Here is a 57,671-nt window from a genome sequence, read left to right as displayed (position 1 = left end):
AGGGAAATATGAAAAGAGCCTACTATTTCAGCAAAGAGGAATTAGATGATGCCGACGAAATTACGGTAAAACTGGCAGAGGAAGTTTCCTTTTTAAATAAAGCCGCCATTAAAAAAACACTCAAAAACATCAAAGCAAATTCTAAGGTGATCATCGATGCGAAGGGCACTTCCTATATCGCGATGGATGTTTTAGAAATGATTCAGGATTTTGCCAACATCAGAGCTGCCGAAGAAGAAATCGAAGTTCAGCTTGTTGGTTTTAGAACTTCCTACAGAGATTATGAAAGCAATCAAAATTCCCACATAAGCATTGATCACCGAAGATCCATGTAATTTTACCTATTTCGATTTAACAATAAATATATTATGAAAGCACATACCTTAGATACACAATCTACTGTTTCACCCCAAAAAGCTCTTGATTTTTTAAAAGAAGGCAACCAAAGATTTGTCAATAATCTGAAGATGAACAGAAATCTGCTGGAGCAGGTAAATGATACACGAGCAGGACAGTTTCCTTTTGCTGTAATTTTAAGCTGCATTGACAGCAGAACCTCTTCAGAACTAATTTTTGATCAGGGATTAGGTGATATTTTCAGCGTGAGAGTTGCAGGAAATTTCACCAACGAAGATATTCTGGGCTCTATGGAATATGCCTGTAAAATTGCAGGTTCCAAACTGGTTTTAGTTCTCGGACATTCTAAATGTGGCGCACTGAAAGGTGCGTTGGATTCCGAGAAAGTAATTACTTTAGGTTTAGATAACCTCTCGAAACTAGTTAATAATTTTGATTCCTGCATTCAGGAGATCATCAAAAAAGGAGAAAAGAAATGTTCAACAAATGATGATCTTTTAAACCGATTAACCTATAAAAACATAGAAAACACGATCCGCAACATCCGAACAAACAGCCCAACACTCAAAAACATGGAAGATGATGCTGAAATCATTATTGCCGGAGCCCATTATGATGTAGAAACTGGCGAAGTTAATTTCATTTAAAATAAAAATATTAAAAAATGTCGGATCCAGATGTAGTAAAGAAAAAAGAAGGCACTTTTATTACAGGAATTCCAGATTTTTCATCTGATCCCGTAACATGATTTGGCTTCGATGCAAGAACAAATATTTATTGGAACGGAACGGGTGAAAATTCTTTTTTCGCTTACACGCTTTATTTAATGAAGCTAAAAGCTAATGCCGCTTATTACACCATTATCTCAATTAGAATATGGAATCTCCAAAGAAGATCAGTTTCTTTATATAGGAATTGGGCAGGATTTTTAGTAATGTGAACGATCTACTTCCCGTTAAAACTGGTCATCGCGTTTTGAATACCGGCAAAGACAAATGAAAGACAGGCTTTAGAAAACTTCTCGATTCTTTCGGAGAGTTTTTCTTTTTCTTCGCCTTCCCATTTTCCCAACACATAATCGACTTGCCGCCCTTCTGAAAATTCTGCAGAGATCCCAAATCTTAAGCGCGGATAATTCTGGGTTTGCAGTAGTTCCTGAATACTTTTTAATCCATTATGTCCGGCATCAGAACCTTTCATTTTCATTCTTAAAGTTCCGAAAGGCAGAGACAGATCATCGGTGACGATCATTAAATTTTCGACGGGGATATTTTCTTTCTGCAGCCAAAATTTCACGGCGTTACCGGAAAGATTCATATACGTATCGGGTTTCAAAATAAAAACCTTCCTACCCTTGTATTTACCTTCTGCGAGCAAACCAAAATTTGATGATTTAAAAGGAGCTTCAATCGTTTCTGCGATCTTTTCTGCAACTTTAAACCCGACGTTATGCCGGGTTTCAGTATATTCTTCGCCTTTATTTCCGAGACCTACGATCAGGTATTTCATTATAAATTTTTATTGATAAACGAATGTTAACGTTCCTAAATTATTTGAAGCCACTCCAACTGTTGGGTAACCATCTTTATCATAAGTATAAGTATAAACAGCAGATTGAGTATCAGCATCTGTCGATACCGTTATTTTTTTGTAATTATTTGTAGAAAACCCTATCACTGCAGTGCTGTCTGATCCGTAAAGTGAACTGATGATATTAAAGGCTTCAGGCAAATTATTAAAGGGATTATGGTATGAATCATAATCGCTAAAAGTAGCATTTATTACAATGGGTGGAATTGAAATCGGTGGTGTTGCAGGAAAAGTAGTCGAAAATTTCCAGGTGTTGATATTATTACCGGTGTAAGTGATGTCGCTTTGAAAAGTAAATAAATCGTAAGTCGTATTTGGATCACTAATATCATTTCCGACCAATTTTGAAAGAATTTTTGTTATTTTATTATTCGTGTAAGTCGATTCTAAAGTATTCGTAAATGTTGTTCCCGAATCTTCACTACCAAGTCCTACCGCTTTAAGAAATTTACCGTTATTGTAGGTGATCGTAAAATTGGTTTTAGTGATTATTCCATCATCCTGAATAACGTTGATCTTATTCAAAATATCATTGTCATAGAAAAGATCATAAGAGACAGAATTATCACTTGCTTTTACTCCAATTAATTTTCCAGATGCGTAGGTGTAATTATAGATAAGAGTTTCTCCACTGCCATCTATTGAGGTAACCGATTTTAAATTCTTTACAACTCCCGTTGTACCACCGCCGTTTCCGCCACCGCCAGTATTTGGATTAACGCCAATAAGAAAATCCCCGTTCAAATCCCGACTGGGCTCGCAGGAAAATAAAAGAAATGCGGAGAAAATAACCGCGAAAATATTTAAAACATTTTTCATCTTAAAAATTAATTTCAGCAAAAGTAGTCTTTTTTTAGAAAATTGATCATCTGGTTTTATGATCCCAGAATCCGCTCCAAAACAGAATTCACTTCATCTACATTCTGCACATTTTCTTTCCGCATCATGAGTTGATTTCCTTCTTTGGTGCTTTTTTCTTTTAAAGTGGCTTCTTTCGGATTCTTATTTAAATAGGCTATAATATTCCTGAACTTATCGCTGTGATAAAATTTGTCTTGAGGATTTGGCGGAAAATAGCCTAAGAAAACGCCGTTCTTCACCACGATCTTATCGAAACCAATTTCTGCTGCGATCCATTTTAACTCAACCGATTTAATCAAATTTTTTGCTTCCGAAGGTAATTCCCCGAAACGGTCTACCAGCTCGCTTTCTAATTTCCGCAAGTCTTCTTTACTTTGAATGTCTGCCAATTTCTGATAAAGAGAAAGCCGCTCTTCAATACTCTGAACGTAGAAATCGGGCAACATTAATTCCAGATCCGTATCAATATTGACTTCTTTTGTTGATTTAAAGAGTTTCTTGCGGTCTTCTTCATTTTCAAAAAGATCTTCAAATTCTTCATCATTCTGCAATTCTTCTAAAGCTTCCTGCATGATTTTTTGATACGTATCGAAACCCATTTCGTTAATGAAACCGCTTTGCTCACCACCTAAAAGATCACCGGCGCCCCGAATTTCTAAATCTTTCATCGCGATCTGAAAACCACTTCCAAGATCAGAAAACTGTTCAATGGCTTCCAGTCGTTTTCTCGCATCCGCAGTCATCATATCAAAAGGTGGCGTAATTAAAAAACAGAAAGCTTTCCGGTTGCTTCTACCAACTCGTCCCCTCATTTGGTGCAGATCGGCCATTCCAAATCTTTGGGCATCGTTAATAAAGATGGTATTCGCGTTTGGAACATCAACACCACTTTCAATGATCGTGGTAGAAACCAAAACGTCGTATTTCCCCTCCATAAAATCCAGGACATTTTTCTCCAGTTGCTTTCCTTCCATTTGTCCGTGACCCGTAATTATTTTTGCATCCGGAACCAAACGCTGAATTAATCCCGCAATATCTTTTAGGTTTTCAATTCTGTTATTGATAAAATAAACCTGTCCATCCCGTTGAATTTCATAAGAAATCGCATCCCGAATAATTTCCTCACTAAAACCCACAATATTGGTTTCTACAGGTTGCCGGTTTGGTGGTGGTGTTTTAATAACCGATAAATCCCGCGCTGCCATTAAAGAAAACTGCAGCGTTCGTGGAATCGGAGTCGCCGTTAAAGTCAGAGTGTCAATATTATTTTTTAAAGTTTTCAGTTTGTCTTTTACCGAAACGCCAAATTTGTGTTCCTCATCGATAATTAAAAGTCCCAGATCTTTAAATTTCACCGAACTTCCCACCAGTTGATGCGTTCCAATAACGATATCGATTTTTCCATTTTGCAATCCTTCCAGCGTTTCTGCCTTTTGTTTCGCAGTCCGGAACCGGTTCATATAAGAAATAGTTACGGGAAAATCTTTGAGTCGTTCGGTAAAACTTCGGTAATGTTGAAAGGCCAAAATAGTCGTCGGTACCAAAATCGCAACTTGTTTTCCATCAGTCGCAGCTTTAAATGCAGCTCTGATTGCGATCTCCGTTTTACCGAAACCTACGTCGCCACAGATCAAACGATCCATTACGTTATCGTTTTCCATATCTGTTTTCACATCTACCGTTGCTTTTTCCTGATCCGGCGTATCTTCGTAAATAAAGCTGGCTTCCAGTTCGTTCTGCAAATAAGTATCGGGTGTAAAGGCAAAACCTTTCGCAGTTTTTCGCTCAGCATAAAGTCGAATAAGATCAAAGGCGATCTGTTTAACTTTCGCCTTTGTTTTTTGTTTCAAAGATTTCCAGGCGGGAGAACCGAGTTTCGACAAAACGATCTCTTTCCCATCCGGACCATTGAATTTGGAAATTTTATGTAATGAATGAATACTCACATACAACAGGTCCCCATTTTTATAGGTCAGCTTAAAACATTCCTGAATTTTACCATTATTATTCACTTTTACCAATCCCATGAATTTTCCGATTCCATGATCGATGTGCGTGATATAATCGCCCACTTTCATCTGCATGAGATCTTTTAACGTGATCTGTTCGGATTTTGCAAAGGCATTTTTGGCTTTAAATCTTTGATAACGGTCGAAGATCTGATGATCCGTATAAACCGAAATTTTATGCTTAAAATCTACAAAACCTTCGTGAAGTTCTGATTTAAAAGATTTAAAATTGATTTTCGAGAGGTCTAAAGTTTCTTGTGCGGAAGGATCATCGCTTCGGTTTGAAGACAGATCTTCAAAAATACTTTCGAGTCTTTCTTTCTGTTTTTCTGTGGAAAAAGAGATCCAGATATCGAAATCAGCTTCCTGTTTCTCCTTTAAATCCTCGACCAGCAGTTCGAAATTCTTATGAAAAGTAGGCTGCTGGGTTTGAGAAAGTTCTAAATCTCCGCAAGAGATCCCATTAAGTTTAAGTTTCTCCAGCGTAAAATCGACACTTCTAAATTTTTGATAATTATTAATTAAATCATCATGAGAAAGGAATAATTCTGCGGGACTTTGATGGCGAATGTCTTTATTTAAAGTTTCAAACTTAACCTCTGCTTTCTCGTAAAAATCTGTAATTTTTTTAAAGCCTAAAAACGCATGTTTAGAAACGACAAAACTTTCTTTCGGCATCAATTCAAAAAGAGAGATCTTGGTTCCGGAAACCGCAAAATTCATATTCGACACCAATTGAAAACGGTCTACTTTCCCGTCTGTTAACTGCGTTTCTATATTAAAAGTTTTAATGCTTTCAATTTCATTTCCGAAAAAAGTGATCCGGTAAGGCTGTTCGTTGGAGAATGAAAAAACATCAACAATTCCACCACGCACAGAAAATTCTCCGGGTTCAGAAACAAAATCCGTTAAATTGAAATTGAACTGGTGCAAAAGTTCTTCGGTGAAATTAAAATCTAAACTTTCGCCCGCTTTGATCTGATGAGAGATCGCTTTGAAATCTTCTTTCTTCAAAACTTTTTCCGAGAGTGCTGAAAATCCGGCAACGATCACTTTTGGCTTCGTGCTCGAATTTAATTTGTTCAAAACTTCGGTTCGTAAGACCAGATTTGCATTCTGAGTTTTCTCGATCTGATAAGGCTCCACATGAGTGGTGGGAAAATATAACACATTTTCTTTTCCCAGCAGATCTTCCATTTCTGCAGTTACATAAAGCGCTTCTTCCCGATCTTCAATCAGAAAAAGAATGGTCTTTTTGTAAGTTAGAAAAAGTTCTGCAGTAAAAACAGACGGTGACGAACCTGCAAAACCCCGCACAGAAAGGTGTTGATAGTCCTCTAAGTTTTTGAAAATATCTGCCCCAAATTCGTTTTTCAATAAATCGGGAAGAAAGGTTTCGTGGATGGGTCTTAACTGCATTCTTGAAAATAATATTTTATGCCGCTGAAAATAAAAACGACAAAAGCGATTTCGGAGAATTCCGAAACCGTTTGAAAGCACAAATTTAAGAATTTATTTTCGACCGTAATTTCAAAACGATTTCGCCTAAAACTTTAAAAATAAATCTTATGGAACCCTCTTATAAAATTTCCCAATAAACGAAAAGTCCAGACTTGGTGGCATAGGGTGTGAGCAGTGAGACGCTTAACAAAAAATAAAAATAGTATGAAATTACAGAATTTAAAAAACAAGAAAAAGTCCGGATTAAAATTTTTAGGATTGTTTATCCTTCTATTTTCGTTCATTTCGTTAGCATCTTGTAGAAACGACGATGATCCGGCAGACAACGATTTCTTTGCAGGAACGTACAACGGAAACATTTCTTACAATGATGGAACTACTACAATTTCAAAAGATAACGGGAGCGTATTTGTTACAAAAATTGCAAGCGGAACAAAGTATAACTTTAGATTTTCCGATGGAATTCCTGATTTGAATGGAGTTGAATTTAAAAAAGAAGGCGACAATACTTTAATTAGTGTAGGATCCAGCGCTACTTCTTACATCAGAATTGATAATAATGATTTAAAAATCCTCTATTTTGCAGACGGTAAAACATGGACTGCAAATGCTAAGAGATAATTTATAATTCTAAAATATTCAAACTGCTTCATTAAAAGGAAGCAGTTTTTTTACGGAAATTTGAGAAATGTAAACTGGAATTTTATCTTCAATGTTAGTCCATAAACGGAATTAGAATACGCGTTAAAGTTTGGTTAAAGTTGAAGTGGGTTAATTTTCACATTTCCTATTTGACTAATTTTACTCTGTTGAAAAACACGAAACACAATTAAAACCTTTTAAGCAAATGAAAAAATTATTCACGGCATTGTCTATCCTCGTAGGATTAGGACTTGCAAGTGCACAACAGGTTACTCCAGTTCAAAAAACGGCAGCATATCCTGTAAAAGAAGTAAAAATAACGACTGCTACGAAAGCAACTCCGGCAAAAGCAACAGTTGTTGCAAAACCCGCAGCCACCAATTCTACAATGAAGCTGAAAAAAGATGGAACTCCGGACAAAAGGTATAAAGCCAACGAACATTTAAAAAAAGACGGAACGCCCGATAAGCGGTACAAATAGGAACAAAAACCTTTCATATTTAATTTTAGAAGCCCTGGAAAATTTTCAGGGCTTTTTTATATCTTTAAAAAAAAATTGATGAAGGTTTTTTATACTTTTTTTATTCTCACTGTTTTTCTGGCCTGCCAATCAGACAACCGCAACAATCCGCGGGCTTATGTAGAAGGGAAATTAACCGGCAGTCAATTAGACTATCAAAGAATTAGTGTTATTCTTAAAAGTGACAACACGAGTATCGCGGAAACGGTTCCAAACAATTCGGGTGATTTCTCTTTATCGGGACCGCTTATTTCAGATTCTTTTTCCCTTGTTCTGAATAAAAAAATACGATCTTTTACGACTTCTAAAACAGGCTGTACTATTTCTGCAGATTCCTTGCAGATCCTTATTCCTGCAGGAATCACTTATATTATATTTAACGAAATAAAAGTAAAATGAGAAGAACTTTATTGCTTTTATTTTTAGGATTCAGTACTTTTCTTTTCGCACAAAAAAAGAAAAATAAACTCGACGTGGTTTCTAATATTGAGGTGCGGGCGATTGCGATGAAAGCCATCGGAAATAATTCTCTCGCCAAAAATCTAGAACCTTTTTATGGATTCGCTTTCAGCGGGAATTTAATGACACCCATTAATTTTGGAGTTGGCTTAGATTATAACGTGCTTTTTTCAAATGTTCAATATGAAAAACAAAATATTTACGGCAATTTAGGGTCACCGCGACTTATGATCATTGATTTTTATGTAACGCACCGAGAAAATATTTCTGAAGAATTTTTGGTAGAGGAAATGGTGGGTTTCAGTTACTACAATCAGTCGAATTTACTCATCGATCTGAACGGTCAAAAATTAAAAAATAATGGGATGGGTTTTAATTTAGGTGGAAAAGCAATTTACATTTTAGATCCCATAGGTTATCAGGCGGTTTTTGTCGCCGGAAAGCTCAATTATTATTCTACCAGTATCTATAATGAAAATCCGGAAATTCAGAAATTTTTCAATCATTCTATTTTTCTGAGCTTGAGTTTAGGTTACCGTTTCAATTTTTAAATTAATATAAATGAAGACCACTTTTATTCTTTTTCACTTTGCAAGTATCATTTTTTTGATGTCGCCCAGTTCTTGTCAACCCGAATACAACAACAATTCCAGAGTTTTTGTAGAAGGAAAAATAATTTCTCAGAATGCATCTGAAGTTCCGATCACCCTTTATTCCGGGAACATTCTAATTTCCGAGACAAAATCGTCTTCGGATGGAAGTTTTAAACTTGGTGGTCCCGGAACAACTGGCGAAAAAGAGTTATCGTTTGATCGGCAAATCGCATCATTCACTTCGAACGAAACAGATTGTAAGTTATCCTACGATTCGTTAGCCATCATTTTACCCGTCGGAAAAAATTATGCGAATTTTACTCAAATAACCTTTAAACCATGAGAATATTTCTACTTATTTTCCTCGTCGTTTCCGGAAGTTTAATGGCACAAAAGCAAAAGAATTTTTCTTTTGAATTGAAGGGAAATACGTTCTCCGGTATCGGAAATAATTTTATTGCAGACGGATTAGGAACTTTTACCGGCTTCGGTGCCTCATTTTCCGGAACATTTTATAAAAATATGGGTCTGAGTTTAGAGTATCATAAAGGATTTACCGATGTTAAAGACATTTCCGTTTTCGGCGATCTTCAAAATCCGACGCTTTCTTCTCTTGAAATCTTAGGTTTATACCGTTACAAAGTCACTGATAAATTTGATGTTGAAGTAAATTTAGGTGTTGGAAGTATAAGAATCATAAGCAACTCCGTTTATCGAAATCAAGGTTTCGAAGAAAATGGAACGGCTTTTATCCTCGGAGCAAAAGCACTTTACAGCCTAACTAAAAATAATTCTCTATATCTCGTAGGTTCGCCACGCTTATACTTTCTGAATACTTTTACAGAGATCGAAAATTCAAACGCCGATAAATATTATTCGAAAGCCACGATCTTCAATTTATCTTTAGGCTTAAGGATTTATTTCTAAAATCTTCTAAATTTGCGTCATGCTGAATTTCATTAAGAAAAAAATCGCTTTACTCTGGGCAAAAAATCATGTTAAAGATGCCAAATCTTTCAAGCAAAATGCTGTTCAAGATCAAGAAAAATTGGTACTGAGCTTGGTAATAATAGCCGAAAAAACTTTGTTTGGAAGAGTTCATCGTTTTGAAGATATTAAAAATGTAAAAGATTTTCAAAGTCAGGTTCCCGTTGCAGATTACGAAGATCTAAAGCCTTTTATTGAAAAAGTAAAACACGGCGACGCAAATATTTTATGGCCCGGAATTCCTGAATATTTTGCCAAAACTTCGGGCACTACTTCTGGTTCCAAATATATTCCGATCTCGAAAGAAGGAATGCCTTTCCAAATAAATGCAGCTCGAAGCGCCATTTTCCATTATATGGCGCAGAAGAACGGATCCGATTTTGTTTCGGGGAAAATGATTTTCTTGCAGGGAAGTCCGGAGCTGGAAGAAGTGAACGGCATTCAAACCGGCAGACTCAGCGGAATTGTCGCGCATCATATTCCAAATTATTTACAGAAAAACCGTTTGCCCAGTCTCCAAACAAACCTCATCGACGACTGGGAAACCAAAGTTGATGAAATTGTAAAAGAAACCGAAAAAGAAAACATGACCCTAATCTCCGGGATTCCACCCTGGCTGATCATGTATTTTGAAAAACTGACAGAAAGAAACGGCAAGAAGATCAAAGACCTTTTCCCGAATTTACAACTTCTCATTACGGGCGGCGTAAATTACGAACCGTACCGCGAAAAAATGGAAGAATTGCTTGGCGGTAAAGTCGATATCATTCAGACTTTTCCGGCGAGCGAAGGTTTTTTTGCCTTTCAGGATGATTATGAAAAAGAAGGTTTGCTCCTTTTAACGAATCACGGAATTTTTTATGAATTCATTCCGCTTGAAGAATACGGAAAACCCGACGCCAAAAGATTGACATTAAAAGATGTTGAACTCCATAAAGATTACGCTTTAATTTTAACAACCAATTCCGGACTTTGGGCTTATTCCATCGGCGATGTAGTGCGGTTTATTTCTAAAGATCCTTACCGGATTTTAGTTTCCGGCAGAACCAAACATTTTACTTCTGCATTCGGGGAACACGTGATCGCCTTTGAAGTGGAAGAAGCCATGAAAGCCACGGTAGAAAAATTTCCGGCGCAGATCACTGAATTCCATCTTGCACCTCAAGTAAATCCTGTTGAAGGTTTGCCATATCATGAGTGGTTTATTGAATTTGAAAAAGAACCTGAAAATCTCAACCTCTTCCGAAAAAATCTTAATGAAGAGATGCGAAAAAGAAATTCCTATTATGATGATCTGATCTCTGGAAATATTTTGCAGCCGCTTATCATAAGTTCTTTACGAAAAAATGCTTTTCAGGATTATGCAAGATCGGAAGGAAAGCTGGGCGGACAAAATAAAATTCCGCGTCTGGCAAATGACCGTAAAATCGGGGATTATTTAGAAAATTTGAAGAAATAAAAAAAACTCTAAACTGATGAAAAATAGCTGTGTTTTGGCGATGGTTCTATTTCTCTTTTCTTGCTCTTCAAACAAATATAACGTGAAAAGCAACCCCGGAAATTTTGAAAGTCTAAATGCCGGAAAAACGTATGTTTTTTTTCATGAAAATGACTTAAAAACCCAAATGGAAATTACCTCCATTGAAAACGACAGCGTTATAGGTTTGCACAATAAATCCCGAATTGCCCTTGCAAAAAACACGATTTGGAGAGTGCGAAAAAACAGTACAACAGGAACTGTAATCCTTGTGGGAACTTCTGTTGGAGTGATTGTAGTTACAGCCGTAATATTTAGTGCAGTTGCCCAAATCGGCCGGGCATTCGGACATACGATTGCGGGACAGTAAATTAATTACTCACTACTTTCAACCCAACTACCGACGCTATTAAAGTAAAAACAAAAAACATTCGCCAGAAAGTAGCCGGCTCATTAAAAATAAAAATGCCCGTCATTACTGCGCCAACTGCTCCAATTCCTGTCCAGATCGCGTAAGCAGTTCCAATCGGGATCGGATTTGCCCCTACAGAAATTGCTTTGTAGAGCAAAAACATGCTCAGAAAAAGGGAGATCACAAAACCGGCCCACCAAAAATAACTTTCTTTGCCAGTCGTTTCCTGTGCTTTTCCGAGGCAGGTTGCAAATCCGGTTTCAAATAATCCGCCGATAATGAGTAAAATCCAGTTCATTTTTCAAAGATAAATTTTTTTATGAAAATTCGAAGCCACGAATGCAAGAATGAAATTTGTAAGCATCTATTTAAAAGTTTCTTAAATATTCTGACCGGAGATTCGTGCATTTGCGGCAAGAATCAAAAGCCAAGAATTCACGAATAAATGACCGCAATGGATTTTTAAATCGGTGAAGCTTATTATCACCAGTAGATAATTAGTGCATTTGGGGCAAAAAATTAAATGATTTTTCGTTTTGAAAATTTACTTTTGCAAAATGATATCGCTGCAACCCATTCAAACCCTCAAAATTCCAGAGTTTCGGAATTTAATGACGGGACGTTTTTTTCTGGTTTTATCTTTCCGAATGTTGGCAACGCTTATGGGTTGGTGGATCTACCAATTGACCAAAGATCCTTTTGCTATTGGCTTAATCGGACTTTCCGAAGTTATACCCGCAGTTTCTACCGCGCTTTACGCCGGTCACGTCATCGATAATTCCGAAAAGAAAAGACTGCTCTTGATCTGTAATTACGCTTATGTTTTCTTAATAAGTTTACTGGCGATCCCGGCATTTTTCGGCCATCAGCAATTGCATTTCACTAATCTGCAGATCTCCTATTATATTTATGCCGTCATCTTTTTTACCGGATTTTGCCGGGCTTTTATTGGTCCGATCGTTCCATCGATGATCCCGAAGATTGTTTCCCGTGAAACCCTTCCAAATGCAATCACGCTTAATCAGGCAACTTTTCTCACGGCTTCGGTTTGTGGTCACGCTTTAGGCGGATTCCTCATTCACTGGATCGATATTTCCGGAACTATTTTGGTCGTGGTGGGATTAATGCTTTTTTCTTCCATTTTCTTTTGGCTTCTGAATAAACATCCCTCCGAAAACAGCGACCGAACGATGGGTGTTGTACAAAGTATGCGAGAAGGGATCGCCTATATTTATAAAACAAAAGAAATTTTGGGCGCGCTTTGCCTCGACATGTTTGCTGTACTTTTCGGTGGCGCAGTCGCCATGATTCCGGTTTTCGCGACTGATATTTTAAAAGTTGGCGCCGAAGGTTTTGGTCTACTAAACGCCGCCTCCGACATTGGTTCTATGTGCGTCATCGCCTTTCTGGCCTTTGTTCCACTTCGAAAAGATCAAGGGAAAATACTGCTCGTCGCGGTTGCCGGATTTGGATTGTGTATCATTGGTTTCGGTTTGTCCACTTTATACTGGCTTTCCTTTGTACTGCTCGTTTTCAGCGGAATGTTAGACGGGATTTCTGTCGTGATCCGTGGCACAATTGTCCAGTTGAAAACGCCGGATTACATTCGGGGCCGGGTGTTGAGCGTTAATTCGATCTTTATTATGTCGAGCAATGAAATGGGTCAGTTTGAGAGCGGAGTCGCAGCAAAACTAATGGGCGTCGTGCGTTCTGTGGTTTTCGGTGGAACAATGACGGTACTGATCGCGCTTTTCGTAGCGACAAAAGTGCCGAAACTTCGCAAAATGAATTATTAATTTTTTAGGAGCAAGAAAAGATGTTTCTCTCTCCAGGATCGGTCCGGCTCTCCACTACAATCTTTTTTGCCGTTGCAAAAAAGGATTTCCATTACGATCCGGGCTATGAATTAATATCTGTTCTTCTTCATTATATTTGAACTTATCAACAAATCAAAATCCTGAATATCAATTTCATAGCACTCTATACGGCTTTAATGTTGATTAATTAATCCCGAAAATTTTTAAAAAAAACTATCTTTGTACAATGACACAAAAAGAAACGTTATCGTCTCTCATTCACGGTAACTTTGCGAAGGAGCTCTCTATTTCTGACGGGAAAATGCCCCCAAATGCAGTTGATTTTGAAAAATTAGTAATAGGAACTTTTTTGATCGATAAAAAAGGACTCGATTATTCCATTGACTTATTAACGCCCGACGTTTTTTACGATCCAAGACATCAGGAGATCTTTCGTGCCATCTTAAAACTTTTTGAAGGAAACCATCCTGTCGATCTAATGACCGTGATTCAGGAACTCAAAAAAACCGAAAAACTTGGTTTTGCTGGCGGTGATCATTATATCATCGACTTAACGATGGGTGTTTCCTCCAGTGCTCATATCGAATATCATGTTCGCGTAATTCTGGAGAAATTTATTTTAAGAAGTTTGATCAATGTTTCTGCAAATGTGATCGATAACGCTTACAAAGAATCTACCGACGTTTTCGAACTTTTAGATAAAGCCGAACAATCCTTTTTCGAGATCACCAACGATACGATCAAAAAGGGTTTCGACACCGCAAATACTTTGGTAAAACAAGCCATCGAAACCATTAAAGCTTTAAAAGATAAAGAAGGGATCTCTGGAATTCCTTCAGGTTTCAAAGATCTGGACAAAGAAACCGGTGGATGGCAAAATTCAGATTTAATTATTATTGCAGCCCGTCCCGCCATGGGAAAAACTGCCTTTCTACTTTCTATGGCGAGAAATATCGCTGTAGAACATAATATTCCCTTGGCTTTATTCTCTCTGGAAATGGCATCAGTTCAGTTAATTACCCGGATGATCGCTTCCGAAACAGGAATATCTTCCGAAAAATTACGGAAAGGACAAATGAGCGATGAAGAATGGCAACGGCTCTTCTCTAACGTATCTGCCCTAGAAAATGCACCTTTATTTATTGATGAAACTCCTTCCCTTTCGGTATTTGATTTTCGTGCAAAATGCCGAAGACTCGTGATGCAGCACGGTGTGAAGATCATCATGGTGGATTACCTTCAGTTAATGACGGCCAATTCAGGAAAAGGTGGTGCCGGAAATCGGGAACAGGAGATTGCCATGATCTCCAGATCCTTAAAAGCCATTGCAAAAGAACTTAATGTTCCTGTAGTGGCGCTTTCCCAGCTTTCCAGAAGTGTGGAAACCCGTCCCGGAAAAAGACCAATGCTTTCTGACCTTCGGGAATCTGGTGCAATCGAGCAGGATGCAGATATTGTTTCCTTTATTTTCCGCCCGGAATATTATAAGATCACGACCTGGGATAATGATGAAGATGGTGCAGAAAGCTCCACAGAAAATCAGGCCGAATTGATCATTGCAAAACACAGGAATGGTGCAACCGCAGACGTAAGAATGTCCTTCCATAAAAATATTGCAAAATTTGCCGATCTCGACCTTTTTGGAAACCAATATGGAACCGGTTATCAACCATCCAACTTTGCACAACTTGATGCGCCAAGCGGTTTCGAAAAAATAAAAACGACCATCGATCCAGGTGCAGCTTTCGATTTGCCGAGTAAACAAAATCTTTCCGGTTCCTCTATGAATGATCTGGATGATGATGACGATTTTCAATTTTAGAAATGAGTCTTAGAATAGAAATCTTTACAGACGGCGCGTGCAGTGGCAATCCGGGAAAAGGCGGTTACGGTATCGTCATGAAGGTTCCTGAAAAAAATTACGAAAAAAGATATTCCCAGGGTTTCCGGCTCACCACCAACAACCGCATGGAATTGCTGGCTGTAATCGTAGCTCTAGAAAAAGTAAAGTCTACCGAAAACGACATTCACATTTACACCGACAGCAAATATGTGGTGGATGCCATTAATAAAAAATGGCTAATGGGCTGGGTAAAAATCGGTTTTAAAAATAAAAAAAATCCTGATTTATGGAAGAGAATGGTTCCATTAATCAAAGATTACAAGACAACTTTTCACTGGGTCAAAGGCCACGCCGGCCATTCTGAAAACGAGATCTGTGATCAGCTTGCTGTAAAAGCAGCTCAAACTGAACCCCTTTTAACCGACGAATTTTTCGAGAATCAAAGAGATGGTGGACTCTTCGATAAATAATCAATCACGTTGAAATAAATTCGCTTTGCATTCAATGGTCAATTTTTTAAATTCATATCATTAAATTTTCCCAAAGAAAATTGACTCTCAAAAATTGACTTTTAGAAATTCACCATCAACTTTTTCACCCGAAGAAATTCATCAACCCAACTTCCGGCTCATTTAATTATATTTGTTAGATGAATTACCTTGAAGCACTGAACAAAAGATATTCGGTGAAAAAATTTGATGCGGAAAAAATAGTTTCTTCGGAAGCACTCCATAATATTTTAGAAGCAGCAAGACTTTCAGCAAGTTCTCTTGGCTTGCAACCCTACCGAATCGTTATTGTTCAAAGTCCTGAAGTGAAACAGAAACTCATTCCTGCTTTTTACAATGCTTCACAAATTTCCACGTGCTCCCATTTACTGGTCATTGTTTCTAAAAACAGCATTGGCAACGAATACATCGGCAGTTATTTCAGTCATATTTCTGAAACCAGAGAAGTTCCTTTGGAAAGTCTAAATCCTTTTCGGGAAAGTATCAGCAAGCACATTCAACATTTGAATTCAGAAGAAGTGATGATTTGGTCAGATAAGCAAAGCTACATCGTGCTGGGAAATCTAATGTTCGCCGCGGCTCTGGAAAACGTAGATACTTGTCCGATGGAAGGTTTTAAACAGGAAAAAATCGATGAACTTTTGGGTCTGGATGCAGAAACAGAAAAGGTTGCCGTTACTTTGGCACTCGGTTACCGCTCGGAAGAAGATGAGTTTCAGAATTTTAAAAAAGTTCGGAAACCCAATGATAAATTGTTTAAATTTATTTAAAAATTAAAAATGGGATTTTGGGGAACGGGAATATCTTCTAACGATATGTTTTTAGATGTATATAATGACTTTTTTCAATATTATAATAATGGCTTGGAGGTAAATGAAATTTCTCAAAAATTGATTCAAAATTATAGAGAAGAATTAAATTCGGCGGAATATTGTACAAATTTCTGGTTTGCATTGGCAAAATCACAATGGGAATGTAAAGAACTTGAAAAAGAAACTTTTTTAAAAGTACAATCAATTATTGAAAATAATATTGATTTAAAAATTTGGGAAGATTTTGATGCATCAAAATCTGATTTAAAAAAGAGAGAATTGGCTTTAGATAAATTTTTAAGTGGTTTAAAAATTCAAAAAGAGAAAGCAAAAGCAAGAAAAAAAACGAAAATAATACAACCAAAACTTTCAAAGGGTGATTGTTTCATATTTGAACTAAAAAGTGGTAATTATGGTGGAGCAATTGTTTTGGAAGAAATAAGAGATTCTGAATTAGGTTTAAATTTAATTGCATTTACAAGAATCAACAAAATTGATAAGCCTGATATTGACTATTTTACAAATTGTGAGATCTTGGTTAAAAATTTTGGTATGTGGGAAAGTACAAAAGAGATAACTTGGTATTTTCCTGCTCACTTCAAAAAAGTTATGGGTCTCATAGAAATCATAGGAAATATAAAAATTAGTAAAATTTTTGATCCCCAAGATTACACTTTAGACTTTTCTTTTACTGGATTTAACGAAAAGATGTTTGAAATTATTGATATGCAATTTGATTTCGAAAAAAACAATACAAAGCCCCTCAATATAAAACTAAACGACCTTCTAAAATGATAAAAGCAGACGTTCTCGTCATCGGATCCGGAATTTCCGGACTTTCTTATGCGATAAAAATCTCAGAAAAAATGCCCGAAGCTAAAATCATTATCGTCACCAAAGCCGATAAAGACGAAAGCAACACCAAATACGCACAAGGCGGTTTAGCCGTGGTGACCAATTTCGACAACGATAATTTTCAGAAACATATCGACGATACGATGAGAGCCGGCGACGGAGAAAACAATCTGGATGTCGTGAAAATGGTCATCGAAGAAGGTCCTGAAAGATTTAAAGAACTCGTTGATTGGGGAACTAATTTCGATCAGAAAGACGGACATCTAATGCTGGGACGGGAAGGTGGTCATACAGAAAACCGCATCGTTCACCACAAAGATGTTACCGGAGCAGAAATCGAACGCGCCCTGCTTGCTACCATCGAAAAGTCGCCAAACATCGAAATGATGGCGCATCATTACGTTATCGATCTGATCACGCAACACCATGTTCCCGAAAAAGTTTTCGATTATAATAAAACAGACTGTTACGGCGCTTATATTCTGGACGAAAAGAATAAAGTCATTAAAAAGATCACTGCGAAAATCACTTTAGTAGCAACAGGCGGAGCCGGTCACGTTTATAAAAACACCACCAACCCAATTATTGCAACAGGAGACGGAATCGCCTTTGTTCACAGAGCGCGCGGAAAAATTTCGAACATGCAGTATTATCAGTTTCATCCGACAGCTTTGTATTCTAAATTAGATGGAATGTTATTTTTGATCTCCGAGGCTGTTCGTGGTGATGGTGCAAAACTGCGCACGAAAGATGGCAAAAAATTTATGCACAAATATGATGAGCGCGAAGAATTAGCTTCCCGGGATATTGTTGCTAGAGCGATTGACAGTGAATTAAAAATTTCCGGCGACGATTATGTGGGACTGGATTGCCGCGATATGGATCACGAGAAATTTATTGAACACTTTCCGAATATTTATCAGAAATGTATCGATGAAGGAGTTGATCCCTTCAAACAGCTTATTCCAGTCGTTCCGGCTTGTCATTATTTAATGGGCGGAATCGATATCGACCGCGACGGACAAAGTTCCATCAAAAATTTATTCGCCGTTGGAGAATGTACCAATTCCGGCTTACATGGCGCTAATCGACTGGCTTCTAATTCTTTATTGGAAGGAATGGTTTTCGGACATAATGCAGCGTTAAAAACGGTAGAACTTTTAACGATTAACGATTTCAATTTTGATGATTTAAAAGCAATCCCGGAATGGAACGAGGAAGGAATGAAAATGATGGATGAAATGGTAATGGTTTCCTATTTCCGAAGACAGCTGCAGGAAATGATGAGCGATCTGGTAAGCATTGTTAGAAGCAATGACCGGTTGGCACTTGCGAAGAAAAAGCAGCAGGAAATTTTTGAAGCGGTGAACGAATTATACAGCTACTCTATTTTGTCGCCAAAACTCTCAGAACTAAGAAATCTTACCAATATCTCTTACCTAATCATCAAACAATCCCTATTAATGAAGGAAAATAAAGGCTCATTTTTTAATAAAGATTTAGCATCATGAAAATATCTCCAATCATCAACACAGCAGAACTGCTGAAATTAAACCGGGAAAATGTTGTCATCGTCGACGCCGGAAGTGGCGGTTCTGCCTATGAAAATTATTTAAGAGAACATTTAGATGGAGCTTTGTACGTTGATCTGAATATCGCATTAGCTGCAATTCCAAAAGATGCTAAAGTCGGCGGTCGACATCCTTTACCCCTTCTGGAAAAATTCGAAGAAGTTTTGAGCGGTTTAGGAATTAACCAAAATTCTCACGTTATTGTTTACGACACGAAGAATGCCTCAATCGCTGCAGCCAGGTTTTGGTGGATGTTACGATCTGTGGGAGTCGAAAAAGTACAGGTTTTAAATGGCGGACTTCAAATGGCGAAAGAAAAGGGCTTCCCTTTAAATGCAGATAAGGTTGAACCTAAAACAGTAGAAAAATTTACTCTGAAAGAATGGAAACTTCCTCAAGCAGATCTTAATTTCGTAGAACAGCATTCTCAAGATCCAGACTTCATGGTAATTGATGTTCGGGAAAAAGACCGCTACAACGGCATTACTGAACCTATCGATGAAATTGCCGGACACATTCCAGGAGCGGTGAATATTCCCTTTAAAGAAAATCTTAACAAACACGGAACTTTTAAAGATCCACAAATTCTTCACGAAATGTATGCTGCTGTTCTAAAAAACATTCCTTCCGAAAACACTGCAGTTCACTGTGGATCGGGAGTCACGGCTTGTCATACTTTATTAGCCATGGATTACGCCGGTTTTGAAATGCCAAATCTGTACGTGGGTTCCTGGAGTGAATGGTCCCGAAATGATCTGCCGGTAGCAACAAATATTTAAATAAACTCAAATATTCCCGAAGATAAAATTCTTCGAGATCTCATAAAATAGAAGAAATGAAAAGACCCGCATACGTTACGAAAGAAGCTTTAAAAACTTTTATCAAAAATGCTTTGGAAGAAGACATTCAAGATGGTGATCATTCGACGCTGGCAACGATTCCGAAAGATCTGCAGCAGAAAGCCAAACTTTTGGTGAAGGAAGACTGCATTTTAGCCGGCGTAGAACTGGCAGAAATAATTTTTCAGACTTTCGATAAAAATCTGAAGGTCGAAGTTTTCATCAAAGATGGCGAAACGGCAAATGTTGGCGATGTCGCATTTTTTTTGACGGGAAGCGCACGCTCCATTCTCTCAACAGAACGTTTTGTTTTGAACTGTATGCAGCGGATGAGCGGAATTGCAACTTTAGCGCATGACTGGGATTCCAGATTACTGGGAACTAAAACAAAACTTTTAGACACCCGGAAAACGACTCCGAATTTCAGGATTTGTGAAAAGTGGGCCGTTGCAATTGGCGGCGGAACGAATCATCGGTACGGTCTGTATGATATGATCATGTTGAAGGATAATCACATTGATTATAATGGTAGTATTACGAATGCCGTAAAAATGGCAAAAGAATACCTCAAAAAAAATAAAAAGAAACTTAAAATAGAAGTTGAAACGCGTGATCTTGCAGAAGTTGAAGAAGCCATAAAAGCCGGTGCAGATCGTATCATGCTCGACAATATGGATACCCAAACGATGAGAAAGGCCGTTCAGCTGATCAACGGTAAATGCGAAAGTGAAGCATCGGGTGGAATCACAAGAGATATGCTGAAAAATATTGCCAATACGGGTGTTGATTATATTTCTGCGGGTGCCTTAACCCACTCAGCAGCTAACATTGACCTGAGTTTAAAGGCTTTTAACTGATTTATCGAAAAAGGGGCTAAATGCCATAGATTTTATATATTGTGTAACGAGCATTATTTTTTTAAGGAGAGATATGCTTTCACAACGGGTTTAAAACCAGTTATTTAAATATTTTTTTAACAAAACTTTAAAATTTAACAATTTATTAATAAATGTTCCGTTTTTTTTAAATAGTTTTGCAAAAATCTTTTGATAAAATAACTTAATTAACTGTTATGAATTTTAAACCCTTAAAGAAAACTGTTCTTGTTGCTGCTATAGCATTTGCAGGTTATGGTACGGTTTACGCACAGGTTACCACAAGTAACATGTCTGGAATCGTTACCAACAACGAAGGTAAAAACACATCTGGCGCTACTATTAAAGCGACCCACCTACCTTCTGGAACTACTTACTCCGCTACAGCAAATTCCTCTGGGGCTTTCAACTTGCCAAATATGCGTGTTGGAGGACCTTACCGTGTAGAAATTACGAATGGGACTGAAAAGCCGATCGTATATGAAGATGTTTACTTGGAGCTGGGACAACCATTTGTTTTAAATCCAGTTTTAGGTCAAAAGACCGCAGACATTGCAGAAGTTGTATTAACAGGCGCTAAAGGTCAAAATGTTAATAAAACGGGAGCAGCTACAAACATTGGGCAAAAATTAATTCAGGATCTTCCGCAATCTTCAAGAAGTATTACTGAGTTTACAAGATTAACGCCACAAGCTAATGGTAACTCATTTGCTGGTCGTGATGCCCGTTATAACAATTTACAAATTGACGGAGCTAACTTTAATAATGGTTTTGGTTTAAGTGGTAGCCCGGTTCCGGGTGGTAATTCACAGCCAATTTCTTTGGATGCAATACAGGAAATTTCTGTAAACATTGCTCCTTTTGATGTTACGCAGTCTGGTTTTACAGGTGCTGGTATTAATGCCATCACTAAATCAGGTACTAACAAATTCCACGGTTCATTATACGGTTATTACAATGGTAAGGAACTAAACGGATGGAAAATTGATGGCGAGGAGATCGAAAGAGTTTCCGGAGCTAAACTGAACAACGGTTTCACAGTTGGTGGACCAATTATTCAAAACAAATTATTCTTCTTCATAAGTGGTGAAAGAGAAACTGCAACAGGAGCAAATGCTTCGGGAGCAAATCTTTGGAAAGCTTCACAGGATGGAGTTGCAGATGTTGCAAACAATATTTCTAGAGTTAAAGAATCTGATCTTATCGCTGTTCAAAATCACTTGATCAACAGATGGGGTTACAATCCTGGACGTTACCAGGGTTATGCTAATGAGGCACAACAGCAAGGTGATAAATTTCTTGCTAGATTAGACTGGAATATCAGCGATAAACATAAATTTGCTATTCGTTATAATATCCTAAAAGGAACTTCTCAGCAACTTGCTAACGCGACTTCCGGACCATCTCCAAGATCTTCGTGGGGGCGTGTAAGTGACAAAGCAATGACTTTCGAAAACGGAAACTACGGTTTCGAAAATACAGTACAATCTTTAACTGCTGAATTAAACTCAACTTTTAGCTCAAGCATCTCGAATAAATTACTCTTTACTTATTCTAAAATTCAAGATAAAAGAACATCTCCATCAGATACTCTTTTCCCTTTTGTTGATATTTGGGATGGTTCTGCAAGTGGTGGAAATTACATCAGTTTCGGTACAGAATTATTCTCTTATTTGAATGATGTTGTTAATGATAACTTCTCTTTCACAAACAACTTAACGTATACTACAGGTAGAAATACTTTCACTGCAGGGGTTGCTTACGAAGTTCAAAAATTCGGAAACTCATATACTCGTATGGGAACTGGATATTACAGATATGCTTCTGTAGCAGACTTCTTGAAAACAGGTACTGCTAATGAAGTTGCTCCGATCTCTTTTGGTTTAACTTACCCGTACGCAAATCAGGATACTTATTCGAGAGTAAATTTCGGACTTGCTTCTGCTTATTTGCAGGATAAAGTTTCTTTGAGCGACAAGTTTAACTTTACCGTTGGTTTAAGAGCAGAGCTACCAACCTACTTAAATGATCTTACAGCGAATCCTTCGATTGATGCTTTGGATTTATTAGATAAAAATGGTCAGCCAAGAAACTATACTTCCGGTGAATGGCCAAAATCTAAAATCATGTTATCTCCACGTATTGGATTTAACTATGATGTAATGGGAGACAGAAGTTTAACATTACGTGGTGGAACGGGAATCTTTACAGGTCGCGTACCATTTGTATGGTTAACCAATATGCCAACCAATGCAGGTGTTTTACAAAATACAGTTGAACCAGGTTCTTATGCAGAAATTGCAGGATGGATTGGAAATGTAACGTTCCAGCCACAAGATATTTACCACTACGTAAATAACCCACCAGCAGGCGCAGAAAACGTATTTATTACAGATCCAAAAGCAGGCGCACCATCATCATTCGCTTTAGTTGATCAGAATTTCAAAATGCCATCCGTATGGAGATCAAGCTTTGGTGCTGATTACAAAATTCCAAATTCTGTATTAACATTAACGACTGACATTCTATATACTAAAGATGTAAATTCTGTATTCCAGTACGGAGCTAACAGAAAAGAATCTACAGCAAGAATGACTTATGCGGACCGTGCTTATTATCCAAACGCTGCGTCTTATCAATTTAACAATCTTATTGGAGCAAACAGCGCTACCGTTCTTACCAATTCAGATACAAAAGGACATGCTTTTTCAGCTACTTTTGGAGCAACAATGAGAACCTGGAAAGGACTTTCAGGATCGGCATTCTACACGTATTCCGAAGCGAAAGAAATTTCTGCAAACGCAGGGTCAAGTGCAAGTTCAGCTTGGCAGGGGTCACCAACTGTTGATTCACCGAACCAACAGGAATTAAGTATTTCTAACTTCGCGATTCCTCACAGAGTTGTTGCGAACGTAGCATATACTTTAGGCGGTACAACTATCGGCCTTTACTACAGCGGATCCAGCCAGGGGAGATTCTCTTACTACTATTCGAATGATGTGAATGGAGATGGTATTGCGAATGACTTGATGTACATTCCTACCGTTGAACAGGGTACTAAATTTGCCGATATTAAATCAGGTGTTAACGTATTATTTACCGCAGCACAACAGCAAGAAGCTTTCAACAAGTTTATCGCGGATAATGGATTAGAAGAATACAGAGGTCAAATTCTTCCACGTAATGAGTTTCTTTTACCATGGTTAAACCGTGTTGATGTAAGAATCGCTCAGAACTTATTTACAGATATGGTACAGAAAGGTGATAAAATAGCAATCACTTTAGACGTTTTAAACGTTGGTAACTTTATCGATTCCAGTTGGGGAATTCAAGACAACAATGTAAGTTCTTACGGAGCAGCAGTTTTAGGAAGATCAGGTGGACTTTCCCCAGATCCAACTTTTACAATGTTACGTAATGGTAAAGATTTAGTTACTTCACCATACAGAGCTGCAAGTTCAAGATTTACAACCTGGAGCGCAACGATCGGATTTAAATATTCTTTCTAACACTTTCCGGTTTTTATACAGAAATGCCTTACAAATTAATTTGTAAGGCATTTTTTTTGTGACATTTTGTCTATGATGTCTTTTAAAAAGGATTCCTGTCGATGGCGGTTTCATCGGGATTTTTTTTATCTTTGCGCTTAACATTAAAATTAATAAAATGGATTTTTACAACGTTTTTCTTCAGGCACACAAAGGATTTGGTTATCTTGTCTTATTGCTTGTAGCAGTTTTCCTGATCTCACTTCTCGTTTGCATGTTTGGGTACTCCGGAAAAATTTCTAAACTGCTCAAAAAATCCACTTTATTTACCATGATCATGTTTCATATTCAGGCATTGATAGGGTTGGCTTTACTGTTTATTTTTTCGCCAGGTTTTAAAGCCGCTTTAGACGGTGGAACTTTAATGAGCGACTCTTACAACAGACAAACATTTGTAGAGCATCCTTTCTCTATGGTGATCGGTGCAGTATTGATGACGATCATTAACAAAAAATTAAAAACCAACGACAAACTGAACTTCGGTATTGTAATTATGGGCGTTGTTGCCGTATTATTATTTGCTTATGCATTCCCGTGGACGAGAGTTTTCGGCGCATAATTTAGTATTCATTATAATTACCTCAGAAAGATGAAAGTAGCACTTATTGGCGCAACCGGAATGGTGGGTCAGGTAATGTTAAAAATTTTAGAAGAAAGAAATTTTCCTCTCACCGAATTGATTCCCGTCGCATCCGAAAAATCGGTTGGTAAAATCATTTACTTCAAAGGAAAAGAATATAAAGTCGTATCCATGCAAACAGCCATTGATATGAAACCACAGATCGCTCTTTTTTCTGCAGGCGGAACAACTTCTCTGGAGTTTGCTCCCCAGTTTGCTGCTGTTGGAACCACGGTGATCGATAATTCTTCTACGTGGAGAATGGAAGCTGCCAATAAATTGGTCGTTCCAGAAATCAATGCGGGTGTTTTAACGAAAGATGATAAGATCATTGCTAATCCAAACTGTTCTACGATTCAGTTGGTCATGGTTCTGCATCCTTTAAATCTGAAATTCAATTTAAAGCGCGTTATCGTTTCTACCTATCAATCGGTCACTGGAACAGGAAAAGATGCAGTTGATCAGCTCAATGCTGAAATTGTGGGTAACAACAAGGTGGCGAAAGTTTATCCTTATGAGATCTTTAAAAATGCACTTCCACAATGCGACGTTTTTTCTGATGATGATTATACGAAGGAGGAAATTAAACTCATGACGGAACCTAAGAAAATCCTAGGCGATAACACATTTGGTATCACTGCAACCGCAGTTCGTGTTCCCGTTCAGGGCGGACATTCCGAAAGTGTAAATATTGAGTTTGAAAACGAATTCGATTTAGAGGAGGTTAGAAATATCCTTTCAAATACTCCCGGAGTTACTGTTCTTGATGACGTAAAAAATAACATTTATCCCATGCCTTTGTATGCAGAGGGAAAAGATGAGGTTTTTGTCGGACGGATCCGAAGAGATATTTCTCAGCCTAAAACGCTCAATATGTGGATCGTAGCAGATAATTTACGAAAAGGTGCCGCGACCAACGCCGTGCAGATCGCAGAATATCTGCTCGAAAACAAATTAGTTTAAAATGAATGCTCACTATAAAGTGAGCATTTTTAATTAGACGACTCAAACATTTATTATTATTGTAATAGAACTGTAATGCCAGAAATCACCAATTCCTCTAAAAATAATTTCACCTTTCAAAGATGGGTCGCCATTGTGGGAATCGTACTTTTCGTTGCGAAACTTATTGCGTGGCATTTAACGAATTCCGATGCCGTTTTCTCCGATGCTATGGAAAGTATCGTGAATATCATTGCCGCATTTATGGGTTTATATTCGCTTTATCTCGCCGCAAAACCCAGAGACCGCGATCATCCTTACGGACATGGAAAAGTAGAGTTCGTCACTTCGGGAATTGAAGGTGCCTTAATTATTTTTGCGGGAGTTATCATTATTGCGCAATCAATTAATTCTTTACTTGGTGGCAATATTCCAAAAAAATTAGACTGGGGAATCCTTATCATCGCCGTTACAGCAGGAATCAACTATTTAATGGGATACATTTCCTATCAAAAAGGGATCAAGGAAAACTCTCTGGTTTTACAAAGCTCGGGGAAACACTTGCAAAGCGATACCTTTACTACTTTGGGAGTTGTCATCAGTTTGGTTTTGGTCTATTCTACTAAAATATACTGGATTGATGGTGTTGTAGCGCTTCTTTTTGGTGGATACATTATGTTTGTCGGTTACAAGATCATCCGGAAAGCCTTAAGTGGAATTATGGATGAAGCCGATCTGGATATGCTTTCAAAGCTTGCCAATTTCTTAAATGAAAACCGAAAACCGGAATGGATCGATATTCACAACATGAGAATTCAACAGCATGGAAGCGGACTGCATATTGATGCGCATTTAACAATTCCGTGGTATTTTGAACTTCGGAAAGCGCACGATGAAATGGAAAAAGTCTACAAATTGGTGGGTGAAAATACAGACCGCGATATTGAATTCAATTTCCACCTGGATGACTGCAAACCGATCTCTTGTGAGATTTGTCAACTTTTCGACTGTCCCGTTCGGGAAAGGCCTTTTGTTAAAAAAATAGATTGGAACTACAAAAACATTGCGAATGCCAGCAAGCACAATGTCGATACCAAATCTTAGATTTTAGGCTGCATTTGCTTTCGATAGTAAAATAAAGGAATGATCAGCAGCAGGATCAAAGGCTGAATGACGAATCTGCGCATGTAAAAGGAAAACAGATAACCGATTTCGAACTTCGTGTGGATACAGTACAAATAAAGCGGGAAGGTGATCGCAAAAACGATCAGCATTAAAGCAATTGCCTGGATTGTCCACTGTTTATTTTTGAAGATGAAATGCACCACAACGGCAGAAAAAATTAGATTGAGCAGAAAACGAAAAAGATAATTCCAGGTTAACTTCATCCATTCAAAATCTGGAAATTGTGCATGTTTGTTGGCTTCGTGGAAATAAGTGAGAAAAGGATCGTAAAAGACCTGATCTTCCAGCATTCGAATACTGATCAATCCGAAAATCCCCAGAATTACAATAAACCAGTTAAGAATTTTCATTTCCCGGTTCTTTTAAAGCAAAAAATTTAATCCAGACCAGCCAGAGCACGACAACACTTCCGTAAATAATGGCAGGAAATAAATAATCGTGACCTATTTTAGAATACTGTGGAATTTCGACAATTAAAATATTAAGTCCGGCGATTCGTAAAACGTTCATAATGTGGAGAAACAAAAGTCCCAACCCAACAAAAACAAAAGTTTTTGCCCCTTTGTAGAAAGCGAATATAAAGGAGAGAAATAAGATCATGACGGAAACGGCATTGCAACCCTCCACCATTCGGGAGACATATTTGCCACTTACAAAAAACCACGTTGTTTCATCCTGAGGTTTTCCCGGAATCATTTGCGACGGATACCCAAATAAGTTCTGCGCAAAAGTAGTCTGCTTCATAACCCAGGTTGAAAATGGATCCAAACCTTCATTTTTATATCCATTCAGGTAAAATTGATACGCCAGAACCATCACTACATATAGAATAATGAAGCGTAATAAAATTTTCAGAACCGGCTTGAAATCATTGAACATTCCTGCAAATATAATCTTTTCTAAAATTGTAATTTCCCTATATTTGTAGAAGTATGATTAACGGTAAGGCAAAACTTTTTTTTGAAGAATTCATTGGCGAAACAGCTGCAGATTTTTTCACTTTAGCGCAAAGCGGCTCTGCAAGAATTAATTTTGTGGGCGAAAGTTCAGACCAAAAATATATTATCACCTTCAACGAAAATGTTTCGGAAAACGATAGTTTCTATTATTTTTCCAGGGTTTTTTCGGATCTTGAATTAAACACGCCGACCATTTTTAAAATTTCAGCCGATCGAAAGATTTACATTCAGGAATATTTGGGAGGAAACACATTATCTGAAATTATCGAAATAGAAGGACTTTCAGAACGAACAAAATCGCTCGTAAAACAAACGATTGAAAAGCTTTTTATCCTTCAAACCAAATCATCTGAATCCATTGATTATTCGAAAACATTTGAATACCAAACGTACGATGAACTCCCTGTTTTGAATGATCTGTTTTACTTTAAAAGTTTTATCGCCGACGTTCTGGAGATTCCGTATCATAAAGCAACGCTGCTGATAGAATTCAAAAAACTAATATCCAGGATTGAAAATCTGGAACCAAAAGGTTTGATGATCCGTGATTTTCAGGCGAGGAATATCATGGTCGATGAAAATGAGACCGTTTACTTTATCGATTATCAGTCAGCGATGAAAGGTCCTTTGATATACGATGTTGTTTCATTCCTTTTTCAGGCAAAGGCTAATTTTCCAGATGATTTTAAAGAAGAAATGCTGACTTACTATTTTTCGCTGTGGAAGGATGAAGAAAAAGTTTCTCAGTTAAAGAACGCGTTAGAACCAATTCAGTTGATCCGTTTTTTGCAGGTTTTGGGAGCGTACGGTTTCCGGGGATTAATTCAAAGGAAAGAACATTTTATTTCCAGCATCGATAAAGGGATTGAAAATTTAAATCATTTCGCTGATTCCTGGAACGAAATGGAAGATTATCCGGAACTGAGAAAAATTATTGTGGATTTAAAATCAGGAATTGTAAAAGAGAAAATTAATAATATGATACTTAAACATTAAGAAATTTTAGTTTTTAAGTTTTATTAAGAAAAGATATAGTTTAGAAAATAAAGAAATAACAATGAGTTTGAAAATAGAAATACACAGCTTTTCCTACAAAAAAGGCGGCATACCAAAAGACAACTCCGGCAATGGTGGCGGATTTGCCTTCGATTGTCGTGGCATCTTAAATCCGGGCAGAGTTGAAGAATACAAATCCCAGACTGGATGTGATATCGGGGTGCAGAATCATTTGGAAACGCTCACAGAAATGCCTAATTTTTTGGAACTCGTTAAAAAAATGGTTTCAATCAACATCGATAATTATTTAGCACGGGATTTTGAGCATCTTCAGATCAATTTTGGCTGCACAGGCGGGCAACATCGATCGGTATATTCTGCAGAAAAGATCGCAGCCTTTATTAAAGAAAAATATCCACAAACCGAAGTGAGTGTGCAACACGACGAACAACCTCAACTTAATCATCAGCAATAAATAATGCGTAATTAACAATAAGTAACAGGAGATCCAGTATGTAATTTCCGGAATCACAAATTGCTAATTACTTGTTGCTCATCAAAACATCAAATGAAAGCACTTATTTTCGCGGCAGGCAAAGGAACCCGTTTGAAACCCTTTACAGATAATCATCCGAAAGCGTTAGCCATTGTTAATGAAGTTCCTTTGCTGGAAAGAAACATAAAATATTTACAAAGTTTTGGCATTAATGAATTCGTTATTAATGTGTTTCATTTTGGTGATCAGATCATCGAATTTATAAAGAAGAACAATAACTTCGGTGCTAAGATCGAGTTTTCTGATGAAAAGGCAGAACTTCTGGAAACTGGTGGCGGCCTGGTTTTTGCCCGAAAGTTTTTGGATTTCGAAGAAGATTTCCTGATTATGAATGCGGATATTTTAACGGATCTTAACATCAACAACTTTGTAAAATATCATCAGGAAAAAAAAGATTTCGCTACTTTAGCCGTATCCGACCGCGTTAGTTCCCGGAAATTACTTTTTAACGAAGATATGATCCTTCGCGGTTGGCTCAATGTACAAACGGGCGAACAGCGATTGGCAGAGTTCAATAAAGGTTTTAAGCCACTGGCTTTTAGTGGAATACACTGTATAAATCCCAAAATCTTCGATAAAATTAAAAGGAAAGGTAAATTTTCTATTATGGAAGAATATCTGGACTTAATGCATACCGAAGAAATTCATGGCTTCGAACATCAAGGACATTTAATTGATGTAGGCCGACCAGAATCTGTGTTGGAAGCAGAAAAAATTTTTAAATAAAAAAATGAGTAAAATAGAAAGAGGGAAAGGAACGACGAAAGAAGTTACGGGTCCCGCATTTGAAATCGATCAAAAAGTTCAAAGGTCTTTTAGCGAAAAAACCTGGGACGAGACCATTACCAAAGACAGCTGGATGGTTTTCAAGATCATGTCGGAATTTGTAGATGGTTACGAAAGAATGGCGAAAATAGGCCCTTGTGTTTCTATTTTCGGATCTGCACGTTTAGCGCCAGACAGTGAATATTATAAATTGGCGACGGAAATCGCAACAAAAATTACCGACATTGGATTTGGCGTCATCACCGGTGGTGGTCCGGGAATTATGGAGGCCGGCAATAAAGGCGCAAGAGAAGGTGGCGGAAAATCAATAGGTTTAAATATCGACCTGCCTTTCGAACAGCATTTTAATCCATATATCGATAAAGGTTACAATATTGATTTCGATTACTTTTTTGTAAGAAAGGTAATGTTTGTAAAATATTCTCAGGGTTTCATCGTAATGCCCGGCGGTTTTGGAACGTTGGATGAATTAATGGAAGCAATTACTTTAATTCAGACGGATAAAATTGGAAAATTCCCTATCGTACTTGTAGGCAGTAAATACTGGAGCGGATTACTGGACTGGTTTAAAAATACACTCCTGGAAAATGGAATGATTTCTGCAGATGACCTAAACCTTTACAGAGTTGTAGATACTGCTGACGATGCAATCGCCCATATTAAAGCATTTTACGATAAATACACGGTTAATGTTAACTTTTAGTTGGCATTATATTTGAGCGGATATTAACATACAATTATTAAAATGAAAAAGTTTTTACATATTACTGGAATTTTGGCTTTGATGCTTCTGATGAGTTTTACACTCGCAGACTTTTATTCATCAATGACCAAAGTTGATTATGTAGAGGGAAGCAAGACCTTAAAATTTACGACGAAAATGAACAAATCACATATCTCTGATGCCATTAAAATTGATCCTGCAACTGCGGGTTTTGAAGCGGAAGTAAAGAAATATGTGAATAACAATTTTGACCTATATGTGAACGGTGGTGCTAAAACCTTAACATTTACAGGAAGTCAGATCAATGGTGAATCAGTTTGGGTTTATTTTGAAGCCGGCGGTGTTTCAGATATTAATACCATCAAAATTAAAAACACGATCATGTTGAGTACTTTTCCGAAACAATTTAATTTAGTTAACATCGCCTATAAAGGCAACCAGAAGACGATGAATTTTCAACGCGGTAAAGAAGTTAATGAAGTAAGTTTTTAAGAAGACTTCATCCAGAATAAGAATAAGAACCTCAGATTAATCTGAGGTTTTCTTAGGTTCAGCAGGCAATAACAAAGCAGAATACGTTGGGTTGAAACTGTGGAAATCATCTACCGATGATAACTTTAAAGGTGAGAAAGACTTCTTAAGTGAATTACTACAAGTAATTATTCCCAAATCCAATGTATGACGACAAAAAGAAGGACTGCAAATAACTGCAGCCCGTCTTGTAAATATCAATTGAAAATGATAATTAGTTCATCCCTTTAACCTGTACATTATCTACTTTCCAAGTTATAGCACCTGTAGGAATACTAACATATTTAATGGCCACTCTTACTTTTTTATCGGCATATGCGGTAAGACTAACCCGGCCGGAAGTATCAAATCCAAATTCAGTTAAATCGGTATCGATCTTACCCGGGATTAAAACCCATGTAGTGCTTGAAGGATCGCCAGTATAATTATCGGTGATAAAAAACTGCAGGGTCGTTTTATCGCTTCCACGTCCGTCCGTTAAATAAGAAATGGTATATTTATTAAAGCCTGATAAAGAGATCTCATTTGAAACCAACCAGTCCTCATTCGCAGTGTTTCCACCGTTCAAAACCGCGTAGAAATTAGAACCCGATCCCTGATTGGAAGTCGCCCAGGTCTGCGGCCCGGTAACATTGAATATGGTCCAGTTATTTGTTATGGCACTCTGGAAATCGTCTTTGAAAATAATACTTGCCGGGATTACACCATCACAACGGGGATCATTAAAATTGGCATTGATCTGTTTTGGCAAATAAAGCTGATATTGCGTGTTATAAATACTTAATATTGCATAAACATCTCCTTTTCCATCATCAATTTCTTCTCCGGCAAACGTTGCACGATTATTCGTTCTAACCGTTATCATGTTTCCTCTACAATCTTCTAAAGTTCTGTTGCCTGGCAAAATGGTAGCGTAAGATTTTCCGATCTCCGAACTTTTAAACTGCACATTTTTAATCTTGATCCATCTGCCAACATCAGCGGCTGTAAGTTGAGTAATTGTTCTTTCTGTAGGAATAACAGGAGTAACAGGTTTATTACTATCAAAGAAAACTTTATAAACTTCAGCTTCCTCAATCTGTCCGAAACTGTTATTAAATAATCCACCCAACTGTAATTCTCCATTTACATTTGCAACATAAAGATTGTTCAGTTTGATGTAAATTTCTTTTCCAACCTTAAATCTTGCATCCTGATACAAGGACAGTTTATTAATATTGATGCGAATTCCTTCCGTTCCATCTTCTACATAGATATACTTATACAAATTTCCCGCTTCATCGTTCGCCGTAACTTTTCCTTTTACCACAAAATCTCCCGTGATTTTTGTTAGACTACCCGTAAAAAGCTGTTTCACTTCTGCGACTGATTTCGGTTCTAAATTACCCGGATCATAGTTACACGGATTTTTGGTAAGACCGTCTTTTCTGGGGAAGTTCTTCATATCTGCTAAATCTTCGACCTTATTAATATATAACTGGTAACTGGAATTAAATTTACTAAGAATTCCTATGAAAGCACCTTTACCTGAAGGTACGATCTGGTTTGCAAAAGAGGCAAATCCGCTGTTTCTTACCATCCTTGTCGTAAGGGAACTCGTTGGGTCATTCAGTTGTTTGTCTACACTAATACCATCTGGCGCAAACATGCTGCATAAAGATTTACTGTCGAATTCAGCATCATTTACCTGAACCAAAGCACCAAGCAAATTATTGTTAGAAGGCATTTGTTGTAGCGTAAGGACTTTCGGGACAATCTTTTCACGGATCTTACAGGATCTGAAGATATGCGCTGGAACGTCAATCTCTGAGATCCTTGCCACTCCGTTCGTACTCGTTACAGAAGCATCTTTAATACCTAATTGTACCAATCCGCCGTAAACTCCTAAAGCAAGGCCATTCAATTTGATATAAATTTTAGAACCTTGAGGAAATTTGGTGTAAGTACTTACTGCATCAACACTGATAACAAATCCCTGCGTTGGATTTTCGGGTAAATCCTGAATATAGATCGTCTTGTAAATATTTCCTGTTTCGTCGCTAGAAGAAACATATCCTTCCATAATATTGGCAGACGTATCTGGAAAAACATAAGTTGTTCCTACATACAAAGCTTTCACCTGAGCAATACTAAGCGTTGCTGTAAGATCCTGACATTGATATCCCTCGAGATTTGGCTCATCATATTTATCATCGTGTACGCAACCTGTGATAAAAAGCGCTGCGAAGGCGATAAATAAAATCTTTAAAAATGAATTGTATTTTTTCATCTGGATATATTATTATTAATTAAAATCTTAAATAAACATTCGCGAAAAAGGTGGTTCCTCTATCATACCAGAGTTTTGGACCAAAATAAGGAATCGCTCTTTGGCTCTCTGCAAAGGCTTCGGGAAAGTTTACTGCTCTACCCTGTTCAAATCCTCCCGTTACGTAATCTCTGTTATTTAAGATATTGTTTACACTTAAACTAAGTCCCATTCTGTATTTACCAAGCAGAAAAGATTTACCGGCATTAGCATTTAGCATAAACTGATCATCAAATTTTTTCTGAGCAGTGATCAAAGCAATTGCTTCTGGCGTGGCTCCTGTATAATTATCTCCTGTTAAAGGATCGGTATACATTGCAGTCGTTTTATTGAGGGCAGAGAAATCTAAATACTGGTCCTGTAAATAATTAGCGGTTGCTCCCACCCACCAGAATTTTGGAGAATTATAACGCAATCCCAATGAATAGGCTTTTTGTGGAGTTCCGGCAACTTTGTAATCTTTCAAATTGGCTGTTCCCCACTGTCTCATTCCAAAATCATCATCAAAAGTTCTTACTTTCGGATTATTGGTCACTCTGTAATCACCATAACTTCCTACTGCAGTTGCGCTAAGAGTTGGGGTTATTTTTACTTCGGCTCCTAATTCTAAACCTTTGTAGGTTTTATTAACACCGCTTAAAACTTCAGCAACTAAAGCATTTCCCTGATCTATTACTGAAGAAGAAATATCTGCGTAATATCTGGAGATTTCGGTAGCATTATTAATGGTTGTATAATATCCACTTAATCTTAGTTTTAAAACCTGACCCCGCATAATGTAGCTCAGATCATTTGAATTGATGATTTGATTTTCAACATTTGGCGTAATTAAATTAGTAACCCGGGGACTAATGAAAATTTCGTTTAAAGTTGGCGCTAAACTGAAGAATGCACCGTTGTACACGATAAAGTTTTTACCGTTAATCTTGTAAGTTACTTTTCCTTTTAAACCCGCATCAAAAGAACTAAAAAGTCTGCTTTTTCCTTTACTGTCCGGAAAGAAAGAATGTCTGAACTTACCATCTCTCTGCGATTCTGCGTAAGAAGTAAATACAGATGCAACGACATTCCATTTCGCGAAATCGATTTCAGACGAAACATTTAAGTTATACTGACTTTTCAACAGATCGTAAGAATATTGAGTTCTATCGCCTACAAGGGCTTTTCTATTTGGATTATCTAAATCGTACGGCGTATCATTTCCGAAAGCATTTAGATTGTTGGCGTAAAAACCACCTAAAAGATCTTTTACTTCCCGGAAATTATCGGATTTTAAATTCTGATAATTAAAATTGATATTTAATTTCCAGTTGTCCTTTAATTTAGTATCGAAGTGAGATGCGAAATTTAAGGTTTTATCTTTGTTAACGTCTTCTACCAAAGAATAAACTGATCCTTGCTCATTCCCAGCCATATCATATCGGTTGATATAGTTGGCCTGGTACAAACTTTCCCAGTCAATTTGAGACTGCGCTTTAAACTGATCTTCAGACAAAAGTCCGTAGCTCGGCAACTTTCTGTAATAAGTTGGATTTGGATCCGAGGCATGGAACCAGTCTAAACGGCTTCTGCCATCTCTGCCGATCTGATAGGAAACCGTATTGGTCCAGTTGCTTGTTTTACCCAATTTTAAATAATCGGTCAACATAAACATCGGTTCAAATACTTTTCTGATCCTGGAATTTCTTTTTTCACCATCCTGATATCCCCAGTAAGAATTGTAATCTTTCCCCAAAATGTCATATGCTTCCTGCGTGTTCGGGGAGTTATTCGCTCTGTAAGTTGGTGACCCAAAAGCGGTTAAATTAATGGCGTGTCTGTTGCTGAACTGTTTTTCTATCGCTCCAAAATAAGCGTAAGAATCTTGATAAGTTCCATCGATCACTCCTTCATCTGCCCATCTTCTGCTTCCGGAAAAAGTGAAAGCCCAGCCTTTTTTAGATAAACCCGTGGAGTAGGTAGCCAGTGAACGGTGAAAATAACTTCTATTTGTATATGAATAAGCGAGGGAAATCTGCTTTCTGTAGCTGGAAGCTCTGGTGTTATAATAAACTACACCGCCTAAATTTCCAAATGAATATTCAGAAGGCGTAATAGTATCTACCGATTCGAAAGGATATCTTGTAACATCATTTAAACCGCCCCAGTTAGAAAAATCAACCTTTCCATCATCGCCTTTAGACATTGATATTCCGTTGAAAAGTACATCCTCATACCGATTTTCTACCCCTCGTGGCCGGAACCAGTAAGCTCCCAATTCGAAAGCCGTAATATTTTGAAAAGTATCTCTACCCGAACTTAATAGACCAACCGTTGGCTGCATGGATGAACCTCCTTCGGAACTGTCGCCTGCAGAATCATCAATAATCATTACCCCTGCAATGGGATTAGAAGCGATGCTTAAATTTACAACTCCCAAATCTTTCCTTTTCTCCTCAGCCTTCACATCAAACTCAATGATCTTCGACTCAAAGCTTTGCTTCGTCACCGTGATCAAATAGTGTCCCGGTTGCATATCGACAAACTGAAAGTAACCAATCTTATCAGCTTTTACATTATCTGTAGATTGTCCAAGATTGATCTCTGCGTTCTCAACTGGTTTTCCCTCCTGATCTTTTACGTAAGCGTAGACCGTAGTTTGCGCAAAGTAAATCGTCGCCGGAAGCAATGTAAACAGTGAGATTAAGGATAATTTTTTAAGCATAACAAATTATTTAAATCCCTTTCTAAACAGTATGCAAGGGGTAACAAATTTAAACTTAATTTTTGTTAACTTTATAATATTTAACACTTTATTCTACCAAATGCCTGTTAATAATTATTAATATATTAAATATTTAGCCGTCTGCAAAAATATTTACTACTAATTGTTATCATTAGTTTAAATTCTACGGATAAGAAAATTATATGTAATTTTACTTGATAACTTTAGTCAAATTTCCACATGAAAAAGATCTTTATTTTATTTGCGGTTTGCAGTTTTGGATTTATCTTTTCACAACAGAAACAGGTGCAGCGGGCAACGATCGCATTTCTTAATGTAGAAAATCTTTGGGACACCGTTCCTTCTGCAGATTATATAGATGGAACTAAAGATGTTCACAATCCTGCTTTTCATAGAAGCGTTCCAATTGACTCTTTGAAATATTTAGAAACTACGGAGGACTACAAAGGCGAATGGAGCGATTCCTTACTCTTAGGCAAGAAAGTGATCCGTCATCAAATTTTAGCAGATGACTTTACCGAAAACAGCCCGAAGAACTGGAATAAAGAAAAATACATTCAAAAACTAACCAATGAAGCCAGAGTGATATCGGAACTTGGCAGACAGTATACCAATGACAATCCGGTAATCGTGGGGTTATTAGAAGTAGAAAATCGACAGGTTATTCAGGACCTCATCGATCAACCAGCTTTGTCGAAAGCCAACTATGGTATTGTACATTATAATTCTTATGATGCACGCGGAATAGATATCGCTATTATTTATCAGAAAAACAGATTCAAATTAACGGAATCTTTCGTTAAAGACATCAAGATTTTCAACGATGAAGGAAGAAGAAATTATACACGCGGTGTTCTGGTTATTAAAGGTTTATTAGACGGAGAAAAAATCGCTGTTTTTATGAATCACTGGCCCTCCAGAAGTGGCGGTGAGGCAAAATCGCTGCCGAGACGGGCCGCTGCTGCAAAAGTTTTAAAAGAAGAAATGGATAAAGTAAGAGCGGAGGATCCAGAAAGAAAACTCTTCGCAATGGGTGATTTTAACGATGATCCGGTGAGTCCAAGTGTGAAGAAAATATTAGGTGCGGTTGGCGATCCCTCGCAATTGTCTGATAAATCGCCGTACTATAATTTAATGGCGAAACTGTACAAAGCAGGAGTTGCCTCTTTAGCCTATCGGGATGCTCCCAATCTTTTCGATCAGATCATCATCTCCCAAAACCTATATTCGGCTGGAAAAATAACACCAACTTACACCATTTATAAAGCAGAAATTTTTGCACCGCCTTATTTGATCAACAATCAGGGACAATGGAAAGGATATCCTTTAAGATCTTGGGATGGCGATCGTTTACAGGTGGTTTCAGCGATCACTTTCCGGCCGTGTCTGTCATTCAGAAAGAATATAAACCGAAAAAGTAAATTTTTTACCTCAAAATAAAACCGAAGTTTCTGCTCCGGTTTTATTTTTTTATATCTTTAACTTAAAATTACGCATGAAAAAAATAATTTCTCTAATTCTGATATCGTTCTTCATTCTAAGTTGTGCTCCTCAAAACAAAGTGGCAGCCAATAAAGAAAACCGCGAGATGAAACCTGTTAAAAACGACGAGGGCGAATGGGAGCTGGATGTTCTGGACTCTCAATACAATTATTTCCTGAATGCCATTGCAAAACCTATGAATATGTATTCTGAAACTTACCTGAAAAGTAAAAACTCCTTTTTGGTAAGCGAGTGGAACGCTTATTATTTTTCCGGCAGATATGGGAATGTTATAGAATCTTCTATCGATTATGATCCCAGAGAAAATTACGGTTTAAAATTCGAATATAAACTTTACCAGGTTTTTGCTTATGTTCAATGGAAATACGGTCTAAAACTGAATGGTTTGAGCCAGGCTGATGTAAGATAATCGGAGTATTAATGATTTTATAGTAATTCATATAAAAAAAAAGGTTCAGAAACTCTGAACCTTTTTTATAGTCATTAATAAAACATTATTTATTGAATTTTTCTTCTACTTTATCCCAGTTGATCACGTCGAAAAATGCCGTAACATAATCTGGTCTTTTATTTTGATATTTCAAATAATACGCATGTTCCCAAACATCAAGACCCAAAATTGGCGTTCCCTGACAATCTGCAACAGGCATCAAAGGATTATCTTGATTTGGAGAGGAGCAAACCGCTACTGAACCATCGTCTTTTTTACATAACCAAGCCCAACCGGAACCGAATCTTGTTTTTGCTGCTTCTGTAAAATCGGTTTTAAATTTATCGAATCCACCATACGTTTCAAGGGCTGCTTTCACATTTCCTACGGGTTCTTTGCTACCACCTGGCGTTAATATTTCCCAGAAAAGAGAGTGGTTAAAATGTCCGCCACCGTTATTTCTAACTGCCGCTTTATCTGTTCCTGTTTTGCAAACTTCTTCGATAGTTTTACCTTCTAAATCTGTTCCTGCAATTGCTTTATTTAAATTATCTACGTAGCCTTGGTGATGCTTCGTATAATGAATCTCCATTGTTTTTGCATCAATCGTTGGCTCTAAAGCGTCGTAGGCGTATCCTAATTCTGGTAATGTGAACATAATATTATTTTTTTGTTAGTATTCAAATTTACTCAATAATTGCCCCAATTCCAAAGAAGCGGGATTACTTTAATAAATCTTTAACATTGACGAAAGCAAAAAATCGCTCCTTCGAAACGATTTCATGCTTTGTAAGTGTAGTAATTATGACTTCGAATTATGCCTTCAATTTATTTATTTCTGGCTTTTGATTTAGACTTTACCTTATTAGATTTGCTATTATTAGAAAATTGCATTGCATCATTAGCATTTCTTTTTCCCTGAAGGTAGCCTTTGCTGTAGCCCGCTCTCAGGTTTTCTCTATATTCTGCATTCTCACCACTAATAGCGGGAGCATTTGCATTTCCTTAATCCAGATTTTGCCATTGTGAATTTACGGGCGTTACTTTTGGCTATTCTCCGGCAACTTTATAAAAACCAGACTGATATCCAGATTCATAAGTCCCATCTGCAGATTATGCACTGCAAAAACCTGAAATTAAGATTGCTGAAAATAATAGAAGTGACTTTTTCATATCATAATTTTTTTAAAATTGAACCTAAATCATTGAACCTCCTTCAATTGTACAAATTTTTGCTAATCTAAAAATAAAAAACCCTTCAACAGAAAGGTTTTAAAAATTAATCTACCACAGAAATATCGGTTAAATAATAATTATATAATTTAAGACTTTTTAAATTTTTTGCTATTTTTTGCTACTTTTAGCTGTCTCAATCTGCGTTTCTACCTGTTTTGCATAGAAAACCCCTTGTATGAATCCTTTATTATATTCCGTATTAGTAAGACGCTCAATTTTGGCACGTTCAGCATTAAAGCGTGTAGAACTTACTAAACTATAGTCGGCTTCTTGCCAACCTGTATTAGTCGTCATATCAATTGAAACCACTCCTATAACACTCGCAAAACCATCGCGGTAACCTTGTTCGTAATACACTGAGTTCTGTGCAGAACTAAGAGAAAATAAGAGAAAAACAGAAAAGACCGTTAATAATTTTTTCATTGCAGTAATTTTAAATTTTTAGACTTAAAGTGATGTTTTAGTGAAGAGTTCTGTTAAATCAACTTCTTATTAAAAGTAAGACAAATTTCTGAAGACGAAATACAAAACGAAAAACCGTTCGGTAATAAATTATATTGAAATTATTTTTTTAAATAGTTAGAATTACCTATTATTATTTCGATTTTTTTTTCGCATTATTTAATGAATTAAGATATGATAATCCATCAATTTTGCCTTGTTTACAACCGTTAGAAAAACTTTGTCCCCCATAATTTACATGTAGTATTGGCACTCCTTTCTCATCTCTATACAGCTCGTCTTTTGTTTGCCAATCATTAACCATAGGAACTGTTTTTGGTGCTACTCCAGCTTCTTGCTTAAAACATTCGGTATAACCATATCCAAATTTGCCATCAACAGACTGTGCACTGCAAAATCCTGAAATAAATATAACAGAAAAAAAGAAGAGTAACTTTTTCATAGTATTAAGAATTTAACATTAATATATTCTGACCATTTCAAATATACAATTTTTTTTACATAAAAAAAACCGCTCATTTCTGAGTGGTTTCTCTATTTATATTTAAGTTTTGGTTATCGGTTCATAGACATTAAAAACTCTTCGTTATTCAAAGTATTTTTCATGCTTTTGTTTACAAATTCCATTGCTTCCACTGGATTCATATCTGCTAAATATTTTCTTAGGATCCACATTCTCTGCTGCGTTGTTTCATCCATCAAAAGATCGTCTCTTCTGGTACTTGATGACACAAGATCGATAGCAGGATACGTTCTTTTATTCGCGATTTTTCGATCTAGCTGAAGTTCCATATTTCCGGTGCCTTTAAATTCCTCGAAAATAACTTCATCCATCTTAGAACCGGTATCAATTAATGCTGTAGCGATGATGGTTAATGAACCACCGCCTTCAATGTTTCTTGCCGCTCCGAAAAAACGTTTTGGTTTGTGCAACGCATTTGCATCAACACCACCTGAAAGGATTTTCCCAGAAGCCGGAGTAACCGTGTTATAAGCTCTCGCCAAACGAGTAATTGAATCTAATAAGATCACAACATCATGACCACATTCTACCATTCTTTGCGCTTTCGATAAAACCAGATTTGCCACTTTTACGTGTTTATCTGCAGGTTCATCGAATGTAGAGGCAATCACTTCTGCATTTACGCTTCTTTCCATATCGGTTACCTCTTCCGGTCTTTCATCGATGAGTAAGATCATCATATAAGCTTCCGGGTGATTGGCTGAAATTGAATTCGCAATATCTTTCAACAACATGGTTTTACCAGTTTTCGGTTGTGCCACGATCATGGCTCTTTGTCCTTTTCCGATTGGCGTAAACAGATCAACAATTCTTGTAGAAAGGGTAGAATTTTTTCCGGTTAAATTAAATTTCTCTTCCGGGAATAATGGCGTTAAGAATTCAAAAGAAACCCGGTCTTTAATAAATTCCATATCGCGACCATTTACTTCTGTCGGCTTTAATAAAGAGAAATATTTTTCGCCTTCTTTCGGCAAACGTACGATTCCTTTTACGGTATCACCTGTTTTCAAAGCGTAATTACGGATCTGATTCGTAGAGACGTAAACATCGTCTGGAGAAGAAATGTAAGAGAAATCGGATGAACGTAAGAAACCGTAGTTATCAGGAAGAATTTCCAAAACACCTTCAATCGTTACTAAGCCATCAAAATTGAATTCTTTTTTAGAATGATCATCTTGATTATCGGCGTTCTGCTGATTTTTATTTTGGTTCGGATTCTTATTTTGGTTCGGATTCCTGTTTTGATTAGGATGATGAGGTTTGTTCTGATTTGGGTTCTGATTAGAATTAGGATTTTGATTCCCGTTCCCATTTTGATTTACATTACCATTATCATTTCCGTTCTTGTTCTGGTTTGGATTCCCGTTTCCGTTTTGATTTGGATCCTGATTGGGATTTTGATTCTGGTTAGGATTTTTATTCTGATTTGGATTTTGGTTCTGATTAGGATTCTGATTTGGGTTTTTCGCCTTTGCAGGTTTTACCTCCGTTTCCTTCTCTGCCACAACTTCTTCTGCAGAATTCTCCGCAACCACTTGCTCTTTCGCTGGTGGAGTGCGCTGTCTTTTTTTCTTTGCTTCTGAATTTTGCTGTTTGGACTCTTCCATTACAGGCTGCACTTTTTCCTTGGTTAGATCTTCAGCATTAGATTCTTCAACCATTGCGACCGCATTTTCTGTAGTTTCAATTGCTACAGCCACAACTTCAGCCGGTTTCTCGACTTTCTTTCTGGGTGCTGGTTTTTTTGCAACCGCCTTTTTGGGAGCAGGAGTTGAATTTTCTTCTGTAGTCATAGGAGTTTGGGTGGCGTTATAATAATCTTTTGCAACTTTCGAGTTAGAAGCCTGAAAATCCAGGATCGCAAAAACTTTATCATTTTCAGTGCTATTTTTAGCAACTTTAACGCCTAAATCCTGGGTGATTTTAGCCAAGTCCGTATCGGATTTCGACTGTAACGTTTCAATATTGAACATAAATTGTTATGTTAGAAGTATTTTATAAGTAAGTGTAAGTAAGAAGGTTAAGTCAGGCGACTAGTCCCTTTTTAGATCGTTTGTATTGCAAATCTACACTAATTTTCGAATAATGCAAAAAATTATTGCTATTTTTGCACCTGAACCTCATCAAAATGTTGCAAAGAATACAGACTGTTTGGATATTTTTAGCGATCCTAGGCGCCATATTTCTGTTCGTTACCGGACAGGATTTTTCCCTCTTCGGACCCGTGCCTTTTATCTCTGTAGTTTGTGTTGCACTTGTTTTGCTGGGATTTATTGCTATTTTAAGTTACAAAGACCGAAAGAGACAAATTCTGCTGAATAACCTTAGTATTATTATAAACGCTTTGTTGCTCGGTTTATTGGCGTATTGGATACTCAACTTACCTGGAGGAATTAATTTTCCTGAGAAAGGTATTGAGCCGCTTTTCCCGCTCCTTTCTATAATATGTTTGTTTATTGCGAACGTTTTTATAAGAAAAGACGACAGGCTCGTAAAATCTGTAGACAGACTCCGCTAAACTCACAACGATTTTTTTTGAGTGAAACAGTTCCTTCCCGGAGCTGTTTTTTTTTATGACCAAACCTTAAAAATATTTATCTTTATCGAAAATACTCCATGAATAAAATCTTTTTACTATTTGTTTTGATGTCTTCTACGCTAACTTTCGCTCAGGATGTTTCTAAAGAAAGAATAACAGAAGTTCTTTCTACCCTGGCTTCCAACGAAATGAAAGGCCGCGAAATCGGAACTCCCGAAAATGATTCTGCCGCAACATTTATTGCGAAACGATTTGAAGAAAACAATTTAGACTTCTGCACAGGAGACTCCTATCTTGTTCCTTTTAATTACAAAGGAAAAACAGTTTATAACGTTTGCGGAATTAAAAAAGGAAAGACCGACAAAACCTTAGCTTTTACGGCACATTTCGATCATATTGGTTCCACGAATAAAAAAGGCGACAACGTTTTTAATGGCGCCGATGATAACGCAAGTGGCGTGACAACCGTGATTGGTTTAGCCGATTTTTTCAAAACTGAAAAGCCCGATTTCTCTATGATGTTTATCGCTTTTAATGGGGAGGAAAAAGGAATGAAAGGATCAAAAGCCATTTCGGACTTACAAAATTTACAATCGAAATACCAGGATATTACGGCATTATTTAATTTTGAAATGGTGGCGACCGTTTCAAAGTTCGGGTCGAATGCTTTAAATATGACAGGTGACGAATTTTCTGATCTGGACGAACTGTTTAACGGCAGAGCGGTAAATGGTCTTAAAATATTCCCGGATCCTTATTTGGGACAAAATCTTTTTTACCGTTCCGACAATGTAAGCTTTGTGAAAAAGAAGATCATCGCTCATTCTTTTTCAACTGTAGATATGAATACCGCAAAACATTATCACCAGCTGAATGATGATTTAGAAGTCGTTAATTTTGACAATCTCACCCAGATCATTAATAATCTTGGCAAAACCATAGAACAGTTAACGCCGGAAAATTTTGCGCCGAAATACAACAGCAGCGTGAATTTCAATTAAATACAGTTTCCTCTCAAAATTCCGTAATTTTGCGCCTTAAATTCCTTAAATGAAACCATTCCAAAGAATTCTTTTTTTCGCTAAACCTCATCAAAAATATCTTTTTGCAAGTATGTTTTGCAACATTATGTATTCGATTTTGAATATTTTTTCTGTGGCTACGATGCTTCCTATTTTGGGTTTGATGTTTGGAACGGTAGAAAAAGTGAACACTTCAAATCCTCCCGTTAATTCCGGGCGACTGGTCGATTTTTTTGGATATGCGAAAGACTGGGCTTACTTCACGATCCAAACCGCCATCGATAAAAATGGGGCTGTAAAAGTTCTCGCGATCCTTTGTGCGATTACCGCAGGAGCTTTCTTATTACGAAACTTATTTCGCTATCTGGGTTCCTATCTTCTTGTAAATTACAGGGTCGGAATTACAAAAGATCTGCGAACTGCGATGTATGACAAATTTCTGAAACTGCCCGTTTCTTTCTTTACAGAAAAAAGAAAAGGCGATATGATGTCGCGTATTTCTAATGATATTGGCGGCGTCGAAGGTGGCATTATGGGAAGTCTGGTAGATATTATCAACTCGCCTTTTATGATCATTACTTCTTTAATTACGCTATTTATTCTCTCTCCGAAACTCACTTTATTCTCTTTGCTCGTGTTTCCAATTATGGGCTGGTTGATCTCCTGGGTTGGGAAAAGTTTAAAGAGACAAGCCACCGCAGCACAGGAAGAGCTGGGAAACTTATTTTCTTTAGTTGACGAAACATTAAAATCTTCAAAAGTCATCAAGATTTTTAATGCCGATAAAATATTAAAAAACAGATTTAATACGACCACAGATAACTGGCAGAAATATGCCATTGGAATGAGTCGCCGCCGGGAATTGGCTTCCCCGATGAGTGAATTTTTAGGATCTGTTACTATTTTGATCATTACCTGGTTTGCAGGCGTTCAAATTCTTACCGCACAAACCATGGAGCCGGAAACCTTTCTTGTTTTTATTGCCATGTTTTTTCAAATATTAGATCCTGCGAAAAAATTATCGAGCGCCATTTCAAATATTCAAGGCGGAATGGCGAGTTTAGACCGTGTTTCCGAAGTTTTGGATTACGATTTAAAAATTGACGAAATTGAAAATCCTGTTCCGATCTCTACTTTAAAAAACCAGATCCAATTTAAGAATATTGGATTTTTCTACGATAAGGACAATGTTATTCTAAAGAACTTTGATCTTACTATTGCGAAGGGTAAAACTGTTGCGCTGGTTGGTCAATCCGGTTCCGGTAAAACAACGATTGCCAATTTACTGGCAAGATTTTACGATGTATCTGAAGGCGAAATTTTGGTAGATGGCGAGAATATTAAAAATTTAAAGGTCGTAGATTACCGAAACCTTTTAGGCATGGTTACTCAGGAATCTGTTCTGTTTAATGATTCTGTGTTCAATAATATTTTGATGGGGAAACCAGAAGCTACCGAAGAAGAAGTAATGGCAGCAGCAAAAATTGCAAATGCGCACGAGTTTATTCAGAATTTACCTGATCAGTATTATACGAATATTGGCGACGACGGTAATAAGCTGTCGGGCGGACAAAAGCAAAGAGTTTCCATTGCAAGAGCCGTTCTGAAAAATCCGCCGATCATGATTCTGGATGAAGCAACTTCGGCTTTAGATACCGAAAGTGAAAGATTCGTACAAGATGCTTTAGAAAAGATGATGGAAAACCGAACTTCTCTCGTTATTGCACACCGACTTTCAACCATTCAAAAAGCCGACTGGATCGTTGTTATGGAAAGGGGCATAATTGTGGAGCAAGGAACGCATCAGGAATTATTTGCGAAGAACGGCATGTACAGAAGACTTGTTGACCTGCAGAATTTTGGATAATGAATCCAATACAGGAATATTTTTATCAAATTGAAGAGCCTCATCAAAGTACGCTTCTATATTTGCGGGAAAAAATCCTGAAAAGTCACCTCGAAAATATCACCGAAACGTTGAGTTTTGGACTGCCATTTTTCAAGTATAAAAAAAAGATGCTCTGTTATTTCAATTACAGCAAAAAGCACAAAAAATATTACATCAGTTTTCACCATGGTGACAAATTAGCGGATCCAAGGCTTTTACAGGAAGGTCGGAAAATATTTAAAATTTTACTTCTGGAAGAAAATGAAAATTTGCCTACTGATTTTATATTGGAAATTTTAGAGGAGGTCAAGCAATTTATTAAGCATAAAAAAATATATTCTTAATTTAAAGGTCTTCACTTCGACTATATTTACCACGATGAAAAAATATATTTTACTTTCTGCTTTGTTTTTCTCCACCTTTTATTTGGCTCAAAAAACAACCGTACTTCCACCCTCCCAAAAAACTGATCCAATTTTAGCTGCTTCTGTAATTCCGCCCACTTTTCCGGAGGGAAATGAAGCCTTTACAAGACTGCTTAATTCCACCTTTATGGTTGAAAACATTGACTGTAGCGTAAATGGAATTCAAAAGACGATAATAGATTTTGTAGTAGAAAGAGATGGTTCGATTACAGATGTGAAAACGACTGGAAGTAATCCAACTCTTAATAAGGAAGCTGTAAGAACAGTGAAAGCAATTCGACAAAAATGGAATCCTGGAACTTTAGATGGCAAAAACGTACGAGTACGATTTAAACAACCTTTTAAATTGGTTTGCGAATAATTTGAAATTTTTCTTCGAAAATATACAAAAGCAAACAACCCGTTCCATAACACAAAATATCGATCCAGCTAAAACTGTTTCCAACTACAATTGCTGCGATACTTCCCGGTTTCAAACCTAAGACATCTGCAATTTTAAAATACTGCAAAAACTCAACGATTACGGAAAAAATAAAAATTCCGACAATTAGTTTTGTTCTGTTTTCTATTTCGAAAAAAGTTAAGATTAAAGTGTAAAGAAGAATTACGACAATCACATCGCCCAAATAAGCACGAACGAAAAAGATATTTTTGAAAACGGTAGCAACTAAAACTTCGATTAGAAAAATTCCAATCGAGAGTAGAAAATATTTGAGGCTAAACTTCATAAAATTAAATTATTGAGTGGTTATTTGGTCTCTTTCTTTCTTCACGAAACGCAAAATACGCCAATCCGCCATAAAATCCGCCGAAAAATAAAAACCTTCCGTAGTTTGTCATTACAGTTCCATCTCCCAGTTTTACAGGATGCGTAATTCCCAAATATTCTAAAAAATATTCCATGAGCAGGGTTATTAATATTACCGGAAACAACAACAAAATTTTCAAAAACCTGAACTTCAGAATATGGCTTTTCTGATCTTCTGATATCTCCAATAACAGAAATTTATTGGCGATGAACAGGGATATAAAGGTGTTGAAAACGATAGAATTAAACCCTAAATCATCATAAAAATAAAATAATCCAGCTATTAATACGATTGAAAAAATAATCCTTCTCCATAATTGTGGGAAAAACACAAGGAAAATAATAGGAAAAAAAAGCATCATATCATAAAAGAAGAGCGCTACATATTGTTTAGCGATCTCGTGATTTATATTGTTGCCAAAAACCAGAATATAAAGGTATTGAAACATTAAAACTGCGTAAGAAGCAGTAAGTTCGTATTTCCAGAACGTAAATTTATTTTGAAATCCAATCATAAAATAAATTATCTCCCAATCATTTTCTTAATAGAATTCAGCTTCATCAGCGCTTCAATTGGCGTCAAAGTATTGATATCGATTTTTAACAATTCTTCCCGAATATTTTCTAAAACCGGATCATCTAACTGAAAAAAGGAAAGCTGCAGACTTTCTTCTGTAATTGCTTTTGCTGAGTTTTTGGACCCACTGTGCGATCGGCTTTTTTCTAAAGTTTTTAAAACTTCATTGGCGCGATTTACTACTTTTGAAGGCATTCCGGCTAACTTCGCCACGTGAATACCGAAACTGTGTTCGCTTCCGCCCGACAATAATTTTCGTAGAAAAACAATGCTTCCTTTATGTTCCTGAATAGAAACGTGGAAGTTCTTAATCCTTTCAAAATTCACGGTCATTTCATTGAGTTCGTGATAATGTGTCGCGAACAAAGTTTTCGCCTGCGTTGGATGTTGATGCAAATATTCCGCGATCGCCCAGGCAATCGAAACTCCGTCGTAAGTTGAAGTTCCACGTCCGATTTCGTCTAAGAGGATCAGACTCCTTTCGGAAATATTATTTAAAATATTCGCAGCTTCATTCATTTCCACCATGAAAGTCGATTCGCCGGAAGAGATATTATCCGTTGCTCCAACTCTTGTAAATATTTTATCTAAAACTCCGATTTCAGCATGTTTCGCCGGAACAAAACTTCCAATTTGAGCTAATAAACAAATGATTGCAGTTTGTCTTAATATCGCAGATTTCCCCGCCATATTCGGACCGGTAACCATAATAATTTGTTGCGAATCTTTAGACAGAAACAAATCATTCGGAATATATTTCTCCCCTAAAGGCAAAGCATTTTCAATAATCGGATGTCGGGCTTCTTTTAAATCAATTTCAAAACCTTCGTTCAAAACTGGCTTTGTATAAGATTCAGAAACAGCGAGTTCTGATAATCCGACGCCACAATCCAGTTCCGCAATAATTTTAGAATTCTCCTGAATCTGATCGATGTAGATCATCACATTTTCACAAACTTTCCGATACAGTTGATTTTCAATTTTAGAGATCTTCTCTTCAGCGCCGAGAATTTGCTCTTCGTATTCTTTCAGTTCTTCTGTAATATATCTTTCTGCATTCACCAAGGTTTGCTTGCGGATCCAGTCTTCAGGAACTTTATCTTTGTGAGAATTTCTTACTTCAATAAAATAGCCGAATACATTATTGAAACTGATCTTCAAGCTCGTAATTCCGGTTCGTTTAACTTCACGATCACACATTTCATCCAGGAATCCTTTTCCTTTAGTTTGAAGTCCGCGCAAATGGTCGAGTTCTTCTGAAATGCCGGTTTTAATTACATTCCCTTTAGAAATATTAACGGGAAGTTCCTCATTCAGATAATTGGTCAAATAATTAATGAGTTCCTCCATATTAAGCAACGGAGACAAACATATTAAAACCTCATCATGTGGATGGAGCAATTCTTTAATTTGTTTAATGTTGATCAAACTCTGACGAAGATAACCTACTTCTTTCGGTGATATTTTTTCGGAAGCCAATTTTCCCATTAAACGGTCTAAATCCGAAATGGATTTTAATAACTGAACGATCTCATATTTCAGATTTTCTTCTTTATTAAAAAACTCGATCAGATCTAATCTTCTGTTGATCTCATTCACCGATTTTAAAGGTAGAATCAATCGTCTTCGCAACAATCTTCCACCCATTGGAGTTGAAGTTTTGTCAATAATATCAAGCAATGATTTTCCTTGTTGACTACTTGAATAAACGATTTCTAAATTCCGCAAAGTAAAATGATCCATCATTAGATAGTCATCTTTCGGAATCAATTTTATCTTGGTGATGTGCTGTAAAAGTGCATGATGCGTATCTTCAACCAAATAAGCGAAGATCGCTCCGGCTGCGACGATTCCTAATTTCAGATCTTCAATCCCGAAACCCTTTAACGAATTGGTTTTGAAATGATTAGTTAACTTCTCGTAGCCATAATTGTATTGAAAAGCCCAGTCTTCTAATTTAAAAGAACTGCGATTTACAAGTTGTTTCGGAAGTTCGGTGCGACGCTGATAAATGATTTCACTCGGATCGAAAGTTCCTACGATATGAAGAAGCTGTTCCAGATTTCCTTCCGAAGTCAAAAATTCTCCTGTCGATACATCGACCAAAGCCAATCCATATTTCTCTTTTTCTTTATGAATAGAAAGAAGGAAGTTATTTTTCTTGGAAGTTAAAACCTGTTCATTAAACGTAACTCCGGGTGTCACCAGTTCAGTAACGCCCCGTTTAACAATTCCTTTGACTCCTTTTGGATCTTCCAGCTGGTCACAGATCGCAACACGAAGTCCGGCTCTCACCAATTTCGGCAAATAAGTATCCACTGAATGATGTGGAAAACCAGCGAGTTCGATATGACCGTCACCGTTGGCTCTTTTGGTCAAAACAATTCCTAAAATCTGAGAAGTTCTAATCGCATCAGTGCCAAAAGTTTCGTAGAAATCTCCCACTCGAAACAGCAAAAGCGCATCAGGATATTTCGCCTTGATGGTATTGTATTGCGTCATTAAAGGAGTTTCTTTCTTCTGCTTCATTATTTATAAAAGTTTTCTGTAAGATAAAAAATGGTATCTATAAAAAATAGGATACCGTTTTGTGAAATTATATTTTCGTCGTGTAGATCTTCAAAAATAAGTCCTAATGTTTCATTACTGTAATCATTATTACGGATATTTGTGAAATGATTAAATTCAAGAAATTTTTTAATTAACTCTAAATCAACAGGTTCAGTTGAATAAATGAATTTCTGCTTCACTACGGCAAACAGAGTTTCATCAATTAATTTAAACCCCAGAAGTTCGTACTTAGTAGATTTGAAAAAGTAGTTATGAATAAGAAGTGAGTTAAAATAGTCTCGCCAAAACTCGTAGAAAATAGTATCATTTAGTTTAATGAGACTTACGTCATTGAGTCTGTAAACTTTCTGTTCTGCGCCTTCTCCTATGAAATTTTGATCGTCAATAAGTTCTTCATAAAAAAGTACATTACTTTTTATAAAATGAATTAAGCTTCTTTCTTCTTCACTTTTGAGATGCTTGATTTTCGGATCTTGGAAACTTGGGATTTCATTTCCGCCAAGGTAAACTTGCGCCCTTTTGATAAGGCACTCGTCGCCAATTTGTCCATTTCCGATAATGATATTTTGTAATTCATTTTTAATCGCATTCATTCATAAAATATTCTCATTACAAAAATACATAATTTTTTCTGCAATTTTCAGGACAAGAATAAAGTGTTAATTTTGCCAAAAATACGAAAATGTCATCCACAAAGAAACTGAAACTCGAAGAATTAGGAAGAATAGATATCGAAACCTTTAAAGGGACCAAAAAAACACCGCTTGTTGTGGTTTTAGATAATGTTAGGAGCATGCATAACGTAGGCGCGATTTTCAGAACGGCAGATGCTTTCTTAATTGAAAAAATAGTCTTGTGTGGAATTACACCAACTCCGCCACATCGGGAGATTCACAAAGCTGCTTTGGGCGCGACGGAAAGCGTAGATTGGGTTTATGAAAAAGACATTGTCGCAGCTTTATCAAAATTAAAAAAAGAAAATTTTAAAATTATTGGGATTGAACAAACGAGTGATTCAGAAGTGATCACTGATTACTCAATTAATAAAGACGAAAAATACGCCTTGGTTTTAGGTAATGAGGTTAATGGTTTGAGTGAGGAAGCGCTTTCTTTTTATGATACTTTTCTGGAAATTCCGCAGCTGGGAACGAAGCATTCTTTAAACGTTTCTGTTTGTGGTGGAATTGTAATGTGGGAATTTTTTAAATCGTTATAGATTTCACGCAAAGACGCAAAGTAGCCACGCAAAGGGCGCAATGTTTTGATCACGTTGTTAATTATATTTAAAAGAAAAAAATTACAATTTTTTGTAAATAAGAAATTTGTGGTTTCCCTCAAAAATCAAAGAATGTAAAAAAAAGAGACCAATTTCTCAATCTTAATAATTGAAAAACTGGTTGATTTCCCTTGGCTCTTTTTACTTTTTACTTGGTTCTTTATTATCTCCAGCCACCGCCTAATGCGCGGTATAATTCAATTCCTGCATCTAATTTAGAAAACTCTGCGTTGGAAATATTGAGTTCTGCATTCAGTTGATTTACACTCGAGTTAATTACTTCCAGATAATTAGCCAGACCATAATTCACTAGTTCCTGCGAGTATTCAACCGAGTTTTTGTACGCTTCCATCTCTTTTCTTTTCAAACTGATGAAACCATCTTGCGAATTATAAACCGTCAAAGCATCTGAAACTTCTTTTCCTGCCGTTAAAACAGAACGTCTAAAATTGAGATAGGCAATTTCTTTATTGGCTAAACTCACTTCATACTGCGTTCTGATCTGTCTTTGATTCAATATTGGTTGCGTTAAACCACCAACAATATTAGCAAATAGAGAATTCACGCTGAATAATTGATCAATTTGACCGGAAGTAATTCCGCCACCGGCAGTTAATCTTAAGGTTGGATAGAAATTGGCTTTTGCCGCGTTTGTTAATTCAAAAGCATTCATCAAACGGTATTCGGCAGCTTTCACGTCGGGACGGTTTGCTAGTAAATTTGCAGGATAACCCAATTGCAAACTTACAGGCATATTCTGAGCAGCGATCGTTGTTCTTTCTATGGCGTGCGACGGTTCCGCCATCAACAAACTCATCGTATTTTCGAGCAATGAAATTTGAACATCAATACTTATTAAAAGAGATTGTGCATTAAAAACCAGGGCTTCACTTTGTTGTACTGCGACTTCGGTTAAAGTTCCGGCTTCTTTTAAAGCTCTTGTCGTCTCCAGATTTTTATTTCTTAAAGCGATCGTTTCATTGATAATTCTCTTCTGATCATCAAAAGTCAATAATTGATAATAAGCAGATGCAACGGAAGCGACAAGGTCACTTTTCACCGCCTGATGTGCCGAAACTGTTCCTAAATAATTAGCGAGCTGCGCTTTTTCCTGAGATTTTAGTTTTCCCCAGATATCCAGTTCTACACCAGCATTGGCTGAAATATCAAACTGATCTCGGTACGTTCTTCCATTCCCGAAAAGTTGGCCGGTTTGACTATTTAAAGATTGCGTTTGAAAGGTATAATTCGGTCCCGCAGAAAGGGTCGGAAAATAAGCGGCTTTACTTTGTTTTAAATAAGAATCTGCGGCACTAATGTTCTGCAAAGCAACTCTTACATCTAAATTATTTTCTAATGCCGTGGCGATATGTTTCTGTAAAACCGCATCAGTAAAGATATCTTTCCAGGAAACTGTTGCCATACTTGTTGAATCTTTCGGCAACAGATCGGTACGGAAAAGATTCTCATTAATTACTTCTTTCGGTCTTTCGTACTTTTCGCGCGTCATACAAGAAGTAACAACAAACGCTAAAGTAAGAAGTGAAAGTATTTTTATATTGAAGTATTTATTCATTTTTTAAATTTTATATCAAAGTTTTTGACTTTCAATTATTCCGAAAGATTAATTTCTTTTTCTTTTAAAGGGGAAACTTTTTCCTGTAGCGTCTGGAAAATGATAAATAATATCGGGATCACCAATAATCCTAAAATTGTTCCGATCAAAAGTCCCGTCGCGGCACCTGTTGCGATCGATCTGTTTCCGGTAGCTCCAATTCCTGATGCAAAAACCAAAGGCAACATTCCACAAATAAATGCAAAAGAGGTCATCAAAATTGGTCTTAATCTCGCGGTTGCGGCGTGAATTGCAGCATCGACGATCGTTTCACCGTGAATCCTTCTCTGGACAGCAAATTCAACAATCAAAATCGCATTTTTCGCCAGTAATCCCACCAGCATAATCAAGGCGATCTGGAAATAAATATTGTTCTCCAAACCAAAGATCCATTGTCCGAGATAAGCTCCCATTACTCCTAAAGGCAACGATAAAATCACTGATAATGGTAAAATATAACTTTCATATTGTGCCGAAAGAATAAAGTAAACAAATACTAAACTCAGTGCAAAGATCATTAAAGTTTGAGATCCAGAAGCTAATTCTTCGCGGGAAAGACCCGTAAATTCAACGTCATAATTCGATCCTAGATTTTCGCTTGCCACTTCCTGAACTGCCGCAAGAGCATCACCAGTACTGTAACCCAGATTATTTGCACCCGTAATTTTCACTGAGGTAAACAAATTATATCTGCTTACACTTTGTGGTCCATATGTTTTTTCTAAAGTAACGAATTGGGAAATCGGTGTCATTGCTCCTGAACCGGTTTTCACATACATTCCATTAAGATCTTGCGGCGTTTTCCGATCATCGGGCAAAGACTGAATAATTACTCTGAACTGTTTACCGTATTTTGTAAAATCAGCCGCATAAATTCCCCCAATATATCCCTGCATCGTACTTAGAATATCTGAAACCGTAACACCAGATTGTGCAGCCAACGGTACATTAATATTCATTTGATACTGTGGATATTTGGTATTAAATGAGGTTTGGGAAAACTGAATTTCCGGTCGCTGCATCAGTTTTCCGATAAAATTCTGCGAAGTAGCGTCCAGATCTTTATATTCTCCACCTGATTTATCTAAAAGCACCATTTCAAAACCTGCATTATTTCCGAAACCTGGAACTGAACCTGGTTGAAAAAAGACAATTTTCGCATCGGGAATACTGGAGGCGACACCGAATAACTTTTTAGTCAGATCATCCGCAGATTCACCTGTACCTCTCTCAGAAAATGGATTTAATTTCACAAAAGCCAAACCATTATTACTTCCATTTCCGGAGAAGAATGATCGTCCCGTAGAAATTGTTACATTTTTGACACCAGCAACCGTTAAAATATTTTTTTGAAGTTCTTTCATCGCGTTGTAGGTTCTTTCTTGTGAAGCACCTGCAGGCAACTCAACATTCACAAACAAGATTCCCCGGTCTTCATTCGGTACAAATCCTTTTTTCATGGAAGAATTCGACCAGAATAGAAGCAATCCGGTAATAATAAAAATACCAAGCGTCACCCACTTATGTTTGATTAAGAAAGAAAATGCATTTCCGTATTTCGCAGTCATGGCTTTAAAACCGATATTGAATTTATGGAAAAACTTTTCGAAGATATTTTTCTTTTCGTATGCTAAATCGTGATTTTGAGGTTTTAAAAATAAGGAACATAAAACCGGACTTAATGTTAAAGCGTTAATTGCCGAAATTAAAATAGCGATAATCAAAGTAACTCCAAACTGCTTGTAAAATACTCCGGTTGGTCCTTTAATAAAGGTTACCGGAATAAAAACCGCTGCCATTACTAAGGTGATTGAAATAATTGCACCCGTAATTTCATCCATTGCTTCAACAGTGGCTTTTTTGGCATCCGGAATTCCGCTCTCCATCTTAGCGTGAACTGCCTCGACGACGACAATGGCATCATCGACTACAATTCCGATGGCTAAAACCAAAGCAAACAGCGTCAATAAATTCAGGGAATATCCAAATAAATTCAGGAAGAAAAATGTCCCGACGATAGAAACCGGAACCGCGATCGCCGGAATCAATGTCGATCTAAAATCCTGTAAGAAGATGAACACCACGAGGAACACCAAAACAAATGCCTCAATTAAAGTATGAACAACTTTCTCGATCGAAGCCGTTAAAAATTCATTGGTGTCAAAATTCACCGTGTATTTTATTCCTTCAGGAAAATCTTTTTTACTGCTCTCCAGATATTGATCAATGTTATTAATAATTTCCTGCGCGTTTGATCCTGGTGTCTGAAAAATCCCCATGCTTATTGCAGGATAATTACCATTCTCGGCTAATCCACCATAAGATAAGGCAGACAATTCTACTTTAGCAACGTCTTTTAATAAAAGATTTTGACCATTTCCCATGGACTTCAAAATGATATTATCGTACTGTTCTTTATTATTGTATTTCCCTACATATTTAATAATGTATTCGAAAGAAGCACCGCTGTTTTGTCCAATTGATCCAGCTGCTGCTTCTCTACTCTGATCATTAATCGCGGTAGAAACATCTGTCGGAGACAAGCCGTAAGCCGCCATTTTTGCAGGATCCAACCAAATTCTCATAGAATACGTTTTACCCCCAAAAACAGTCGCGTCTCCAACTCCATTAATTCTTTTAATCGCTGGAATTACGTTGATGTTCACATAATTTTGTATAAAAACATCATCTAATTTTTTATTTTCTGTATAAAAAGTGAGGTACATTAAAGCACTCGTTTGCTGTTTTTGAGTTACAACTCCAGCTCGTGTAACTTCTGAAGGCAATAATGGCGTTGCTCTGGCTACTCTATTCTGTACGTTTACCGCAGCAATATCCGGGTTAATTCCCTGTTTGAAGAAAATCTGAATAGAAGCTGACCCGTCGTTTCCGGCGCTTGAGGTGATGTAATCCATCCCTTCTACCCCATTAATTTGCTCTTCTAAAGGAACAACCACACTTTTCATGACCGTTTCCGCATTTGCTCCGGAGTAATTTGCAGATACACTTACCGTTGGTGGCGCAATGTCGGGATATTGGGTAACAGGAAGTGCAGTAAGTCCCAAAATTCCCAGGATGACAATAAGAATTGAAATTACGGTCGATAAAACCGGTCTGTTAATGAATTTTTTGATCATTAGAAAATTGGTTTTATGGATTTTACTAAACTGTCTAAACTAATTGGCTTCGGAATGATCGCTGTTTTATCTTTAATATTGCTTGTACCCGCAGCAACAACTTTGTCGCCTTTTTTAAGTCCGGCGGAAATAATCGCTAAATTATTAACCCTCGTTTTTACCTGAACGATCGTACTTCTCGCCGTATCTTTCTCTACTTTGAAGGCATAAACAATCCCCTGCTGCTCATAAGTTGCGCTTTCCGGGATCACCAGAACGTTGTCGTAGTATTGTGGAAAGCGAATATTCCCGCTGTTTCCATTACTCAGTAACTTTTCTGCATTGGGGAAACCTACCCGAAATTCGATCGTTCCCGTTTCAGGATTGATCTGTCCGGTGATTGCCTCAATTCTTCCCTTTTCAGGATACATACTTCCATTCGCTAATTCTAATTCTACCATGGGTAAATTCCGAATTTTTTCAGGCATGGTTGCACCTTTCGAATCTTCTAAGAAATCAAAATATTCTTTTTCATTCATAGAAAAATAGGCATAAACTGATTTTGTATCAGAAATCGTCGTTAAAGGATTGGGATCAGATGGACCCACCAAACTTCCGACTTTCAAAGGCAATTTACCAACAACTCCGGAAATTGGAGCTCTAATAATTGAGTAATCAATGTTTGCCTGAACGCCCTGAAAGTTTGCCTGTGCTTCTGCAACTCCGGCACTTGCCTGCTGTTTTGCTGCAACTGCCTGGGAAACCTGCGCCTGTGCACGTGCAAGATTTGCCTGCGCAGTTTGCAACTGAACGTTACTGATAATATTTTTTTCTACCAAAGGTCTTAGCTTATTCACTTCAACCTGTGCAGCACTCACGGCTGCCTGTGCAGCTTTAACACTTGCTTCAGACGCAGAAACATTTGATCTTGCAGCTCCAATACCCGCTTTTGCAGCATTGGCTGTTTGAGTCAAAGTATTAGTCTCAAGACGGAACAAAGGTTGCCCTTTGGTTACATATTGTCCTTCATCAACTAACACCTGAGTAATATAACCCTGAATTTTTGCGCGTACATCATTATTTAAAATCCCCTGGATAGAAGCGGGAAATGTTTGATAACCCGTTACATTTTTCGATTCTACAGAAACCACAGGATAAGGCGCTGCTCCCGGTTTTTTTGGTTCTTCTTTTTTGCAGCTCATAATCGAAAGAGCCGATAAAGTAAGAAGGATAATTTTATTTTTCATGTACGTAATTTTATATTTTATCTTTCTTAAATGCACTTTAAGAAAATAGGATTTATAAGTATTTA

At 37.1% G+C, this 57,671-nt stretch carries 55 protein-coding genes and 1 pseudogene (2 of these 56 cut by a window edge); 36 read left to right on the top strand and 20 right to left on the bottom strand.

Annotated features, from left to right (window positions below; all coding sequences use genetic code 11):
• The 3 genes in view from ACZ9HT_RS03820 to ACZ9HT_RS03810 are tightly spaced (at most 33 nt apart) and all read left to right on the top strand, a layout consistent with a single transcriptional unit that may run on beyond the window.
• Positions 1 to 335 carry the 3' end of a SulP family inorganic anion transporter gene (locus tag ACZ9HT_RS03820; RefSeq protein WP_476039116.1) on the top strand. It extends 1,261 nt beyond the left edge of the window, so the window shows 335 of its 1,596 coding nt (coding positions 1,262-1,596); its start codon lies beyond the left edge, outside the window; it ends in the stop codon at positions 333 to 335.
• A gap of 33 nt (positions 336 to 368) precedes the next feature.
• Complete coding sequence (locus ACZ9HT_RS03815) at positions 369 to 1,004, top strand: carbonic anhydrase (RefSeq protein ID WP_476039115.1); 636 nt, start codon at positions 369 to 371, stop codon at positions 1,002 to 1,004.
• A gap of 17 nt (positions 1,005 to 1,021) precedes the next feature.
• Positions 1,022 to 1,105 carry a DUF5982 domain-containing protein gene (locus tag ACZ9HT_RS03810; RefSeq protein WP_476039203.1) on the top strand — a complete coding sequence of 28 codons (84 nt, stop codon included), beginning with the start codon at positions 1,022 to 1,024 and terminating at the stop codon, positions 1,103 to 1,105.
• Between the two features lie 197 nt (positions 1,106 to 1,302).
• Here the strand turns inward: ACZ9HT_RS03810 and pth are convergent, their stop codons facing one another.
• From pth to mfd, 3 genes are read right to left on the bottom strand one after another with little or no spacing between them, the layout of a single operon-like run.
• On the bottom strand, positions 1,303 to 1,866 hold the full coding sequence (gene pth, locus ACZ9HT_RS03805; RefSeq protein WP_476039114.1) for an aminoacyl-tRNA hydrolase: 564 nt from the start codon (positions 1,864 to 1,866) through the stop codon (positions 1,303 to 1,305).
• Positions 1,867 to 1,875: 9 nt separating this feature from the next.
• On the bottom strand, positions 1,876 to 2,766 hold the full coding sequence (locus ACZ9HT_RS03800; RefSeq protein WP_476039113.1) for a hypothetical protein: 891 nt from the start codon (positions 2,764 to 2,766) through the stop codon (positions 1,876 to 1,878).
• Between the two features lie 56 nt (positions 2,767 to 2,822).
• On the bottom strand, positions 2,823 to 6,236 hold the full coding sequence (gene mfd / locus ACZ9HT_RS03795) for a transcription-repair coupling factor (protein ID WP_476039112.1): 3,414 nt from the start codon (positions 6,234 to 6,236) through the stop codon (positions 2,823 to 2,825).
• Between the two features lie 246 nt (positions 6,237 to 6,482).
• On the opposite strand from mfd, the gene ACZ9HT_RS03790 reads away from it, so the two are divergent.
• The 8 genes from ACZ9HT_RS03790 to ACZ9HT_RS03755 all read left to right on the top strand — a co-directional run bounded on the left by ACZ9HT_RS03790 (position 6,483) and on the right by ACZ9HT_RS03755 (position 11,326).
• The gene (locus tag ACZ9HT_RS03790) at positions 6,483 to 6,899 is read left to right on the top strand and encodes a hypothetical protein (RefSeq protein WP_476039111.1); all 417 of its coding nucleotides are present in this window, start codon (positions 6,483 to 6,485) and stop codon (positions 6,897 to 6,899) included.
• Between the two features lie 226 nt (positions 6,900 to 7,125).
• Positions 7,126 to 7,401 (top strand): hypothetical protein, encoded by a 276-nt coding sequence (locus tag ACZ9HT_RS03785; protein ID WP_476039110.1) that lies wholly within the window; start codon positions 7,126 to 7,128, stop codon positions 7,399 to 7,401.
• Positions 7,402 to 7,479: 78 nt separating this feature from the next.
• Positions 7,480 to 7,839 carry a hypothetical protein gene (locus tag ACZ9HT_RS03780; RefSeq protein ID WP_476039109.1) on the top strand — a complete coding sequence of 120 codons (360 nt, stop codon included), beginning with the start codon at positions 7,480 to 7,482 and terminating at the stop codon, positions 7,837 to 7,839.
• The gene (locus ACZ9HT_RS03775; protein WP_476039108.1) at positions 7,836 to 8,450 is read left to right on the top strand and encodes a hypothetical protein; all 615 of its coding nucleotides are present in this window, start codon (positions 7,836 to 7,838) and stop codon (positions 8,448 to 8,450) included. The genes ACZ9HT_RS03780 and ACZ9HT_RS03775 overlap by 4 nt, the downstream gene beginning before the upstream one ends.
• A gap of 10 nt (positions 8,451 to 8,460) precedes the next feature.
• The gene (locus ACZ9HT_RS03770) at positions 8,461 to 8,835 is read left to right on the top strand and encodes a hypothetical protein (protein WP_476039107.1); all 375 of its coding nucleotides are present in this window, start codon (positions 8,461 to 8,463) and stop codon (positions 8,833 to 8,835) included.
• Positions 8,832 to 9,419 carry a hypothetical protein gene (locus ACZ9HT_RS03765; protein WP_476039106.1) on the top strand — a complete coding sequence of 196 codons (588 nt, stop codon included), beginning with the start codon at positions 8,832 to 8,834 and terminating at the stop codon, positions 9,417 to 9,419. The genes ACZ9HT_RS03770 and ACZ9HT_RS03765 overlap by 4 nt, the downstream gene beginning before the upstream one ends.
• Before the next feature lie 19 nt (positions 9,420 to 9,438).
• A complete protein-coding gene (locus tag ACZ9HT_RS03760; protein ID WP_476039105.1) occupies positions 9,439 to 10,938 on the top strand; it encodes a GH3 auxin-responsive promoter family protein in 1,500 nt (499 codons plus the stop codon).
• 16 nt (positions 10,939 to 10,954) lie between these two features.
• The gene (locus ACZ9HT_RS03755; protein WP_476039104.1) at positions 10,955 to 11,326 is read left to right on the top strand and encodes a hypothetical protein; all 372 of its coding nucleotides are present in this window, start codon (positions 10,955 to 10,957) and stop codon (positions 11,324 to 11,326) included.
• Between the two features lies 1 nt (position 11,327).
• On the opposite strand, the gene ACZ9HT_RS03750 is transcribed toward ACZ9HT_RS03755, so the two are convergent.
• Positions 11,328 to 11,666 (bottom strand): DMT family transporter, encoded by a 339-nt coding sequence (locus ACZ9HT_RS03750; RefSeq protein WP_476039103.1) that lies wholly within the window; start codon positions 11,664 to 11,666, stop codon positions 11,328 to 11,330.
• A gap of 259 nt (positions 11,667 to 11,925) precedes the next feature.
• Here ACZ9HT_RS03750 and ACZ9HT_RS03745 point away from each other — a divergent pair, with 259 nt between their 5' ends.
• The 12 genes from ACZ9HT_RS03745 to ACZ9HT_RS03690 all read left to right on the top strand — a co-directional run bounded on the left by ACZ9HT_RS03745 (position 11,926) and on the right by ACZ9HT_RS03690 (position 26,702).
• A complete protein-coding gene (locus tag ACZ9HT_RS03745; RefSeq protein WP_476039102.1) occupies positions 11,926 to 13,164 on the top strand; it encodes an MFS transporter in 1,239 nt (412 codons plus the stop codon).
• Positions 13,165 to 13,411: 247 nt separating this feature from the next.
• Positions 13,412 to 15,007, top strand: a complete 1,596-nt coding sequence (gene dnaB, locus ACZ9HT_RS03740) for a replicative DNA helicase (RefSeq protein WP_476039101.1) — start codon at positions 13,412 to 13,414, stop codon at positions 15,005 to 15,007.
• Between the two features lie 2 nt (positions 15,008 to 15,009).
• Positions 15,010 to 15,498: a ribonuclease HI gene (gene rnhA, locus ACZ9HT_RS03735; protein WP_476039100.1), complete on the top strand. Its 489-nt coding sequence runs from the start codon at positions 15,010 to 15,012 to the stop codon at positions 15,496 to 15,498.
• Positions 15,499 to 15,677: 179 nt separating this feature from the next.
• Complete coding sequence (locus tag ACZ9HT_RS03730) at positions 15,678 to 16,307, top strand: NAD(P)H-dependent oxidoreductase (protein WP_476039099.1); 630 nt, start codon at positions 15,678 to 15,680, stop codon at positions 16,305 to 16,307.
• Between the two features lie 9 nt (positions 16,308 to 16,316).
• A complete protein-coding gene (locus ACZ9HT_RS03725) occupies positions 16,317 to 17,144 on the top strand; it encodes a hypothetical protein (protein WP_476039098.1) in 828 nt (275 codons plus the stop codon).
• A complete protein-coding gene (gene nadB / locus ACZ9HT_RS03720; RefSeq protein WP_476039097.1) occupies positions 17,141 to 18,715 on the top strand; it encodes an L-aspartate oxidase in 1,575 nt (524 codons plus the stop codon). Before ACZ9HT_RS03725 ends, nadB begins: the two co-directional genes overlap by 4 nt.
• Entirely contained in the window at positions 18,712 to 19,554 is an 843-nt protein-coding gene (locus ACZ9HT_RS03715; RefSeq protein ID WP_476039096.1) for a sulfurtransferase, read from the top strand. Before nadB ends, ACZ9HT_RS03715 begins: the two co-directional genes overlap by 4 nt.
• A 56-nt stretch (positions 19,555 to 19,610) precedes the next feature.
• Entirely contained in the window at positions 19,611 to 20,471 is an 861-nt protein-coding gene (nadC, locus tag ACZ9HT_RS03710; RefSeq protein ID WP_476039095.1) for a carboxylating nicotinate-nucleotide diphosphorylase, read from the top strand.
• Positions 20,472 to 20,686: 215 nt separating this feature from the next.
• Positions 20,687 to 23,998, top strand: a complete 3,312-nt coding sequence (locus tag ACZ9HT_RS03705; RefSeq protein WP_476039094.1) for a TonB-dependent receptor — start codon at positions 20,687 to 20,689, stop codon at positions 23,996 to 23,998.
• Between the two features lie 157 nt (positions 23,999 to 24,155).
• On the top strand, positions 24,156 to 24,596 hold the full coding sequence (locus tag ACZ9HT_RS03700; RefSeq protein ID WP_476039093.1) for a hypothetical protein: 441 nt from the start codon (positions 24,156 to 24,158) through the stop codon (positions 24,594 to 24,596).
• 30 nt (positions 24,597 to 24,626) lie between these two features.
• Complete coding sequence (locus ACZ9HT_RS03695; protein ID WP_476039092.1) at positions 24,627 to 25,619, top strand: aspartate-semialdehyde dehydrogenase; 993 nt, start codon at positions 24,627 to 24,629, stop codon at positions 25,617 to 25,619.
• Between the two features lie 75 nt (positions 25,620 to 25,694).
• Positions 25,695 to 26,702: a cation diffusion facilitator family transporter gene (locus tag ACZ9HT_RS03690; RefSeq protein WP_476039091.1), complete on the top strand. Its 1,008-nt coding sequence runs from the start codon at positions 25,695 to 25,697 to the stop codon at positions 26,700 to 26,702.
• Here the strand turns inward: ACZ9HT_RS03690 and ACZ9HT_RS03685 are convergent.
• Both ACZ9HT_RS03685 and xrtF read right to left on the bottom strand, forming a co-directional pair.
• Positions 26,699 to 27,133, bottom strand: coding sequence for an exosortase F system-associated membrane protein (locus ACZ9HT_RS03685; protein WP_476039090.1), 435 nt, complete (start codon positions 27,131 to 27,133; stop codon positions 26,699 to 26,701). The two genes, ACZ9HT_RS03690 and ACZ9HT_RS03685, sit on opposite strands and share 4 nt — an antisense overlap.
• Positions 27,120 to 27,662 carry an exosortase family protein XrtF gene (gene xrtF / locus ACZ9HT_RS03680; protein ID WP_476039089.1) on the bottom strand — a complete coding sequence of 181 codons (543 nt, stop codon included), beginning with the start codon at positions 27,660 to 27,662 and terminating at the stop codon, positions 27,120 to 27,122. The genes ACZ9HT_RS03685 and xrtF overlap by 14 nt, the downstream gene beginning before the upstream one ends.
• A gap of 53 nt (positions 27,663 to 27,715) precedes the next feature.
• Here xrtF and ACZ9HT_RS03675 point away from each other — a divergent pair, with 53 nt between their 5' ends.
• The 5 genes from ACZ9HT_RS03675 to ACZ9HT_RS03655 all read left to right on the top strand — a co-directional run bounded on the left by ACZ9HT_RS03675 (position 27,716) and on the right by ACZ9HT_RS03655 (position 31,296).
• Positions 27,716 to 28,738, top strand: coding sequence for an aminoglycoside phosphotransferase family protein (locus ACZ9HT_RS03675; protein ID WP_476039088.1), 1,023 nt, complete (start codon positions 27,716 to 27,718; stop codon positions 28,736 to 28,738).
• A gap of 61 nt (positions 28,739 to 28,799) precedes the next feature.
• Positions 28,800 to 29,213, top strand: coding sequence for a RapZ C-terminal domain-containing protein (locus ACZ9HT_RS03670; protein ID WP_476039087.1), 414 nt, complete (start codon positions 28,800 to 28,802; stop codon positions 29,211 to 29,213).
• 93 nt (positions 29,214 to 29,306) lie between these two features.
• Entirely contained in the window at positions 29,307 to 30,020 is a 714-nt protein-coding gene (locus tag ACZ9HT_RS03665; protein WP_476039086.1) for a nucleotidyltransferase family protein, read from the top strand.
• A gap of 4 nt (positions 30,021 to 30,024) precedes the next feature.
• Positions 30,025 to 30,783, top strand: coding sequence for an LOG family protein (locus ACZ9HT_RS03660; protein ID WP_476039085.1), 759 nt, complete (start codon positions 30,025 to 30,027; stop codon positions 30,781 to 30,783).
• A gap of 42 nt (positions 30,784 to 30,825) precedes the next feature.
• Positions 30,826 to 31,296 carry a DUF6702 family protein gene (locus ACZ9HT_RS03655; RefSeq protein ID WP_476039084.1) on the top strand — a complete coding sequence of 157 codons (471 nt, stop codon included), beginning with the start codon at positions 30,826 to 30,828 and terminating at the stop codon, positions 31,294 to 31,296.
• Between the two features lie 253 nt (positions 31,297 to 31,549).
• On the opposite strand, the gene ACZ9HT_RS03650 is transcribed toward ACZ9HT_RS03655, so the two are convergent.
• Complete coding sequence (locus tag ACZ9HT_RS03650; protein ID WP_476039083.1) at positions 31,550 to 33,604, bottom strand: DUF5689 domain-containing protein; 2,055 nt, start codon at positions 33,602 to 33,604, stop codon at positions 31,550 to 31,552.
• Between the two features lie 19 nt (positions 33,605 to 33,623).
• A complete protein-coding gene (locus ACZ9HT_RS03645) occupies positions 33,624 to 36,347 on the bottom strand; it encodes a carboxypeptidase regulatory-like domain-containing protein (protein WP_476039082.1) in 2,724 nt (907 codons plus the stop codon).
• Positions 36,348 to 36,587: 240 nt separating this feature from the next.
• On the opposite strand from ACZ9HT_RS03645, the pseudogene ACZ9HT_RS03640 reads away from it, so the two are divergent.
• Both ACZ9HT_RS03640 and ACZ9HT_RS03635 read left to right on the top strand, forming a co-directional pair.
• Positions 36,588 to 37,789, top strand: a pseudogene (locus ACZ9HT_RS03640) (endonuclease/exonuclease/phosphatase family protein).
• A gap of 74 nt (positions 37,790 to 37,863) precedes the next feature.
• A complete protein-coding gene (locus tag ACZ9HT_RS03635) occupies positions 37,864 to 38,280 on the top strand; it encodes a DUF6146 family protein (RefSeq protein WP_476039081.1) in 417 nt (138 codons plus the stop codon).
• 85 nt (positions 38,281 to 38,365) lie between these two features.
• Here ACZ9HT_RS03635 and ACZ9HT_RS03630 read toward each other — a convergent pair whose 3' ends face one another.
• The 4 genes from ACZ9HT_RS03630 to rho form a co-directional block, all read right to left on the bottom strand.
• Positions 38,366 to 38,962 (bottom strand): superoxide dismutase, encoded by a 597-nt coding sequence (locus tag ACZ9HT_RS03630; RefSeq protein WP_476039202.1) that lies wholly within the window; start codon positions 38,960 to 38,962, stop codon positions 38,366 to 38,368.
• Positions 38,963 to 39,645: 683 nt separating this feature from the next.
• Positions 39,646 to 39,960 carry a hypothetical protein gene (locus ACZ9HT_RS03625; protein ID WP_476039080.1) on the bottom strand — a complete coding sequence of 105 codons (315 nt, stop codon included), beginning with the start codon at positions 39,958 to 39,960 and terminating at the stop codon, positions 39,646 to 39,648.
• Between the two features lie 172 nt (positions 39,961 to 40,132).
• Positions 40,133 to 40,441 (bottom strand): hypothetical protein, encoded by a 309-nt coding sequence (locus ACZ9HT_RS03620; RefSeq protein WP_476039079.1) that lies wholly within the window; start codon positions 40,439 to 40,441, stop codon positions 40,133 to 40,135.
• Between the two features lie 113 nt (positions 40,442 to 40,554).
• On the bottom strand, positions 40,555 to 42,495 hold the full coding sequence (gene rho / locus ACZ9HT_RS03615; protein WP_476039078.1) for a transcription termination factor Rho: 1,941 nt from the start codon (positions 42,493 to 42,495) through the stop codon (positions 40,555 to 40,557).
• 155 nt (positions 42,496 to 42,650) lie between these two features.
• On the opposite strand from rho, the gene ACZ9HT_RS03610 reads away from it, so the two are divergent.
• The 5 genes from ACZ9HT_RS03610 (at position 42,651) to ACZ9HT_RS03590 (ending at position 46,757) form a co-directional block, all read left to right on the top strand.
• Complete coding sequence (locus ACZ9HT_RS03610; RefSeq protein WP_476039077.1) at positions 42,651 to 43,040, top strand: DUF4293 family protein; 390 nt, start codon at positions 42,651 to 42,653, stop codon at positions 43,038 to 43,040.
• A gap of 98 nt (positions 43,041 to 43,138) precedes the next feature.
• Positions 43,139 to 44,062 (top strand): M28 family metallopeptidase, encoded by a 924-nt coding sequence (locus tag ACZ9HT_RS03605; RefSeq protein ID WP_476039076.1) that lies wholly within the window; start codon positions 43,139 to 43,141, stop codon positions 44,060 to 44,062.
• Positions 44,063 to 44,111: 49 nt separating this feature from the next.
• The gene (locus ACZ9HT_RS03600) at positions 44,112 to 45,950 is read left to right on the top strand and encodes an ABC transporter ATP-binding protein (RefSeq protein WP_476039075.1); all 1,839 of its coding nucleotides are present in this window, start codon (positions 44,112 to 44,114) and stop codon (positions 45,948 to 45,950) included.
• On the top strand, positions 45,950 to 46,315 hold the full coding sequence (locus ACZ9HT_RS03595; protein ID WP_476039074.1) for a DUF1801 domain-containing protein: 366 nt from the start codon (positions 45,950 to 45,952) through the stop codon (positions 46,313 to 46,315). Before ACZ9HT_RS03600 ends, ACZ9HT_RS03595 begins: the two co-directional genes overlap by 1 nt.
• Positions 46,316 to 46,349: 34 nt before the next feature.
• On the top strand, positions 46,350 to 46,757 hold the full coding sequence (locus ACZ9HT_RS03590) for an energy transducer TonB (protein WP_476039073.1): 408 nt from the start codon (positions 46,350 to 46,352) through the stop codon (positions 46,755 to 46,757).
• Here the strand turns inward: ACZ9HT_RS03590 and ACZ9HT_RS03585 are convergent.
• Genes ACZ9HT_RS03585 through ACZ9HT_RS03570 form a run of 4 tightly spaced genes read right to left on the bottom strand, consistent with a single transcriptional unit; the run spans position 46,738 to position 50,945 of the window.
• Complete coding sequence (locus ACZ9HT_RS03585) at positions 46,738 to 47,124, bottom strand: ribosomal maturation YjgA family protein (protein ID WP_476039072.1); 387 nt, start codon at positions 47,122 to 47,124, stop codon at positions 46,738 to 46,740. The two genes, ACZ9HT_RS03590 and ACZ9HT_RS03585, sit on opposite strands and share 20 nt — an antisense overlap.
• 4 nt (positions 47,125 to 47,128) lie before the next feature.
• Positions 47,129 to 47,719, bottom strand: a complete 591-nt coding sequence (locus ACZ9HT_RS03580) for a hypothetical protein (RefSeq protein WP_476039071.1) — start codon at positions 47,717 to 47,719, stop codon at positions 47,129 to 47,131.
• An 8-nt stretch (positions 47,720 to 47,727) separates the two neighbouring features.
• Positions 47,728 to 50,313: a DNA mismatch repair protein MutS gene (gene mutS, locus ACZ9HT_RS03575; protein WP_476039201.1), complete on the bottom strand. Its 2,586-nt coding sequence runs from the start codon at positions 50,311 to 50,313 to the stop codon at positions 47,728 to 47,730.
• Positions 50,310 to 50,945 carry a putative polyvalent protein kinase domain-containing protein gene (locus tag ACZ9HT_RS03570; RefSeq protein WP_476039070.1) on the bottom strand — a complete coding sequence of 212 codons (636 nt, stop codon included), beginning with the start codon at positions 50,943 to 50,945 and terminating at the stop codon, positions 50,310 to 50,312. Before ACZ9HT_RS03570 ends, mutS begins: the two co-directional genes overlap by 4 nt.
• Positions 50,946 to 51,034: 89 nt before the next feature.
• Here ACZ9HT_RS03570 and ACZ9HT_RS03565 point away from each other — a divergent pair, with 89 nt between their 5' ends.
• Positions 51,035 to 51,568 (top strand): RNA methyltransferase, encoded by a 534-nt coding sequence (locus tag ACZ9HT_RS03565; RefSeq protein WP_476039069.1) that lies wholly within the window; start codon positions 51,035 to 51,037, stop codon positions 51,566 to 51,568.
• 223 nt (positions 51,569 to 51,791) lie between these two features.
• Here ACZ9HT_RS03565 and ACZ9HT_RS03560 read toward each other — a convergent pair whose 3' ends face one another.
• From ACZ9HT_RS03560 to ACZ9HT_RS03545, 4 genes are all read right to left on the bottom strand, one after another.
• Entirely contained in the window at positions 51,792 to 53,204 is a 1,413-nt protein-coding gene (locus ACZ9HT_RS03560) for an efflux transporter outer membrane subunit (RefSeq protein WP_476039068.1), read from the bottom strand.
• A gap of 35 nt (positions 53,205 to 53,239) precedes the next feature.
• The gene (locus ACZ9HT_RS03555) at positions 53,240 to 56,380 is read right to left on the bottom strand and encodes an efflux RND transporter permease subunit (protein WP_476039067.1); all 3,141 of its coding nucleotides are present in this window, start codon (positions 56,378 to 56,380) and stop codon (positions 53,240 to 53,242) included.
• Entirely contained in the window at positions 56,380 to 57,606 is a 1,227-nt protein-coding gene (locus tag ACZ9HT_RS03550; protein ID WP_476039066.1) for an efflux RND transporter periplasmic adaptor subunit, read from the bottom strand. The genes ACZ9HT_RS03555 and ACZ9HT_RS03550 overlap by 1 nt, the downstream gene beginning before the upstream one ends.
• Positions 57,607 to 57,668: 62 nt before the next feature.
• Positions 57,669 to 57,671, bottom strand: the 3' end of a protein-coding gene (locus ACZ9HT_RS03545) for a transcriptional regulator (protein WP_476039065.1). Its footprint extends 444 nt past the window's final position; only the last 3 of its 447 coding nucleotides appear in the window; its start codon lies off the right edge, out of view — the gene reads right to left on this strand; its stop codon occupies positions 57,669 to 57,671.

This window comes from Chryseobacterium sp. UYP7 (assembly GCF_056279225.1).
The sequence above is the reverse complement of the archived record's forward strand: the minus strand, read 5'-3'. Positions and strand labels throughout refer to the sequence as shown.

What these genes read in the sequence shown, in the direction of transcription:
- ACZ9HT_RS03815 (WP_476039115.1), top strand. Translation starts at nt 369, where the DNA reads ATGAAAGCACATACCTTAGATACACAATCTACTGTTTCACCCCAAAAA.
- ACZ9HT_RS03810 (WP_476039203.1), top strand. Translation starts at nt 1,022, where the DNA reads ATGTCGGATCCAGATGTAGTAAAGAAAAAAGAAGGCACTTTTATTACA.
- pth (WP_476039114.1), bottom strand. Translation starts at nt 1,866, where the DNA reads ATGAAATACCTGATCGTAGGTCTCGGAAATAAAGGCGAAGAATATACT.
- ACZ9HT_RS03800 (WP_476039113.1), bottom strand. Translation starts at nt 2,766, where the DNA reads ATGAAAAATGTTTTAAATATTTTCGCGGTTATTTTCTCCGCATTTCTT.
- mfd (WP_476039112.1), bottom strand. Translation starts at nt 6,236, where the DNA reads ATGCAGTTAAGACCCATCCACGAAACCTTTCTTCCCGATTTATTGAAA.
- ACZ9HT_RS03790 (WP_476039111.1), top strand. Translation starts at nt 6,483, where the DNA reads ATGAAATTACAGAATTTAAAAAACAAGAAAAAGTCCGGATTAAAATTT.
- ACZ9HT_RS03785 (WP_476039110.1), top strand. Translation starts at nt 7,126, where the DNA reads ATGAAAAAATTATTCACGGCATTGTCTATCCTCGTAGGATTAGGACTT.
- ACZ9HT_RS03780 (WP_476039109.1), top strand. Translation starts at nt 7,480, where the DNA reads ATGAAGGTTTTTTATACTTTTTTTATTCTCACTGTTTTTCTGGCCTGC.
- ACZ9HT_RS03775 (WP_476039108.1), top strand. Translation starts at nt 7,836, where the DNA reads ATGAGAAGAACTTTATTGCTTTTATTTTTAGGATTCAGTACTTTTCTT.
- ACZ9HT_RS03770 (WP_476039107.1), top strand. Translation starts at nt 8,461, where the DNA reads ATGAAGACCACTTTTATTCTTTTTCACTTTGCAAGTATCATTTTTTTG.
- ACZ9HT_RS03765 (WP_476039106.1), top strand. Translation starts at nt 8,832, where the DNA reads ATGAGAATATTTCTACTTATTTTCCTCGTCGTTTCCGGAAGTTTAATG.
- ACZ9HT_RS03760 (WP_476039105.1), top strand. Translation starts at nt 9,439, where the DNA reads ATGCTGAATTTCATTAAGAAAAAAATCGCTTTACTCTGGGCAAAAAAT.
- ACZ9HT_RS03755 (WP_476039104.1), top strand. Translation starts at nt 10,955, where the DNA reads ATGAAAAATAGCTGTGTTTTGGCGATGGTTCTATTTCTCTTTTCTTGC.
- ACZ9HT_RS03750 (WP_476039103.1), bottom strand. Translation starts at nt 11,666, where the DNA reads ATGAACTGGATTTTACTCATTATCGGCGGATTATTTGAAACCGGATTT.
- ACZ9HT_RS03745 (WP_476039102.1), top strand. Translation starts at nt 11,926, where the DNA reads ATGATATCGCTGCAACCCATTCAAACCCTCAAAATTCCAGAGTTTCGG.
- dnaB (WP_476039101.1), top strand. Translation starts at nt 13,412, where the DNA reads ATGACACAAAAAGAAACGTTATCGTCTCTCATTCACGGTAACTTTGCG.
- rnhA (WP_476039100.1), top strand. Translation starts at nt 15,010, where the DNA reads ATGAGTCTTAGAATAGAAATCTTTACAGACGGCGCGTGCAGTGGCAAT.
- ACZ9HT_RS03730 (WP_476039099.1), top strand. Translation starts at nt 15,678, where the DNA reads ATGAATTACCTTGAAGCACTGAACAAAAGATATTCGGTGAAAAAATTT.
- ACZ9HT_RS03725 (WP_476039098.1), top strand. Translation starts at nt 16,317, where the DNA reads ATGGGATTTTGGGGAACGGGAATATCTTCTAACGATATGTTTTTAGAT.
- nadB (WP_476039097.1), top strand. Translation starts at nt 17,141, where the DNA reads ATGATAAAAGCAGACGTTCTCGTCATCGGATCCGGAATTTCCGGACTT.
- ACZ9HT_RS03715 (WP_476039096.1), top strand. Translation starts at nt 18,712, where the DNA reads ATGAAAATATCTCCAATCATCAACACAGCAGAACTGCTGAAATTAAAC.
- nadC (WP_476039095.1), top strand. Translation starts at nt 19,611, where the DNA reads ATGAAAAGACCCGCATACGTTACGAAAGAAGCTTTAAAAACTTTTATC.
- ACZ9HT_RS03705 (WP_476039094.1), top strand. Translation starts at nt 20,687, where the DNA reads ATGAATTTTAAACCCTTAAAGAAAACTGTTCTTGTTGCTGCTATAGCA.
- ACZ9HT_RS03700 (WP_476039093.1), top strand. Translation starts at nt 24,156, where the DNA reads ATGGATTTTTACAACGTTTTTCTTCAGGCACACAAAGGATTTGGTTAT.
- ACZ9HT_RS03695 (WP_476039092.1), top strand. Translation starts at nt 24,627, where the DNA reads ATGAAAGTAGCACTTATTGGCGCAACCGGAATGGTGGGTCAGGTAATG.
- ACZ9HT_RS03690 (WP_476039091.1), top strand. Translation starts at nt 25,695, where the DNA reads ATGCCAGAAATCACCAATTCCTCTAAAAATAATTTCACCTTTCAAAGA.
- ACZ9HT_RS03685 (WP_476039090.1), bottom strand. Translation starts at nt 27,133, where the DNA reads ATGAAAATTCTTAACTGGTTTATTGTAATTCTGGGGATTTTCGGATTG.
- xrtF (WP_476039089.1), bottom strand. Translation starts at nt 27,662, where the DNA reads ATGTTCAATGATTTCAAGCCGGTTCTGAAAATTTTATTACGCTTCATT.
- ACZ9HT_RS03675 (WP_476039088.1), top strand. Translation starts at nt 27,716, where the DNA reads ATGATTAACGGTAAGGCAAAACTTTTTTTTGAAGAATTCATTGGCGAA.
- ACZ9HT_RS03670 (WP_476039087.1), top strand. Translation starts at nt 28,800, where the DNA reads ATGAGTTTGAAAATAGAAATACACAGCTTTTCCTACAAAAAAGGCGGC.
- ACZ9HT_RS03665 (WP_476039086.1), top strand. Translation starts at nt 29,307, where the DNA reads ATGAAAGCACTTATTTTCGCGGCAGGCAAAGGAACCCGTTTGAAACCC.
- ACZ9HT_RS03660 (WP_476039085.1), top strand. Translation starts at nt 30,025, where the DNA reads ATGAGTAAAATAGAAAGAGGGAAAGGAACGACGAAAGAAGTTACGGGT.
- ACZ9HT_RS03655 (WP_476039084.1), top strand. Translation starts at nt 30,826, where the DNA reads ATGAAAAAGTTTTTACATATTACTGGAATTTTGGCTTTGATGCTTCTG.
- ACZ9HT_RS03650 (WP_476039083.1), bottom strand. Translation starts at nt 33,604, where the DNA reads ATGAAAAAATACAATTCATTTTTAAAGATTTTATTTATCGCCTTCGCA.
- ACZ9HT_RS03645 (WP_476039082.1), bottom strand. Translation starts at nt 36,347, where the DNA reads ATGCTTAAAAAATTATCCTTAATCTCACTGTTTACATTGCTTCCGGCG.
- ACZ9HT_RS03635 (WP_476039081.1), top strand. Translation starts at nt 37,864, where the DNA reads ATGAAAAAAATAATTTCTCTAATTCTGATATCGTTCTTCATTCTAAGT.
- ACZ9HT_RS03625 (WP_476039080.1), bottom strand. Translation starts at nt 39,960, where the DNA reads ATGAAAAAATTATTAACGGTCTTTTCTGTTTTTCTCTTATTTTCTCTT.
- ACZ9HT_RS03620 (WP_476039079.1), bottom strand. Translation starts at nt 40,441, where the DNA reads ATGAAAAAGTTACTCTTCTTTTTTTCTGTTATATTTATTTCAGGATTT.
- rho (WP_476039078.1), bottom strand. Translation starts at nt 42,495, where the DNA reads ATGTTCAATATTGAAACGTTACAGTCGAAATCCGATACGGACTTGGCT.
- ACZ9HT_RS03610 (WP_476039077.1), top strand. Translation starts at nt 42,651, where the DNA reads ATGTTGCAAAGAATACAGACTGTTTGGATATTTTTAGCGATCCTAGGC.
- ACZ9HT_RS03605 (WP_476039076.1), top strand. Translation starts at nt 43,139, where the DNA reads ATGAATAAAATCTTTTTACTATTTGTTTTGATGTCTTCTACGCTAACT.
- ACZ9HT_RS03600 (WP_476039075.1), top strand. Translation starts at nt 44,112, where the DNA reads ATGAAACCATTCCAAAGAATTCTTTTTTTCGCTAAACCTCATCAAAAA.
- ACZ9HT_RS03595 (WP_476039074.1), top strand. Translation starts at nt 45,950, where the DNA reads ATGAATCCAATACAGGAATATTTTTATCAAATTGAAGAGCCTCATCAA.
- ACZ9HT_RS03590 (WP_476039073.1), top strand. Translation starts at nt 46,350, where the DNA reads ATGAAAAAATATATTTTACTTTCTGCTTTGTTTTTCTCCACCTTTTAT.
- ACZ9HT_RS03585 (WP_476039072.1), bottom strand. Translation starts at nt 47,124, where the DNA reads ATGAAGTTTAGCCTCAAATATTTTCTACTCTCGATTGGAATTTTTCTA.
- ACZ9HT_RS03580 (WP_476039071.1), bottom strand. Translation starts at nt 47,719, where the DNA reads ATGATTGGATTTCAAAATAAATTTACGTTCTGGAAATACGAACTTACT.
- ACZ9HT_RS03570 (WP_476039070.1), bottom strand. Translation starts at nt 50,945, where the DNA reads ATGAATGCGATTAAAAATGAATTACAAAATATCATTATCGGAAATGGA.
- ACZ9HT_RS03565 (WP_476039069.1), top strand. Translation starts at nt 51,035, where the DNA reads ATGTCATCCACAAAGAAACTGAAACTCGAAGAATTAGGAAGAATAGAT.
- ACZ9HT_RS03560 (WP_476039068.1), bottom strand. Translation starts at nt 53,204, where the DNA reads ATGAATAAATACTTCAATATAAAAATACTTTCACTTCTTACTTTAGCG.
- ACZ9HT_RS03555 (WP_476039067.1), bottom strand. Translation starts at nt 56,380, where the DNA reads ATGATCAAAAAATTCATTAACAGACCGGTTTTATCGACCGTAATTTCA.
- ACZ9HT_RS03550 (WP_476039066.1), bottom strand. Translation starts at nt 57,606, where the DNA reads ATGAAAAATAAAATTATCCTTCTTACTTTATCGGCTCTTTCGATTATG.